General features: G+C 42.5%; 63 protein-coding genes, 3 tRNA genes and 1 pseudogene (1 of these 67 running past the window's edge). 32 read left to right on the top strand and 35 right to left on the bottom strand.

The genetic code is table 11. The features are described 5' to 3' along the window. From HY035_06915 to HY035_06945, 7 genes are all read left to right on the top strand, one after another. The coding region (locus tag HY035_06915; GenBank protein ID MBI3378113.1) for an NADH-quinone oxidoreductase subunit H at positions 1-357 on the top strand (357 nt) is incomplete at its 5' end. Beyond that, positions 348-965, top strand: coding sequence for an NADH-quinone oxidoreductase subunit I (locus HY035_06920; protein MBI3378114.1), 618 nt, complete (start codon positions 348-350; stop codon positions 963-965). The genes HY035_06915 and HY035_06920, both read left to right, overlap by 10 nt. A gap of 104 nt (positions 966-1,069) precedes the next feature. After that, complete coding sequence (locus HY035_06925) at positions 1,070-1,579, top strand: NADH-quinone oxidoreductase subunit J (GenBank protein ID MBI3378115.1); 510 nt, start codon at positions 1,070-1,072, stop codon at positions 1,577-1,579. Positions 1,580-1,685: 106 nt separating this feature from the next. After that, complete coding sequence (gene nuoK / locus HY035_06930; protein MBI3378116.1) at positions 1,686-1,988, top strand: NADH-quinone oxidoreductase subunit NuoK; 303 nt, start codon at positions 1,686-1,688, stop codon at positions 1,986-1,988. 165 nt (positions 1,989-2,153) lie between these two features. Then, entirely contained in the window at positions 2,154-4,073 is a 1,920-nt protein-coding gene (gene nuoL / locus HY035_06935; GenBank protein ID MBI3378117.1) for an NADH-quinone oxidoreductase subunit L, read from the top strand. 3 nt (positions 4,074-4,076) lie between these two features. Beyond that, positions 4,077-5,621 carry an NADH-quinone oxidoreductase subunit M gene (locus HY035_06940; protein ID MBI3378118.1) on the top strand — a complete coding sequence of 515 codons (1,545 nt, stop codon included), beginning with the start codon at positions 4,077-4,079 and terminating at the stop codon, positions 5,619-5,621. 20 nt (positions 5,622-5,641) lie between these two features. Beyond that, the gene (locus HY035_06945; protein ID MBI3378119.1) at positions 5,642-7,054 is read left to right on the top strand and encodes an NADH-quinone oxidoreductase subunit N; all 1,413 of its coding nucleotides are present in this window, start codon (positions 5,642-5,644) and stop codon (positions 7,052-7,054) included. 29 nt (positions 7,055-7,083) lie between these two features. On the opposite strand, the gene HY035_06950 is transcribed toward HY035_06945, so the two are convergent. After that, the gene (locus tag HY035_06950) at positions 7,084-7,980 is read right to left on the bottom strand and encodes a TraB/GumN family protein (protein ID MBI3378120.1); all 897 of its coding nucleotides are present in this window, start codon (positions 7,978-7,980) and stop codon (positions 7,084-7,086) included. 115 nt (positions 7,981-8,095) lie between these two features. Between HY035_06950 and HY035_06955 the strand changes: the two genes are divergently transcribed. Continuing rightward, positions 8,096-9,271 (top strand): 2-oxo acid dehydrogenase subunit E2, encoded by a 1,176-nt coding sequence (locus HY035_06955; protein MBI3378121.1) that lies wholly within the window; start codon positions 8,096-8,098, stop codon positions 9,269-9,271. A gap of 18 nt (positions 9,272-9,289) precedes the next feature. Here HY035_06955 and HY035_06960 read toward each other — a convergent pair whose 3' ends face one another. Both HY035_06960 and HY035_06965 read right to left on the bottom strand, forming a co-directional pair. After that, complete coding sequence (locus HY035_06960) at positions 9,290-9,679, bottom strand: type II toxin-antitoxin system death-on-curing family toxin (protein MBI3378122.1); 390 nt, start codon at positions 9,677-9,679, stop codon at positions 9,290-9,292. Next, the gene (locus HY035_06965; GenBank protein MBI3378123.1) at positions 9,676-9,924 is read right to left on the bottom strand and encodes an AbrB/MazE/SpoVT family DNA-binding domain-containing protein; all 249 of its coding nucleotides are present in this window, start codon (positions 9,922-9,924) and stop codon (positions 9,676-9,678) included. Before HY035_06965 ends, HY035_06960 begins: the two co-directional genes overlap by 4 nt. 260 nt (positions 9,925-10,184) lie before the next feature. On the opposite strand from HY035_06965, the gene HY035_06970 reads away from it, so the two are divergent. The 3 genes from HY035_06970 (at position 10,185) to HY035_06980 (ending at position 14,023) form a co-directional block, all read left to right on the top strand. Beyond that, positions 10,185-11,543 (top strand): CoA-binding protein, encoded by a 1,359-nt coding sequence (locus HY035_06970; protein ID MBI3378124.1) that lies wholly within the window; start codon positions 10,185-10,187, stop codon positions 11,541-11,543. Positions 11,544-12,003: 460 nt separating this feature from the next. Further along, entirely contained in the window at positions 12,004-13,059 is a 1,056-nt protein-coding gene (gene pdhA, locus HY035_06975) for a pyruvate dehydrogenase (acetyl-transferring) E1 component subunit alpha (protein ID MBI3378125.1), read from the top strand. 1 nt (position 13,060) lies between these two features. Next, on the top strand, positions 13,061-14,023 hold the full coding sequence (locus HY035_06980) for an alpha-ketoacid dehydrogenase subunit beta (GenBank protein ID MBI3378126.1): 963 nt from the start codon (positions 13,061-13,063) through the stop codon (positions 14,021-14,023). Positions 14,024-14,048: 25 nt separating this feature from the next. On the opposite strand, the gene mqnC is transcribed toward HY035_06980, so the two are convergent. Continuing rightward, the gene (mqnC, locus tag HY035_06985) at positions 14,049-15,155 is read right to left on the bottom strand and encodes a dehypoxanthine futalosine cyclase (GenBank protein ID MBI3378127.1); all 1,107 of its coding nucleotides are present in this window, start codon (positions 15,153-15,155) and stop codon (positions 14,049-14,051) included. Further along, positions 15,148-16,206, bottom strand: a complete 1,059-nt coding sequence (mqnE, locus tag HY035_06990) for an aminofutalosine synthase MqnE (GenBank protein ID MBI3378128.1) — start codon at positions 16,204-16,206, stop codon at positions 15,148-15,150. Before mqnE ends, mqnC begins: the two co-directional genes overlap by 8 nt. A gap of 96 nt (positions 16,207-16,302) precedes the next feature. On the opposite strand from mqnE, the gene hemC reads away from it, so the two are divergent. Continuing rightward, a complete protein-coding gene (gene hemC, locus HY035_06995; protein ID MBI3378129.1) occupies positions 16,303-17,283 on the top strand; it encodes a hydroxymethylbilane synthase in 981 nt (326 codons plus the stop codon). 1 nt (position 17,284) lies between these two features. Here hemC and HY035_07000 read toward each other — a convergent pair whose 3' ends face one another. Further along, positions 17,285-18,499 carry a tyrosine--tRNA ligase gene (locus HY035_07000; protein ID MBI3378130.1) on the bottom strand — a complete coding sequence of 405 codons (1,215 nt, stop codon included), beginning with the start codon at positions 18,497-18,499 and terminating at the stop codon, positions 17,285-17,287. A 113-nt stretch (positions 18,500-18,612) separates the two neighbouring features. Between HY035_07000 and rpmH the strand changes: the two genes are divergently transcribed. The 3 genes from rpmH to yidC all read left to right on the top strand — a co-directional run bounded on the left by rpmH (position 18,613) and on the right by yidC (position 20,668). After that, entirely contained in the window at positions 18,613-18,753 is a 141-nt protein-coding gene (gene rpmH / locus HY035_07005; GenBank protein ID MBI3378131.1) for a 50S ribosomal protein L34, read from the top strand. A gap of 104 nt (positions 18,754-18,857) precedes the next feature. Continuing rightward, entirely contained in the window at positions 18,858-19,067 is a 210-nt protein-coding gene (yidD, locus tag HY035_07010) for a membrane protein insertion efficiency factor YidD (protein MBI3378132.1), read from the top strand. Positions 19,068-19,075: 8 nt separating this feature from the next. Beyond that, a complete protein-coding gene (yidC, locus tag HY035_07015) occupies positions 19,076-20,668 on the top strand; it encodes a membrane protein insertase YidC (protein MBI3378133.1) in 1,593 nt (530 codons plus the stop codon). Between the two features lie 220 nt (positions 20,669-20,888). Here the strand turns inward: yidC and HY035_07020 are convergent, their stop codons facing one another. Further along, positions 20,889-21,518, bottom strand: coding sequence for a hypothetical protein (locus HY035_07020; GenBank protein ID MBI3378134.1), 630 nt, complete (start codon positions 21,516-21,518; stop codon positions 20,889-20,891). 232 nt (positions 21,519-21,750) lie between these two features. Here HY035_07020 and mnmE point away from each other — a divergent pair, with 232 nt between their 5' ends. Then, positions 21,751-23,217, top strand: a complete 1,467-nt coding sequence (mnmE, locus tag HY035_07025) for a tRNA uridine-5-carboxymethylaminomethyl(34) synthesis GTPase MnmE (protein ID MBI3378135.1) — start codon at positions 21,751-21,753, stop codon at positions 23,215-23,217. Positions 23,218-23,433: 216 nt separating this feature from the next. Here the strand turns inward: mnmE and HY035_07030 are convergent, their stop codons facing one another. The 4 genes from HY035_07030 to HY035_07045 form a co-directional block, all read right to left on the bottom strand. Then, the gene (locus HY035_07030) at positions 23,434-24,054 is read right to left on the bottom strand and encodes an RNA ligase partner protein (protein ID MBI3378136.1); all 621 of its coding nucleotides are present in this window, start codon (positions 24,052-24,054) and stop codon (positions 23,434-23,436) included. Continuing rightward, a complete protein-coding gene (locus tag HY035_07035; GenBank protein MBI3378137.1) occupies positions 24,035-25,348 on the bottom strand; it encodes a tetratricopeptide repeat protein in 1,314 nt (437 codons plus the stop codon). The genes HY035_07030 and HY035_07035 overlap by 20 nt, the downstream gene beginning before the upstream one ends. A 2-nt stretch (positions 25,349-25,350) precedes the next feature. Further along, entirely contained in the window at positions 25,351-25,707 is a 357-nt protein-coding gene (gene rsfS, locus HY035_07040; protein MBI3378138.1) for a ribosome silencing factor, read from the bottom strand. Between the two features lie 107 nt (positions 25,708-25,814). After that, entirely contained in the window at positions 25,815-26,471 is a 657-nt protein-coding gene (locus HY035_07045) for a nicotinate-nucleotide adenylyltransferase (GenBank protein MBI3378139.1), read from the bottom strand. Between the two features lie 350 nt (positions 26,472-26,821). On the opposite strand from HY035_07045, the gene HY035_07050 reads away from it, so the two are divergent. After that, positions 26,822-27,994: an ATP-binding protein gene (locus HY035_07050; GenBank protein MBI3378140.1), complete on the top strand. Its 1,173-nt coding sequence runs from the start codon at positions 26,822-26,824 to the stop codon at positions 27,992-27,994. Between the two features lie 79 nt (positions 27,995-28,073). On the opposite strand, the gene HY035_07055 is transcribed toward HY035_07050, so the two are convergent. The 6 genes from HY035_07055 to HY035_07080 form a co-directional block, all read right to left on the bottom strand. Then, positions 28,074-28,298 carry a nucleotidyltransferase family protein gene (locus tag HY035_07055; GenBank protein MBI3378141.1) on the bottom strand — a complete coding sequence of 75 codons (225 nt, stop codon included), beginning with the start codon at positions 28,296-28,298 and terminating at the stop codon, positions 28,074-28,076. Beyond that, positions 28,295-28,717 carry a hypothetical protein gene (locus tag HY035_07060; GenBank protein ID MBI3378142.1) on the bottom strand — a complete coding sequence of 141 codons (423 nt, stop codon included), beginning with the start codon at positions 28,715-28,717 and terminating at the stop codon, positions 28,295-28,297. Before HY035_07060 ends, HY035_07055 begins: the two co-directional genes overlap by 4 nt. Beyond that, positions 28,695-28,907: a hypothetical protein gene (locus tag HY035_07065; protein MBI3378143.1), complete on the bottom strand. Its 213-nt coding sequence runs from the start codon at positions 28,905-28,907 to the stop codon at positions 28,695-28,697. Before HY035_07065 ends, HY035_07060 begins: the two co-directional genes overlap by 23 nt. Before the next feature lie 341 nt (positions 28,908-29,248). After that, positions 29,249-29,827 (bottom strand): hypothetical protein, encoded by a 579-nt coding sequence (locus HY035_07070; protein ID MBI3378144.1) that lies wholly within the window; start codon positions 29,825-29,827, stop codon positions 29,249-29,251. Continuing rightward, the gene (locus HY035_07075; GenBank protein MBI3378145.1) at positions 29,814-31,271 is read right to left on the bottom strand and encodes a restriction endonuclease subunit S; all 1,458 of its coding nucleotides are present in this window, start codon (positions 31,269-31,271) and stop codon (positions 29,814-29,816) included. The genes HY035_07070 and HY035_07075 overlap by 14 nt, the downstream gene beginning before the upstream one ends. Then, positions 31,253-33,292 (bottom strand): N-6 DNA methylase, encoded by a 2,040-nt coding sequence (locus tag HY035_07080; protein MBI3378146.1) that lies wholly within the window; start codon positions 33,290-33,292, stop codon positions 31,253-31,255. Before HY035_07080 ends, HY035_07075 begins: the two co-directional genes overlap by 19 nt. Before the next feature lie 236 nt (positions 33,293-33,528). On the opposite strand from HY035_07080, the gene HY035_07085 reads away from it, so the two are divergent. Further along, positions 33,529-33,849, top strand: coding sequence for a helix-turn-helix transcriptional regulator (locus HY035_07085; GenBank protein MBI3378147.1), 321 nt, complete (start codon positions 33,529-33,531; stop codon positions 33,847-33,849). 74 nt (positions 33,850-33,923) lie between these two features. Here the strand turns inward: HY035_07085 and HY035_07090 are convergent. The 9 genes and pseudogenes from HY035_07090 to trpE all read right to left on the bottom strand — a co-directional run bounded on the left by HY035_07090 (position 33,924) and on the right by trpE (position 39,832). Further along, positions 33,924-34,082: pseudogene (locus HY035_07090) on the bottom strand (hypothetical protein). Between the two features lie 212 nt (positions 34,083-34,294). Continuing rightward, on the bottom strand, positions 34,295-34,501 hold the full coding sequence (locus HY035_07095; protein MBI3378148.1) for a hypothetical protein: 207 nt from the start codon (positions 34,499-34,501) through the stop codon (positions 34,295-34,297). Further along, entirely contained in the window at positions 34,498-34,860 is a 363-nt protein-coding gene (locus tag HY035_07100; protein MBI3378149.1) for a helix-turn-helix transcriptional regulator, read from the bottom strand. The genes HY035_07095 and HY035_07100 overlap by 4 nt, the downstream gene beginning before the upstream one ends. Continuing rightward, positions 34,857-35,261 carry a type II toxin-antitoxin system RelE/ParE family toxin gene (locus HY035_07105; GenBank protein MBI3378150.1) on the bottom strand — a complete coding sequence of 135 codons (405 nt, stop codon included), beginning with the start codon at positions 35,259-35,261 and terminating at the stop codon, positions 34,857-34,859. The genes HY035_07100 and HY035_07105 overlap by 4 nt, the downstream gene beginning before the upstream one ends. Before the next feature lie 111 nt (positions 35,262-35,372). Next, the gene (locus tag HY035_07110; GenBank protein MBI3378151.1) at positions 35,373-35,894 is read right to left on the bottom strand and encodes a hypothetical protein; all 522 of its coding nucleotides are present in this window, start codon (positions 35,892-35,894) and stop codon (positions 35,373-35,375) included. 151 nt (positions 35,895-36,045) lie between these two features. Then, positions 36,046-37,302, bottom strand: a complete 1,257-nt coding sequence (locus HY035_07115) for a glutamate-5-semialdehyde dehydrogenase (protein MBI3378152.1) — start codon at positions 37,300-37,302, stop codon at positions 36,046-36,048. A gap of 14 nt (positions 37,303-37,316) precedes the next feature. Then, complete coding sequence (pabA, locus tag HY035_07120) at positions 37,317-37,886, bottom strand: aminodeoxychorismate/anthranilate synthase component II (GenBank protein MBI3378153.1); 570 nt, start codon at positions 37,884-37,886, stop codon at positions 37,317-37,319. A 32-nt stretch (positions 37,887-37,918) separates the two neighbouring features. Beyond that, on the bottom strand, positions 37,919-38,302 hold the full coding sequence (locus HY035_07125) for a four helix bundle protein (GenBank protein ID MBI3378154.1): 384 nt from the start codon (positions 38,300-38,302) through the stop codon (positions 37,919-37,921). A gap of 45 nt (positions 38,303-38,347) precedes the next feature. Beyond that, entirely contained in the window at positions 38,348-39,832 is a 1,485-nt protein-coding gene (trpE, locus tag HY035_07130) for an anthranilate synthase component I (GenBank protein MBI3378155.1), read from the bottom strand. A 144-nt stretch (positions 39,833-39,976) separates the two neighbouring features. Between trpE and HY035_07135 the strand changes: the two genes are divergently transcribed. The 4 genes from HY035_07135 (at position 39,977) to HY035_07150 (ending at position 41,352) form a co-directional block, all read left to right on the top strand. Beyond that, positions 39,977-40,051 (top strand) — tRNA-Gly (locus tag HY035_07135). Between the two features lie 126 nt (positions 40,052-40,177). Further along, positions 40,178-40,253: transfer RNA gene (locus HY035_07140), tRNA-Cys, on the top strand. 115 nt (positions 40,254-40,368) lie between these two features. Further along, entirely contained in the window at positions 40,369-40,611 is a 243-nt protein-coding gene (locus HY035_07145; protein MBI3378156.1) for a DUF433 domain-containing protein, read from the top strand. Positions 40,612-40,779: 168 nt separating this feature from the next. After that, positions 40,780-41,352: a hypothetical protein gene (locus HY035_07150; protein MBI3378157.1), complete on the top strand. Its 573-nt coding sequence runs from the start codon at positions 40,780-40,782 to the stop codon at positions 41,350-41,352. Positions 41,353-41,561: 209 nt separating this feature from the next. Here the strand turns inward: HY035_07150 and HY035_07155 are convergent, their stop codons facing one another. Beyond that, positions 41,562-41,801 (bottom strand): antitoxin family protein, encoded by a 240-nt coding sequence (locus HY035_07155; GenBank protein ID MBI3378158.1) that lies wholly within the window; start codon positions 41,799-41,801, stop codon positions 41,562-41,564. A gap of 56 nt (positions 41,802-41,857) precedes the next feature. Beyond that, positions 41,858-43,126: a serine--tRNA ligase gene (serS, locus tag HY035_07160; protein MBI3378159.1), complete on the bottom strand. Its 1,269-nt coding sequence runs from the start codon at positions 43,124-43,126 to the stop codon at positions 41,858-41,860. 217 nt (positions 43,127-43,343) lie between these two features. Here serS and HY035_07165 point away from each other — a divergent pair, with 217 nt between their 5' ends. Further along, on the top strand, positions 43,344-43,766 hold the full coding sequence (locus HY035_07165) for an S-adenosylmethionine decarboxylase proenzyme (GenBank protein ID MBI3378160.1): 423 nt from the start codon (positions 43,344-43,346) through the stop codon (positions 43,764-43,766). Positions 43,767-43,843: 77 nt separating this feature from the next. On the opposite strand, the gene HY035_07170 is transcribed toward HY035_07165, so the two are convergent. Together HY035_07170 and HY035_07175 are read right to left on the bottom strand one after the other, a co-directional pair. Next, positions 43,844-44,581, bottom strand: a complete 738-nt coding sequence (locus tag HY035_07170; GenBank protein MBI3378161.1) for a glycosyltransferase family 2 protein — start codon at positions 44,579-44,581, stop codon at positions 43,844-43,846. Further along, on the bottom strand, positions 44,578-45,330 hold the full coding sequence (locus HY035_07175; protein MBI3378162.1) for a DUF3108 domain-containing protein: 753 nt from the start codon (positions 45,328-45,330) through the stop codon (positions 44,578-44,580). The genes HY035_07170 and HY035_07175 overlap by 4 nt, the downstream gene beginning before the upstream one ends. Positions 45,331-45,377: 47 nt before the next feature. On the opposite strand from HY035_07175, the gene hisA reads away from it, so the two are divergent. Together hisA and HY035_07185 are read left to right on the top strand one after the other, a co-directional pair. Continuing rightward, positions 45,378-46,106, top strand: coding sequence for a 1-(5-phosphoribosyl)-5-[(5-phosphoribosylamino)methylideneamino]imidazole-4-carboxamide isomerase (gene hisA / locus HY035_07180; protein MBI3378163.1), 729 nt, complete (start codon positions 45,378-45,380; stop codon positions 46,104-46,106). A gap of 36 nt (positions 46,107-46,142) precedes the next feature. Next, complete coding sequence (locus tag HY035_07185; GenBank protein ID MBI3378164.1) at positions 46,143-48,464, top strand: PBP1A family penicillin-binding protein; 2,322 nt, start codon at positions 46,143-46,145, stop codon at positions 48,462-48,464. Between the two features lie 166 nt (positions 48,465-48,630). On the opposite strand, the gene HY035_07190 is transcribed toward HY035_07185, so the two are convergent. Genes HY035_07190 through HY035_07200 form a run of 3 tightly spaced genes read right to left on the bottom strand, consistent with a single transcriptional unit; the run spans position 48,631 to position 51,152 of the window. Then, on the bottom strand, positions 48,631-50,007 hold the full coding sequence (locus tag HY035_07190) for an FAD-binding protein (protein ID MBI3378165.1): 1,377 nt from the start codon (positions 50,005-50,007) through the stop codon (positions 48,631-48,633). A 1-nt stretch (position 50,008) separates the two neighbouring features. After that, on the bottom strand, positions 50,009-50,623 hold the full coding sequence (gene ruvC, locus HY035_07195; GenBank protein ID MBI3378166.1) for a crossover junction endodeoxyribonuclease RuvC: 615 nt from the start codon (positions 50,621-50,623) through the stop codon (positions 50,009-50,011). Next, on the bottom strand, positions 50,568-51,152 hold the full coding sequence (locus HY035_07200; GenBank protein MBI3378167.1) for a D-sedoheptulose 7-phosphate isomerase: 585 nt from the start codon (positions 51,150-51,152) through the stop codon (positions 50,568-50,570). The genes ruvC and HY035_07200 overlap by 56 nt, the downstream gene beginning before the upstream one ends. A gap of 84 nt (positions 51,153-51,236) precedes the next feature. Here HY035_07200 and HY035_07205 point away from each other — a divergent pair, with 84 nt between their 5' ends. The 7 genes from HY035_07205 (at position 51,237) to HY035_07235 (ending at position 54,420) form a co-directional block, all read left to right on the top strand. After that, entirely contained in the window at positions 51,237-51,671 is a 435-nt protein-coding gene (locus HY035_07205) for a hypothetical protein (protein MBI3378168.1), read from the top strand. Beyond that, complete coding sequence (locus HY035_07210; protein MBI3378169.1) at positions 51,646-51,993, top strand: YraN family protein; 348 nt, start codon at positions 51,646-51,648, stop codon at positions 51,991-51,993. Before HY035_07205 ends, HY035_07210 begins: the two co-directional genes overlap by 26 nt. A gap of 43 nt (positions 51,994-52,036) precedes the next feature. Further along, positions 52,037-52,122: transfer RNA gene (locus tag HY035_07215), tRNA-Leu, on the top strand. Positions 52,123-52,244: 122 nt separating this feature from the next. Beyond that, on the top strand, positions 52,245-52,853 hold the full coding sequence (locus tag HY035_07220) for a peroxiredoxin (protein MBI3378170.1): 609 nt from the start codon (positions 52,245-52,247) through the stop codon (positions 52,851-52,853). Positions 52,854-53,151: 298 nt separating this feature from the next. Continuing rightward, positions 53,152-53,463, top strand: coding sequence for a type II toxin-antitoxin system MqsR family toxin (locus HY035_07225; GenBank protein ID MBI3378171.1), 312 nt, complete (start codon positions 53,152-53,154; stop codon positions 53,461-53,463). Between the two features lie 14 nt (positions 53,464-53,477). Then, a complete protein-coding gene (locus HY035_07230) occupies positions 53,478-53,993 on the top strand; it encodes a type II toxin-antitoxin system MqsA family antitoxin (protein ID MBI3378172.1) in 516 nt (171 codons plus the stop codon). Continuing rightward, a complete protein-coding gene (locus HY035_07235; GenBank protein MBI3378173.1) occupies positions 53,983-54,420 on the top strand; it encodes a protein-export chaperone SecB in 438 nt (145 codons plus the stop codon). The genes HY035_07230 and HY035_07235 overlap by 11 nt, the downstream gene beginning before the upstream one ends. A gap of 4 nt (positions 54,421-54,424) precedes the next feature. Here HY035_07235 and HY035_07240 read toward each other — a convergent pair whose 3' ends face one another. Then, positions 54,425-55,630 (bottom strand): restriction endonuclease subunit S, encoded by a 1,206-nt coding sequence (locus HY035_07240; protein MBI3378174.1) that lies wholly within the window; start codon positions 55,628-55,630, stop codon positions 54,425-54,427. Position 55,631: 1 nt separating this feature from the next. Next, positions 55,632-56,423 carry the 3' portion of an N-6 DNA methylase gene (locus tag HY035_07245; GenBank protein MBI3378175.1) on the bottom strand. It continues 606 nt past the right edge of the window, so 792 of the gene's 1,398 nt are visible here — the last part of the coding sequence; its start codon lies beyond the right edge, outside the window — the gene reads right to left on this strand; it ends in the stop codon at positions 55,632-55,634.

A 56,423-nucleotide genomic window follows, 5' to 3' on the forward strand; every position in this document is an offset into this window, starting at 1 on the left:
GCTGAAAGCGAGCTTGTCGCGGGATATTTTACAGAATACAGCGGATTCAGGTTTGCTTTATTTTTCCTCGGCGAATACACAGCGATGCTGATAATGTCTTCTATAGCAGCGCTCTGCTTTTTAGGGGGGTGGACGATACCTAAATTTATTACAGATGCAATGCCTTTCTTGCTGAATGTGCCGGGTATTGTGTGGTTTCTGATAAAGGTTTATGCCTTTATGTTCTTTTATTATTGGGTAAGGGCGACTTTGCCGAGATACAGGTATGATCAGCTTATGGCTATAGGATGGAAAATACTGATACCTTTAGCCCTGTTCAATATAGTGTTAACAGGATTGATAAAAATATGGATTTAAAAGCAGAGCAACAGAGCAGCAGAGCAACAGAGCAGCAGGATAAAAAAACTACTGCGCTACTGCGCTACTGCGCTACTGCGCTAAGGGCGATATTCTTTGTAGAGATTCTGAAAGGTGTAACGAGGCGCTATCCAAAGGTCAAAAGGCCTGTAAAGCAGGGCTTCAGAGGGATGCACGCCCTTGTGAGGGACCCGAATACAGGGAAGGAGAAGTGTGTTTCCTGTTTAAGATGTGCAACTGTATGTCCCTCCCAGTGTATCTACATAGACTACAGAGAGCAGGAAGATGGCAGTAGAATTGTAGAAAAATACGAGATAGAAGCCCTCAGATGTGTTTATTGTGGTTACTGTGTTGAGGTATGTCCTGTATGTGCCCTTGTGCTTACCGAGGCCTATGAATATTCCAATTATTCCCGTGACCAGTTTTATTTTGACAGGGAGCGATTATTAAAAAATTGGGATGAATTTACATCAAAACTGAAGACTGATAAATACTTCAATAAATTCTGGAGACCAGAGGGCATAGATGTAAAAAGAATGCCTGTGGGCAAGAGAATACAGGAGCCAATTTCTCTTGGGTATGACAGTTCAGAATCGAATTTTGGTTAAAACTTGACATAGGCAAGAAATATTGCTTAAATTAACAGCTAATTATGATTGATAATTAAATAAAGGATGAGCTTAAAGACAAAACGAGGAGATATTTTGTAATGCTGTCTGAATTGTTTTTTGGATATTTTGCAACAATGATAATAATTCTTTCGATTCTTGTTGTGACAAGGAGGAATCCCGTTCACAGCGTTATGTGGATGCTATTGCTTTTCTTCCATATCGCAGGCCTTTATCTGTTCCTGAACGCTGAATTTATTGCAGCCATACAGGTTATAGTTTATGCAGGAGCAATACTTGTGCTGTTCCTTTTTGTTTTGCTTCTTCTGAATCTTAGGGAAGAAGTTAAAGTGAAAAAATTTGTCGGCGCATGGCCCGCCGGGCTTTTTATAACTGCGGCTTTGCTTGTGATTCTCTTGAGTGTGGTAAAGTCTTTTGTGCCGGGGCCGGCCGGAAAATATTCCATTGAATTTATAAAACAGGAAACTCATACAAAGGCGCTTGGGAAACTCTTATATACCGATTACCTTTTTCCTTTTGAAATAGCTTCCCTTGTGCTGCTTGTTGCGATTATAGGCGCAATAGTGCTGGCAAAGAGAAAGACGGGGAACTAATGAAAAGAAGATTCAAGATTCAAGATTCAAGATTCAGGATGCAGGATTCAAGGCTCAGGAATTTTAAATTTTCAATTTTAAACTTTGAATTCTTGCGGAGCAAGCTATGGTCCCTTTAAACTGGTATCTGATGCTGAGCGCGGTTGTCTTTATGATAGGAGTCTTCGGGTTCCTTACGAGGAGGAATATCATAATAATGTTCATATCTGTTGAACTTATGCTGAATGCTGTGAATATCAGCCTTGTGGCATTCAGCCATTACCTGCAGGACTTGAGAGGCCAGATTCTTGTGGTCTTTATAATCACTGTTGCAGCGGCAGAGGCCGCGATAGGGCTTGCGATAATTATTGCGCTGTTCAGGAACAAGGACACAGTCCATGTTGATGAGATGAATGAGATGAAGGGATGAAAAGAATATTTAATATTCAATATTCAATATTCAAGAATTTTGAATTCTTGCGGACTGTATTGTTTGTTCTGTCATTCCCGCAGTTCTTAAGCGGGAATCCAGAAAAAAAGGGACTGGATTCTCCGGTCAAACCGGAGAATGACAACCATTGGAACGGAGTGAGATATGAATAGTTATCTTTTAATCCCATTTCTGCCGCTTGCCGCCTTTTTGATAAATATCCTGTTCGGCAGGAAGTATCTGAAGGAGAATAGCCACTGGGTGTCGATACTGGCAGTTGCCGGCTCGTGGATTGTGAGCGTGATAACACTGCCTGATGTCCTGTCAGGCAAGGTAATAAATGAAGACCTCTACTCATGGATTGTTTCCGGCGAATTCAAAGTCTCCGTAGGGTTCCTTATTGACCAGCTTACGGCAGTGATGCTGATTGTTGTGACAACCTGCAGCACACTGATTCATATCTATTCTGTCGGCTATATGCAGGGAGACAAGGGCTACTACCGTTTTTTTGCATATCTCAGCCTTTTTACTTTCTGTATGCTGATGCTTGTCATGGCTAATAACTTCCTCCAGTTATATTTCGGGTGGGAGGGCGTCGGTTTGTGTTCATACTTTCTCATTGGATATTACTTTGACAAGAAATCAGCCTCTGATGCAGGCAAAAAGGCTTTTATAGTGAACAGATTCGGCGACTTCGGCTTTGGCCTCGGAATAATAATGATATTCCTTACATTCGGAACCGTTTATTATGAGCCTGTCTTTTCACAGGCAAAGGGCCTTGCAGCACAGACAATTAATTTCCTTGGATATGATGTGCATCTTATGACATTGATTGCGCTTCTTCTTTTCTGCGGCTCAATCGGGAAGTCAGCACAGATGCCGCTCCATGTATGGCTTCCTGATGCAATGGAGGGCCCCACGCCTGTAAGCGCGCTGATACACGCAGCAACAATGGTAACGGCAGGCGTTTTTCTCGTTGCAAGGTGCAGCCCGATATTCAGCCTTTCTGAAACAGCGCTTATAGTGGTTGCATTAACAGGGGCTATAACATCACTCTTTGCTGCAACAATAGGCCTTGTACAGAATGATATAAAAAGGATTATCGCGTATTCAACTATCAGCCAGCTCGGATATATGTTCCTTGCAGCAGGGGTCGGAGCTTACACCGCAGGAATGTTCCATCTTTATACGCATGCATTCTTTAAAGCCCTTCTATTTCTCTGTGCAGGAAGCGTTATGCACGCAATGGCAGGAGAGCTTGACCTTCAGAAGATGGGCGGACTCAAGAAATATATGCCCGTTACATACTGGACAATGCTTATTGCATCATTGAGCATTGCAGGCGTGCCCGGCTTTGCAGGATTCTTCAGCAAGGATGAAATACTCTGGCTTGCATATTCAGGGCAGAGTCCTGTGGGGAAATTCGTGTGGGCTATCGGCACTGTGGTTGCGTTCCTTACAGCCTTCTACTCATTCAGGCTTATATTCCTCACGTTCCACGGAAAATTCCGGGGCACGCACGAACAGGAGCATCATCTCCACGAATCTCCAAAGGCGATGACAATACCATTGATGATTCTCTGCATCGGCGCTGTTGCATCAGGATGGATTGGGATTCCCCATCTACTTGGAGGCGGCGCGCATTTCACGGAATTTTTAAAACCTGTGCTCGGGCATCCCGAAGCGCACGGCACACATGCAGAGGAATGGATGGTGATGGCGATATCAATAATTGCAGGTTTTTCAGGGATAGGGCTTGCAGCATTATTCTATCTCATAAAGACTGATATTCCTGTCATGCTCGCGCAGAAATTCAATGCCGCATATAAAGTGCTCTGGAATAAATACTATGTGGATGAACTTTACAGTCTTATAATTGTGAGGCCAACAATCTGGACAGCTAAGAATATACTTATTGGTATTACGGATGCAAGGATTATTGAGGCTGTTGTTAATGGAGTTCCTAAAGGCATTGGAGAGTTAAGCAGGATATTGAGGAAAGCCCAGACAGGCTTGTTACAGCACTATGCAGCGATAATGGCGCTTGGTGTGTTAGTTATAGTTGCCATGATGCTTCTGAGGTAATATATGGAACAGGTGATAATAAATAACTTAGGTTTTCCGATATTGAGCACATTGATATTCCTGCCAATTGCAGGCGCGGCTCTTTTGCTCCTGATAAGCAGGTCTAATGAAAACCTCATAAAATGGCTGAGCCTTATTGTGAGCACGGCGGCATTTATTATTTCAATTCCTTTGTTTACGGAGTTCAAGAAGTCCACGCACCTTATGCAGTTTACAGAAAAACATGCATGGATTCCTTCGTTGAATATTAATTACAGTCTCGGCATTGACGGCATAAGCATACTGTTTGTCCTTCTCTCAGCCCTTATTACAATACTCTGCGTTCTTATCTCATGGAATTCCATCAAGGCAAAGACAAAGGAATTTTATATCTCTATTCTGATAATGGAAGGCGCAATGATAGGCGTTTTCTGTTCGCTGGATTTCATGCTCTTCTATCTGTTCTGGGAGGCGATGCTGATACCTATGTATCTTTTGATAGGCGTATGGGGCGGGCCTAACAGAATTTATGCCGCTGTAAAATTCTTCCTCTTCACGCTTGTTGGAAGCGTGCTTATGCTTGTCGGAATAATCGTCCTTTATTATCAGGCAGGCGGGACCTTTGACATACTTGAACTTACGACAAAGGCATATCCCTATCAATTGCAGCTCTGGCTCTTCTGGGCGTTCTTTGCTGCATTTGCCGTAAAGGTGCCGATGTTCCCTGTGCATACGTGGCTTCCTGATGCGCATACGGAGGCTCCTACGGCGGGAAGCGTTATTCTTGCGGCTGTTCTTATAAAGATGGGCGCTTATGGTTTTATCAGGTTCTCATTGCCGTTATTCCCTGAGGCGTCAAAGGCAATGACGCCTGTAATGCTTACGCTTTCTGTTATTGCGATAATTTACGGCGCGGTGATATGCCTTGCCCAGACAGATTTAAAGAGGCTTATCGCATACAGCTCTGTCAGCCACATGGGTTTCGTAACGCTCGGAATATTTGCCCTGAATTTGCAGGGCATGGAAGGCGGAATACTCCAGATGATAAACCATGGCATAGTCACGGGCGCTTTGTTTTTGAGCGTCGGAATGATTTATGACAGGACTCATACACGGCAGATTTCTGATTACGGAGGAGTCGCTTCCGTAATGCCTGTGTATGCGTCTTTGTTTATGGTGTTTACGCTTGCATCAATAGGGCTTCCGGCAACAAACGGGTTCATAGGAGAGTTCCTGATTATTCTCGGAGGGTTCAAGGCTAATCAATGGGCAGGCGTGCTTGCGGCAACAGGCATAATCATAGGCGCAGGTTATATGCTATGGCTCTATCAGAGGGTTTTTTTCATGGAGACAAACCAGAAGATAGCACAGATGGGGCTTGCAGATATTAATCTAAGGGAAATAATAACCCTTCTGCCGATGATCATACTGATATTCTGGATCGGAGTTTATCCCAATTTGTTCTTGGACTTCATGCACGAATCTGTAAAACACCTGCTTGAAAGGATAAACGCCGGAGGCGGCACAGAGACGGGTATAGCAAAAAATATTCTGGAGATAATCAAATGACAAATCCTGCCGGATTCATAATGCCTGACCTTGGGCCGGTTATGCCTGAAATCGTAATGACTTGCCTTGCCCTTCTCATCCTTCTTTCAGAGCTTGTGATTAAAAGAAAAGAGACAATCGCTTTCCTGAGCATCGTGAGCGTTGCAGTGGTTACCTATCTGCTTGCCGGTTCCACGGGAACCACGTTTAACGGCATGTTTATAGCTGACGGCTACAGCCTGTTTTTCAAGCTTATATTTATGCTTAATGTTGTTCTGACTGTCCTTATATCAGTGAAATACATTGCAATTGAAAAAGTGAATTTCGGGGAATATTACGGCCTTATACTCTTTTCCACTCTTGGCATGATGCTTATGGCATCGGCAGGAGACTTGATAACCCTTTATATCGGGCTTGAGCTTATGGCTTTGAGCACTTATGTGCTCGCGGGATTCCTCAGGCACGATATAAAGTCTAACGAGGCTGCAATAAAGTATTTCCTCCTCGGCGCGTTCGCTTCGGCATTTTTGCTCTACGGCATATCATTGATATACGGGCTTACAGGCACGACAGACCTTCATGCAATATCCTCATATATATCACAGAAAGGGCTTTCAGGCAATCCTGTTTTAACGCTGTCTATGATCATGTTTGCGGTTGCTTTATCGTTCAAGATAGCTGCCGTTCCTTTCCATATGTGGGCGCCTGATGTTTACGAGGGCGCGCCTACTTCCATCACTGCGTTTATGTCTGTGGGGCCTAAGGCTGCCGGGTTTGCCCTGATTGGAAGGGTTTTCATGACAGCATTCGGCGCGGCAAGAATTGAATGGACAGGCATTCTTATCCCGATAGCGATACTCACAATGGCTGTCGGAAACATAATTGCCCTTTCCCAGACCAATATAAAGAGAATGCTTGCGTATTCTTCAATAGCACATGCGGGTTATATGCTTCTTGGAATAATTGCAGGGACATCTGAAGGCCTGGCAAGTGTTCTGAATTATCTGTTTATTTATGCATTCATGAACATAGGCGCATTTGCAGTTGTGATTATGCTCAGGTCAGAGGGATTTAAGGGAGATAATATCTCTGATTATGAGGGGCTTGCAAAGACACATCCATTAGCTGCCGCCTTGATGCTTGTATTTATGTTTTCACTTACAGGGATTCCACCCACGGCAGGGTTTATGGGCAAGTTTTATCTTTTCATGAGCGCAGTAAGCGCAGGATATACATGGCTTGCAGTGACGGCGGTTATATTCAGCGCGATATCAGCATATTTTTATCTGCGAATCGTAATGTACATGTACATGAAAGAACCCAAGACCGAAGTTCAGCTTTCTGCCTCTCCGGGGATAGCCCTTGCGCTTGCAATAACAGTAATCGCAGTTCTGGTTATCGGAGTGCTGCCCTCAAAAGTCATCAGTGTTGCCCGCATAGCAGCAGGATTTTAAGAATGATTGAAGAGGCAATGAAGTATTAATCATATCTGTTCAACAGGATAACCCTTCCTTTTCAGCAGCTCTATAATCCCTTTATTCCCGACAAGGTGCCCTGCGCCGACAACAACAAAGTAGCTCTCGTTTGTTTTTAAGAATTCTTCTATCATGGATGTCATATTTGCATTTCTTTCGTAGTAGAGCTTTTCATATATCCGGGCGATCCGCCTGTCTCCGTTTACTCTCGATGCTATTGATTCTATGCCTTTTGCATCTCCTGTCAGCCAAGCCTGAAGAAGCTTATCAATTTCCTGTTTAAGTATTTTTAAATCTTTCAGCGTATGAAGTAAAAACAGTTCCTGCTCTTCATCAGAAAATCCTGAAAGGAGATTAATCTGATAATCAAGGCTTTCAAGTTCCATTATCTTTTTCTTTCCCGCAGCCTTTTTAAGGAAATGATTGTCTATCCCGTATTGGGGATTAAACCCCAGTTTCATGAGTTCTATTGATTCCAATGTCATTGCTAAAAACCATGGTTTTTGTTTGTTTATCAGCTCAAGGGGCATGCCCATGCTCCCTGTTTCTTTTTTGACGAGCTCGTAAGTCTCTTTTGAAACATGTTTTTCCAGTGTTTCATTTCCCGGATAGAAGGCGCTTGTCAGTAATTTCTGCAAATCCAGTTTAGCTGCATCATTGATATTTGCCTCTACTGCGAGAATATTTGATTTTTCAAAAGCATCTTCGATTTTATTGTTTAAAGGATAAACCTCTTTTTTCATGAGGTGCACAGAGCCGAGCACATAAACGGTTGATGTCTTTGACTGGACTTTCCACATGAATGTCTTCTGATTTTGAGCAGCAGCATTGTGGGCATACAGAGACGCATCAAGCAGAAATAGAATCAAGAAAAAAGGCAGAAACCTTGCCGTTAATTTTCTCATTTAATTGCTCCCTTGAGTTTTATTCTAATTATACTATGTCTGACAATAGATTGACTGCAAACATCCTGCATGATATTCTCTATATCAAGTGGTAGGCAGTAAGCAAGGAGGTATTATGCCTTATGATTTTGTTTTGCCTGATTTAGGTGAAGGCATCACAGAGGGCGAGATACGGAGATGGCTTGTCAAGGAAGGCGATGCTGTTGAAGAGCATCAGACTGTTCTTGAGATAGAGACAGACAAGGCAGTGGTGGAAGTCCCATCCCCTAAAAAAGGGAAGGTCTTGAAGATAAACAAAAACATCGGCGATATTGCAAAGGTCGGTGAGGTATTGATGACTATTTCGGAAGCAGGCGAAGCTGTTGAAGAAAAGCCAAAAGCAGAAGAAAGGCCAAAATCTGTTTCTGTTGTCGGCGTATTGCCTGAAGAAGAGGAAGAAATACTTGCAACGCCTGCTGTAAGGGCATTGGCAAAAGAGCTTGGCGTTAAGCTTGAATCAATCAAAGGATCGGGTCCGGGCGGAAGCATTACGAAAGATGATGTCACAGAGGCCTCTGCAAAAGGCAAAAAGACTGAAGACCAGTACGGCGCGATAGAGAGGCTGGCGATAAAAGGATTGAGAAGGACCATAGCAAAGAACCTCATTACATCACAAAAGACAACTGCCTTTGTAACAGGAATGGATGAGGCAGACATTACCGAGTTATGGAATCTGAGAGAGAGGGAGAAAAAAACCATACAAGGGAAAGGCATTCATCTTACATTTCTGCCATTTTTCATTAAAGCTGTGCAACATGCACTTGCAGAGCATCCTTTGCTTAATGCATCTGTTGATGAACAAAGGGAAGAGATAATAATCAAAAAATATTACAACATCGGCGTTGCCGTTGACACGCCTGACGGCTTGATGGTTCCAGTGATAAAAAATGCCGACAAAAAGACCATTCTTGAACTCGCCTCAGAGATTCAGGTGTTAAGCGTTAAAGCGCGAGAGAGAAAGATAATGCTTGAAGAGATAAAGGGGAGCACTTTTACAATCACAAATTACGGACATTTCGGAGGATGGTTTGCAACGCCAATAATCAATTATCCTGATGTTGCGATACTCGGCACAGGCAAGATTTCCGAAAAGCCGTGGGTCAAGGACGGCCAGATTGTTATCAGAAAAATCCTGCCGTTATCGCTTACCTTTGACCACAGGGTGACAGACGGTGTTGATTCAGCAAAGTTTTTGTCTAAAGTTATTCAATACCTTGAAGACCCGGCACTGCTGTTTATTGAGAGTGCATGAAGGATAGTAGAGAAAAAATCAGAAACTTATTTTCTGCGAATATCGTTTGAACCACTTTGCCGTATCGGTGACCGAGGCTTTTCCAGTTGCCATGTTGAGGGTAAAGTCCTCAAGTTCTTTCTGCGATGTTTCAAGATTAAAGCCGTTTATGCGAAGGAATAGTCCGGTCGATGAAATTGCTGTCCGTTTGTTCCCGTCAATAAACGGATGATTTTTGACAAGCGATTCCATGAGCGCCGCTGCTTTTTGAAAAATATTAGGATAGAGGTCTTCTCCTCCGAAGGTTGCCATCGGCCTTGCTACCGCAGACTGAAGAAGCCCCAAGTCCCTTATCCCGTGAGAGCCGCCTGTCTCATCAATCAGCCTGCTGTGAATGAAAAGCACTTGTTCGGCTGTAAGATATTTCACTTCTTTGCAAGCGCTTTCAGAGCCGGGCGGTATTTTTCAATGAATTCATTCACCTGTGAGACAAATTCCCTGTCTATTCCCCTGGGATATTTTTTCTTTTTTACAGGCTCAAGAATAATCCTTTCACCGGACTTATCAAGAGCAATGTCAACCTCGGAGCCGACAGAGAGATTCAGCTTTTCAATCATCTCGCGCGGGATTGATACTCCCTGACTGTTTCCTATAGAGCATAATTTTCTGTGCATATTATCTCCTCCAATGTTATAACATGATTATAACAGAAAAGAAGCCGGTTTGTTTATCAGTTTATATGAGTTCTGGTTTTGTATGCATAGTGTAGTGTTTCAGAAATAGCTTCACATGGTCTGTCATTCCTGCGCAGGCAGGAATCCAGAAAAAAACAGAACTGGATTCCGTATCAAGTGCGGAATGACAACAAAACCCATGTAATGAAGTGTCAGAAACAGCACACTAATATAGTATAATCAAACCTATGGATAACAATATGAGCCTTGATTCTCTATTTAAGCCCAAATCCGTTGCCCTCATCGGCGCGGCGCACAGCGAAGAGAAGCTCGGCGGCGTGATTCTTAAGAATCTCCTCAAGTTCAAAGGGAATGTTTATCCTGTAAATCCTAAATACGGCGAGCTTATGGGGTTAAAAGCGTATCCTTCTGCCCGTGATATTCCGGAACCTGTGGATCTGGCAATAATCATGAGGCCCGCTGCTGAAGTCCCTGAAATACTCAGAGAGCTTGCGGGCAGGACAAAAAGTGTAATCATTGCCAGTTCCGGGTTTGCGGAAATTGGGGAGAACGAGCTTCAGGATGAAGTTATAAAGGCAGGCAAGGAGATAGGCGTAAGAATCCTCGGCCCAAACTGCATGGGCATATATAATCCATCTCACAGGCTGGATACATTTTTCCTTCCTGACGAGAGGCTGAAAAGGCCTAAAAAAGGGAATGTGGCTGTTGTATCGCAGAGCGGTGCCATCCTGAGCTGCTTATTGGGTGCGCTTGAGACTTCAAACACAGGTGTATCAAAGGCAATAGGATACGGCAATGCAATAGACATTGATGAGGCGGATATATACGAATACCTTGCCAAAGACAGAAATACCGGCGTCGTAATTTCGTACATTGAATCACTGGGCAATGGAAGAAAGTTTATTGAAAAGGCAAAAGTTTTATCGGAGAAAAAACCATTGCTCATCCTCAAGGCAGGCAAGGGTGTAAGCGGGCAGGCGGCAGCATTTTCGCATACAGGGAGGCTTGCAGGGAAATATGAGGTCTTCCATTCAATACTCAGACAGTTCGGAATAAGGGAAGTGGAGGATTTTGATATGCTTATTGATGCGGCAAAGGCGCTCGCATTTCAGGGACGAGCGGCGAGAGAGAAGAAAGAATGGGAAATTGGGAACAGAGTGCTTATCATTACAAATGGCGGAGGCTCCGGAGTTTTGGCTGCTGATGAATGCATGAGGCAGGGGCTTGATGTGGCAAAGCTGCACGTAGATAAAACGGAAAAACTCAAACAGATATTCCCTCACTTTTACGGAATCAACAACCCGATTGACCTTACTGCGCAAGTCAGGGATGAGGATTATGTTACGGCGTTAAATGAATTAAAAGACGACTACGATGGATTCTTGGTTATTGCCCTGTCAAATGTATATGGGATTACAGAGAGGCTTCCTGAAATGATAAAGGCTTGCAAGGCTGATATAAATAAACCGGTTGTTTTCCATATCGCACAGAGCGGCATATCAAAGAAACTGACCGCTCTTCTCGAAAAAGCAAAAATCCCTGTCTATCCCTCGCCTGAAAGGGCAGTCAGGGGATTAAAGGCGCTTTTACGTATTTAAAAAATATATTTGTCAGGATGAGGCTCCATTTCAGGCGGCTGTGACTGTCTTTCGGCAATATTAACCGTTACAAAAGTATAGATGTTAGTACAATATACATAGTCTCTTACAAGTTCTCATGCGGGGCTTACGCTCCACTTTGTGCAGACTTCAGCCCCTATTCTGACAGGTCTGTGAATCTTGCCTCAATCCAGCCCCGTTGCTCTTTACTAAAAATTCGACATCCGCTTTCCCGAGTGCGCGCTGTGGAATAGTAAAGAAAACATCGTGTTTAGCCATTTCATTTATCTCCTTTTTTTGTGTTTAACAATGATTAGACCAACTTGGTATTTTCTTCCCTTATGGCAAAAATAGTAGCACATTCTGCAACTCTTGAAAAGGGAAAAATCTTTTAAATCACGAGGGAAACAATTCCCGCTCAGGGTATTTTCTGGTAATATTGATATAGGGAGATATAAAAATGCCTGAAAGAATAATAGAATCATGCAATGTAAAACGGCTTGAAGTCCTTGATGAAAAGGGCAATGCTGATGAGTCCCTCATGCCTTCCTTGTCCGATGAACAGATAAAAAAAATGTATGAACTCCTTATCCTTTCGCGGACCTTTGACCAGCGCGCCCTAAACCTTCAGAGGGAAGGCAGGCTCGGCACCTACGCATCAATCCTCGGTCAGGAGGCATCACAGATTGGAAGCGCATTCGCGCTTGAGAAATCAGACTGGATATTTCCGTCATTCAGGGAAATGGGCGTCTATATCACAATGGACTATCCTTTGCATATGTTGTTTCAGTACTGGTCCGGAGATGAAAGAGGAGTGAAATGCCCTGATGACTTGAATATCTTTCCGGTATGCGTACCTGTAGGGACACAACTGCCTCATGCAGTCGGCGCTGCAATGGGAGTGAAATACAGGGGAGATAAAAAGACGGTTGCCTGTTATTTTGGTGACGGCGGCACATCTGAGGGAGATTTTCATGAAGGGATGAACTTTGCCGGTGTGTTTAAACTCCCTGTTGTTTTTATCTGCCAGAATAATCATTGGGCAATATCAGTTCCGAGAGAGAAACAGACTGCATCCAAGACGCTTGCACAAAAGGCTTTTGCCTATGGCTTTGAAGGGATTCAGGTTGATGGAAATGATATTTTCGCTGTTTATAAAGCTGCATCGGAAGCTGTCAGAAAGGCAAAGGATGGTAACGGGCCAACGTTCATAGAATGTTTTACATACAGGATGTCAGACCATACAACAGCAGATGATGCGGCAAGATACAGGTTAAAAGAAGAGATTGATAGCTGGAAGCCGAAAGACCCGATTCTGAGACTGAAGTTGTTTATGGAGAAAAAGGGGCTCTGGAATAATCAATATCAAACAGATGTTGAAAATAAGGCAAGGGAAACTGTTGATGAGGCTGTAAAGAGGGAAGAGGCAATAGAGCATCCTGAACCAAAAGATATGTTCACATTTACTTATGAAAAATTGACACAGCGGCAGATGAGGCAGATTAAGGAGTTATGATATGCCGAAACTAAACATGGTTCAGGCTATCAACCTTGCATTAAAAGAAGAAATGCAGAGAGATAAAAATGTTGTCCTTCTCGGCGAGGATGTCGGCAAAGACGGAGGAGTCTTCCGAGTTTCAGAAGGCCTGTTAGATCTCTTTGGGCATGAAAGAGTAATTGATACTCCGCTGGCTGAATCAGGGATTACAGGTGTTGCAATAGGAATGGCTTTGTATGGCCTAAGGCCAGTTGCAGAGATTCAATTCATGGGGTTTATATATCCTGCAATAGACCAGATATTCTCCCATGCATCAAGAATACGCGCACGCTCAAGAGGAAGATTCACATGCCCGCTGGTTGTAAGGGCTCCATGCGGAGCCGGGATTAAGGCGCCTGAACTTCACTCGGAAAGCAGCGAAGCGTTGTTCTGCCATATGCCGGGAATAAAAGTTGTTGTGCCGTCATCTCCATACAATGCGAAAGGGCTTTTAATCTCATCAATAAGAGACCCTGACCCTGTTATATTTCTTGAATCAACAAGGCTGTACCGCTCAATAAAAGAAGATGTCCCCGAAGGCGAATATATAATCCCGCTTGGAAAGGCAAGAGTTGTCCGTGAAGGGAAGGCTGTAACCTTACTTGCATGGGGGAGCATGCTCCACAGAACACTTCAGGCGATTGAAGATATTGATGCAGAGGTGATTGATTTGATGACATTGAAACCCTTTGATGAAGAGACAATACTTAAATCAGTGAAAAAGACAGGGCGTGTTGTTATTGTCCATGAAGCTCCGAAGACATGCGGATTCGGTGCGGAGCTTTCAGCAACAATAGCAGAGGATGCAATATTTCATCTTAAGGCGCCGATAATGAGGGTGACCGGCTATGATGTTGTCCTGCCGCTTCCTAAACTTGAAGATTTTTACATACCGACAACTGCAAGGATAAAGAAGGCGATTGAAGAAGTGATGAAGTATTAAGGACTCGCCTGCTTATTTTTTATGTTTAAAATCTTTTTATTATGTTGTAGTAAGTATCTCTCTGCGCGGGATAGAATCCGGCATTTTTTATTGCCCTGATTATGTCTTCCATTGAAACCCTGTAGCTCACTCCTGCTGATGCAACTACATTTTCCTCTATCATTGTAGAGCCAAAATCGTTTGCACCGAACCTCAATGCAACCTCGGCGATTTTCAACCCCTGCGTTACCCACGATGCCTGAATGTTTTTCACATTGTCGAGATATATTCTGGATAAAGCAAGAACGCGAAGATATTCCACAGCAGTAGCTCCCCACGGGGACAGTCCCGATTCTACGACTTCGCTTTGCTCAGTCCGTAAATCTGGGACAGTCCCCTCTGACTTCTGAGCTAATTCTGTATTCCCAGGCTGGAATGTCCACGGGATGAATGCGGTAAACCCCCCTGTCCTGTCCTGAAGAGTTCTTATTGCATCAAGATGTTCAATGATGTCTTCAGGTTTTTCAATGCTCCCGAACATCATTGTCGCAGTTGTCCTCATGCCGAGCCTGTGCGCCTCCTCCATTACCTTAAGCCATGATGATGATTTTATTTTCCTTGGGCTCAGTATCTCCCTCACCCTGTCAGAGAGTATCTCTGCCCCTCCTCCGGGAATGGAATCAAGCCCCGCGCCTTTCAATATTTTCAAGGCTTCCTTAATTGTCAGGTCTGATTTATCAGCGATGTAGCATATTTCAGGAGGTGAAAATCCATGGACATTAATGTCAAAGCGTGATTTTATTGACTTGAGCAGATTGATGTAATACTCAATATTGAAATCAGGATGCAATCCTCCCTGAATCAATATTTGCGTGCCGCCGAGATTTATTGTCTCTCCAATCTTCTTGAATAACTCATCTTCACTCAAAATATAGGAATCTTTGTCTTCCTTATCCCTCCAGAACGCACAGAACTTGCATTTATTTATGCAGATGTTTGTGTAGTTTATATTCCTGTCAACAATGAATGTGCCGGTCTTTTCAGGATGAAGTTTTTCCCTTATCCCGTCTGCCTGCTGGCCAAGCTCAAGCAGGTCAGAATTTTTCAGTAATTCAAGCCCTTCACTTTTTGTTATGCGTTTATGCTTATTCATTAACCTTTAACTCTCTATAAAAACTATCCCTCTCAACAGGAATCTTCCCCGCTTTTTTAATGAGATTTTTTAATTGCTCTGCTGTCATTGCATTCCCGCTGAGCGCACCTGCAGAGTGCGTAATCTTTTCTTCAATTATGGTTCCGTCAATATCATCAGCTCCGAATAAAAGCGCAAGCTGTGATACTTTCTCTCCAAGCATAATCCAGTAAGCCTTAATGTGCGTAAAATTATCAAGCACAAGCCTGCTCACTGCAATCGTCTTTAAATCATCTATGCCTGATGAATATGAACCGCCTATCTCAGTGTTTTTAGGATGATATGCCAGCGGAATAAATGCCTGAAATCCTCCTGTCCTATCCTGTAACTCTCTCAGTCTCATCAGGTGATCAACCCTCTGCTCATAGCTTTCAATGTGTCCATAAAGCATAGTTGCATTCGTCTTTATGCCTGCCTTGTGCGCAGTTTCCATGACATTAAGCCATCCCTCGCTTGAGAGTTTCTCAGGGCATAACTGATTTCTTACTCCAGCATCAAATATCTCTGCCCCTCCGCCGGGCATTGCATCAAGGCCATGCTTTTTGAGTTCAAGAAGTGTGTCCGTAATGCTCAGGCCGCTTATTTTTGAAAAATACTCTATCTCTGTCGCAGTGAATGCCTTTATGCATATTTTCGGGAACGTTTTTTTTATTTTGGAAATCAACTCAAGATAATATTCAAATTGCCAGTCGGGATGCAGTCCGCCGGTGATGTGAACTTCGGAAAAAGAAGTTGAGAGTTTCCGGATAATTTCATCCAGTGTCATCTCATATGCCCCTTCTTCCCCTTTTGAGCGGCTGAATGCGCAGAACTTGCAGCGGTTCACGCAGATGTTTGTGGGATTAATGTGGATGTTTCTTATGAAGTATGCCTTATTGCCGTTCTTCTTTTTGGCGGCGTGGGATGCGAGTTTTCCAAGAGTGAATATGTCATCCGTCTCAAATAGCCTGAGAGCGTCTTCCTTTGTGAGCCTCTGTCCGGAGAGGATTTTATCTTTAATGTTTTGCAGCATTTTAAAAACAGCCTGATTAGATAATTGGGTTTTCCTTGAAGCTTTAGCTAATAAGATATTATACTATAAACTCTTAAATTCATTTTGGAGACTACATTGGCTAAAAAGAAAGTTGTTATCGGCACTCGCGGAAGCAAGCTCGCTTTATGGCAGGCTGAATGGGTGAAGTCTGAGCTTTTAAAATTAAATCCCGACCTGACTATTGAACTTAACAAGATAAAGACAACAGGAGACAAGATTCTTGACGTGCCTCTTGCAAAGGTGGGCGGAAAAGGGCTTTTTGTCAAAGAGATTGAAGAGGCAGTGCTCAGAGGCGAGGCAGGCCTTGCAGTCCACAGCATGAAGGATGTGCCAACAGATTTTCCTAAAGGGCTTCACCTTGCTGTTATATGTAAAAGAGAAGATCCAAGGGATGCGTTCATTGCGCCAATGCAAAATGGAAAATTCAAAGTTCAAAATTTCAAAAGCCTTCCTGATGGAGCAATAATAGGAACAAGCAGTTTAAGGAGGGCGTGCCAGTTGTTGAGCATAAGGCCTGATTTAAAGATAGCACAGTTAAGGGGAAATCTGGATACGAGGTTGAGAAAGCTTGATGAAGGACAGTTTGACGCAATTATCCTTGCAGCAGCAGGTGTTAAAAGGCTTGGATGGGCTGAGAGAATAACAGAGACCATAGAACCGGAAGTAAGTCTTCCTGCAATCGGGCAGGGCGCAATCGGGATTGAATGCAGGGTTGACGATGATTTTATAAATGAGCTTATCTCTCCGCTTAATCATAATGAAACCTCCATCTGTGTAAAAGCTGAAAGAGCCTGTCTTAAGAAACTTGAAGGCGGCTGTCAGGTTCCGATAGCTGCGCATGCGACTCTTAATAATGATAAGTTGTCAATGGATGGATTAGTCGGAAGCGTTTCGGGCGACAGGATTATTAAGAGCCATATTGAAGGCAGTCCAAAAGATGCCGAATCTCTCGGCGTCAAACTCGCAGAAGACCTGCTTTCAAAGGGTGCAAAAGAAATTCTCGACGAAGTCTACGGCAAAAACATCAGGCCTGTTAATGGTGAGATAGCGAGCTGAACTATTTCCCTACAATCCTAAAAAACATCCTCTTCCCGGCCTTGAAAAGATAGCTTCCCTTTTTTAGCTTGGCATTAGGATCATCACATTTCTTGCCATCAATCGTCAGTCCGCCCTGTTTGATAAGCCTGATAGTCGTGCTTGTGCTTGTGCTTCCCGCTGGGCTTATATCCTTCATAATCTTAGGTATCCACATCTCGTCTTCTTCCCACTTAAGCTCAAAAACAGGAATCTCATCAGGCATTCCTTTATCCTTGAAAATATGCCCGAACTCTTCTTTGGCTTTTAATGCCGCATCTTTTCCACAGTATCTTTCCACAATCTCCAGTGCAAGATTTTCCTTTGCAGTCTTTGGATGGATTGTGCCCTTTTCTATTCCTTTTTTAAGTGCGCTGAGTTCATCAATTGATATATGGCTCAGAAGTTCATAGTACCTGAGCATAAGGGTATCGTTTATTGACATCACCTTTCCGAATATATCCTTTGGCTGCTCCGTAATCCCAATGTAATTCCCAAGGCTCTTTGACATCTTGTTAACTCCGTCCAGTCCTTCAAGCAATGGCATAAGGACAACAGCCTGCTCTTCAACCCCGAATTTTCTCTGGAGTGTCCTTCCCATCAGGATATTGAATTTCTGGTCTGTGCCGCCAAGCTCAACATCGGCTTTGAGATGAACAGAATCATACGCCTGGAATAATGGATAGTAAAATTCAAGTATCGATATGTCCTGCTGGTTTTCAAATCGCTTTTTGAAATCTTCTCTCTCTAACATCCGCGCAACTGTCTGCATCGCGCCGAGCTTCACAATGTCCATAGCATCCATTTTTGCAAGCCATTCGCTGTTGAACATGACCTTGGTTTTTTTAGGATCCAATATCTTAAATATCTGCTCTCTGTATGTCCCGGCGTTTTTTAATACCTCTTCCTTTGTCAGGGGTTTTCTCACCTCTGACCTGCCGGTAGGGTCTCCAATCATTCCTGTGAAATCGCCGATTAGAAACAATATCTCATGCCCCAGTTCCTGAAACTGGCGCATTTTTTCAAGAAGGACTGTATGGCCAAGGTGAATATCAGGCGCAGTGGGATCAAACCCTGCCTTTATCTTTAAAGGCGTGTTCTTTTTTACAGACTTCTCAAATTTGGCAAGGAGCTCTTTTTCGCTGATTACTTCAACAGCCCCTCTTTTGATTATCTCAAGTTGTTTCTCAGGCGTAATCATGGGAATTATGATAACCCCTTAAGGTGATTGTAGTCAATTTTTACATCCTGCCCTCGTTATCTTGACTTTATTCCTGCTAAAAAGATATACTTTTCCTCTGGAGAAAAACAATGGGAACATATACTACATACCATCCTCACAAGATTAAAAGGAAACGGACACACGGCTTCCTTGAGCGCATGAGTTCAAAGGGAGGACGCAAGGTCATTCAAAGAAGAAGGGCAAAGGGCAGGAAGAAACTGGCCGTTTAATCTTTGATTCCTTATCGCAGACAGGGCTTTACACCCATGAACCTTATTAATAATGTGAGCGGCTCTGATGCATACAGTGTAGGAGTTGCATGGCGGGAGATATAATTAAAAATATTTTATTAGGGTCTATAAAACTCTATAAATATGCAATCTCGCCATTATTGCCTGACAGCTGCCGGTTTGTGCCGACCTGCTCTGAATATTCGGCAGAGGCAATAAAAAGATATGGCGCTGTAAAAGGCAGTTATCTTTCAGTAAGGAGAATACTCAGGTGTCATCCGTTTCATAACGGCGGATATGACCCTGTAAGGTAAACAGAATAATGGGAACAGAAAAAAGAACATTAATAGCTATAATCCTTTCAATAATCATTCTTGTAGGGTATCAGTTTTTATTCCCTACTCCGCCTGAGAAACAACCGGCAACCGAACAGGCAAAGGAAGAAAAGAAAGAAAATAAACCGCAGGAGCCTGTCAAGCCTGTTTCCGTTCCTGCTTCAAAACCGGCAGTATCCCAGGCAGAAGAAAAAGAAGTCAGGATTGAAACAGGCCTTTATTCTGCAACGCTCTCGTCAATAGGCGGGACAATAAAAAAATGGGAATTAAAAAAATATAAAGATAAAGATGGGCTGCCCGTTGTCCTTCAGCAGGGACAGAGTATTTATCAGCCTCTCAGCATAGGGTACCAGAATGATTTTAATCTTGCAAAGGTGAGTTTTAGACTCTCAGGCAAGGATCTGAAACTTAATGAAAACACAAGTACAGGCGCCATTGTTTTTGAATATGCAACCTCTGAATCTTCCATAAGAAGGACTTACACTTTTTATAATGACAGCTACAAGGTTGACCTTAAGGATGAAGTTGCGGGTTTGCCAGAATACTGGATAACCACAGGCACTGACTTCGGTATTTATGACAAAAAAGATACGTCAGTTCATCTCGGGCCTGTGCTCCTAAAAGACGCAGAGAGAATAGAATTTGACGCAAAAAAACTGAGCGAGACTAAAAGCTATCAGGGCAGGCTTAAATGGATTGCGCAGGAAGATAAATATTTCTTCTCAGCTATTGTGCCGGTGACGCAGATGGATGAGGCACAGGCATGGAAGGTTCAGGATGCATCCGTTATCGCATTCAAGGGAAAATCCGGCATTAATAATTTTATCGTTTATGCCGGGCCGAAAGAACACGACAACCTCAAAAAATTAGATGTCGGGCTTGAGCACATCATTGATTTCGGCTTTTTCTCCATCATATCAAGGCCGCTGTTCTGGCTTATGAAATTCTTTCATAACTTCATGGGGAATTACGGATGGGCCATAGTGCTTTTGACAATAGTAACACGAATTCCATTCATTCCGCTTCTAAATAAAAGCCAGGCATCAATGAGAAAGATGCAGGAAATCCAGCCCAAAATGGCTGAGATAAAAGAAAAATACAAGAAAGACCCGCAGAAGATACAGAAGGAAACAATGGAGCTTTACAAAAAACACAAGGTAAACCCCCTTGGGGGCTGCCTTCCTATGCTGTTGCAGATTCCTGTATTCTTTGCGTTATATAAGATATTATCAATCGCCATTGAATTAAGAGGCGCGCCGTTCATTCTCTGGATAACAGACCTCTCAGGCCCGGACACGCTTTTCGGACACATCCCTTCGTCGTTCCCTTTGATTGGCGGTTTCGCTCTCGGCCCACTGCCGATTGCCATGGGGATTACAATGGTCATCCAGCAGAAGATGACGCCGTCGTCAGCCGACCCTGCCCAGCAGAAGATGATGATGCTCATGCCGGTTATATTCACATTCATGTTCCTTAACTTCGCGTCAGGGCTTGTGCTTTACTGGCTGATAAACAACTTACTCTCAATTGCCCAGCAGTTTTATGTGAACAGAAAACTTGCAAAAGAAAAAGCTGAATAAATAGGAATAGCGGCCTTTTTATTTTTCGGAATACTCTGCGTAATTTTCCTACCTGAATCTCTTCTTGTCAAGAAATATGGGATGTGTCCCTAATTAACTATTCTAATTAACTATTTAAATAACCAAATGCCTAAAACCAATTTGCATGCCTCATAACAATGCGAGCTAAAAAAGCGTCCTGTGGCACTCGTTCAGTGCACGCAATTGTTAGAGTTGATATTCAATATACAAACTCCAAAGATAATGCTTTTACATTGAACTTCTTTTCGATAAAAGTCTTAAGTTTTTCAAAAGACTCCTGAAGACCTTTGAGAGCATCATCACAAAGTCCATATATTGAATCAGTCATATCCTTTAGAATGGCAACGGTAGCCCCATCCAAAGTTGCTTCGGGGCCAAGTGTCGCCATTCTTTTTTGCATAATTTCATGTCGTTCGTTTCGCTGATCAAGTGCGCCAAGTAAAGTGCGAAATTTATGCTCTGATATCATAAGTTCGTTCAAGAGCTGTGCACTATCACCGTCAAGCATAAAAACAAGTGATGCAATATCGAGACTGGGAAACTTTGCAAGAACAGAAAATGGCTTTAAGGTGAGATGCCGATTAATGTCATCCTTCATTGGATCAAGAACCTGTTTCTTCATATTTTTGACAGCATTAAGCTGCGTTGTAATTACAAACTGTGCATGTTTTGCAGCAGATATCTGTGCTTCTCGTTCTTTCTTGTCGGCATGACGACGTTCGAAATAGAATGCTAAAAAAGCACCCAGAAAGGTACCAAATAAAGCAGCCAGAGCCGTCTCTGCATTATCACGGATTATGTTAGTCATCCATTCGAGAAGTGGTGTCATTTTTAAATTTTAGTACTCTAACAATTAATCGACCAAGCACCCCTTTCCGCGAATGCTTGAATAAGACTATAGCATATTGCAAAACGATATGACAGAAGAAATTTTTTTGAAATCAACAGGCGCAAATTTTTATCATGTCGTATTTTGTGGTCAGCCTGAGGCGGATGGATAAATTTACATATAATCAAACAGGAGAAAGGCGTATCCCGACTAAGTTATACTATTAATTATGATTCTTGATGACACCATAGCCGCCATTTCTACTCCTGCCGGAGAAGGCGGAATCGGCATTGTCAGATTAAGCGGAAAAGACGCAATAAAAATAGCAGGCAGGCTGTTTCATTCTTCAAAAGGCAAAACCCTCTCTGCCTCAGCCTCGCACAGAATAATCTATGGCTTTATAAAAGACCCTGAGACAAATGAAACTGTGGATGAGGCGCTTGTCTCAATAATGCGCTCGCCGAATACCTACACGAGAGAAGATATTGTTGAGATTAACTGCCACGGCGGAATGTCCCCTCTGAGAGATGTGCTTGAGCTTGCAGTTAAAAACGGCGCGCGGCTTGCAGAGCCCGGAGAGTTCACAAAAAGGGCCTTCTTAAACGGAAGGCTTGACCTGAGTGAGGCAGAGGCAGTGCTGGACCTCATAAGGGCAAAAACAGATGAGTCGCGCAGAATCGCTCTTGAACAACTGAGAGGAAAACTCTCTGAAAAGATTCTGAATCTCAGGGAACAGATTACAAAGATATGCGTCTTCATAGAGGCTTACATAGATTTTCCTGAAGAGGACATAGAGCTTGCATCGAAGAAAGAGATTATTGAATCAGCAGAGACAATCCTGAAAGAGCTTGAGTCGCTTCTAAAAAGTTACGATGAAGGCAGATTTTTCAGAGAAGGGCTTGCAGCGGCAATCGTAGGAAAGCCTAATGTCGGAAAATCTTCTCTCCTTAATGCGCTTCTTCAGAAAGACAGGGCGATTGTCACAGATACCCCTGGCACAACAAGGGACACAATTGAAGAATATCTGAATATCAACGGCCTGCCGCTTCGCATAATTGACACAGCAGGAATAAGAGAATCGCATGACATGGCAGAGAAAGAAGGAGTTAAAAGAAGCATCAGGGCCATGGAAGATGCGGATTTAGTCATAGCTGTTATTGACGGCAGTGAGCCTCTGAAAGATGAAGACATCGAGGTGCTCGGAAAGACAAAAGGTAAAAACACGATAATAGTTATCAATAAATCCGACTTAATAAGTTCAGAAGAGCAGAAGAGCAGAAGAGCAGAAGTTAAACGGCTTCTTGGTAAAAGGTCATTCCCGCTTGTCGGGAATCCTTCTGAAGAAAGACTCCGGACAAGCCGGAGTGACAAATCAGATGTTTATGATATCTTTACTATTTCCGCAACGAGAGGCGAAGGGATTGAGGGGCTTAAGCAAACAATATTTAACTCCTCGGTTAAAAACTGGAAAGAGCAGAAGGAGGGTGTTATTGTTACTAATCTCAGGCATAAGATTGCAATTCAGGCTGCTTATGATTCTCTAAAGAATGGGATTAAGGCAATTGAAACTGACAAGCCGCTTGAGATAATTGCAATTGAATTCAGGGATGCGCTTGACAGACTCGGAGAGATTGTTGGAGCTGTAACAACAGATGATATTCTCAACAGGATATTCAGCGATTTCTGCATCGGAAAGTAAAAGGACAAAAATTGTGAGGAGGCGGGGGCTGGGTTGAGGCAAGATTCACGGGTCTGCCAGAATAGGGGCTGAAGTCGCAACGAAGTGGAGCGGATAGCCCCGCATGAGAACTTGCAAGAGATTAATATATTGTATTAACATCTGCATAATTGCAAGGGTAGTTTAATATTGCCGAAAGACAGCTTCAGCCTCGTGAAAGATTCGTTGAATGAATTGCTAACTTTTCGCCGCTGCCGACATCTCAGCCTTTTTGATGGAACTTTGAAGATATTCTTTGAACTTGGAAGACACCAGCCATTTAATCCCAAATTTTTCAGCCCATTTTATTATCCCCTGGTCTGCTGTTACAAGCAGCGCATCAAGCTCCCGTGCAAGCAGAATGAGGTCAACATCCTCCTTGCTGTCAATAATCCCTTCCCTTAAAGCCTCTCTGTATTTTCTCCTCATGTCCTTAATAATCTCTTCTTCGCCTGCTTTTGAAACACCCCTTACAGCTTTCTCTGCCACCCTGAGCCCCTTATTAATCCTCTCTCTCATGTCTTCTATCAATTCATAGAGCAGAAATGCAGGGCATGTAAGCTCATGTTTCTTTGGAGGTTTTTGCTGAAGAACCACGAGCAGGTCTCCTGATATTTTTTCAGGTTCTATGAAATTAAGGAGTTCCTCAAATATGGACGGCGGCATATAGAACTCAAGGTGAGGAATCTGCGATGCTAAAAACAGGAAGTCCTCAAGCGCCTCTGTAGGTGTCCTGCCAAAGCTCTCGCGAACCTCAGGATTTACAAAAAGGCTTGTATCTAAAACTACAGCGCTCTTTTTAAATTTTGCCTGCCCCATGAAGTTTGAACGTATATGTATTCCAGTTATTGCAACTCGGGCACCTGCCGGACCAGTCCTGTGATAAGTAGCCGCAGGCTGAACACCAGTAAGGAAGCCGGAACGCTATTTTCATGTCCACAGCTTTTTTGAATTCCACCGCTGCCTTGTCGCATTGATTGCGCCTGAGATAAAGGTCGCCCATTATCTGATAAAGTTCAGGGGACGCCACCCCGCTTGCATCTACGTAAGAAAATGTTTCAAATGCATCGTCTATCATCTCAAGCCTGTAGTAGAGCTTCCCAAGCAGAAATCTCAGCGCATGGTTCTGAGGCTTCTTTGACAGGCTGTTGACATAAAGCCTTATGAGCCTTGCAGGTTCTCCAATGTTTATAAGCAAATCTTCAAGCCTTGCAAGAACTATCAGGGACGCTGTCTGATCATAGCTCTTTTCAAGAAAGTCAACGGCATCTTCTGACTCGCCTTCCCTGAGCATTACCTCGGCAAGTCCGATGTATGACGGCACAAAATCCACATCCAGCCTGAGCAGTGTCTTGAACAGTTTCTTTGCCTTTTCAATATCCCCGCGTTCAAGGCTGTAACGGCCGTATTCATACTTATATCCAAGGAGGTTCATCTGCTCCCTCTGCCGGTCTTTTTCTGTATGTTCATGTTTCAGTATCGTCTTCTGCACCTCAACAAGGTCGTCCCATTTTTCATCCCTTTCGAGAATAGCCCTCTTTTTGTAGAGAGCGCTGAGATTGTCAGTATCTATGTCGAGGATTTTCTCTATGTAATTCAGCGCCTCTGCCCACCTTCCTGTTTTTTCCATCAGGTTTTCAAGCGAGAACAGCACCTCGGGGTTCTGCTGGTTGGAAGCAAATGCCTTGTTATAGAAGCTCATTGCCTTCTGATATTCCTCTTCGGCAGATGCGATGTCGCCGAGCCTGAGCAGCGCGTCAAGATGTTTCGGCTCTTCTGCAAGGATGCCTTCAAGCGCTTCCTTTGCTTCATCCTCATTATGAGCAAGAAGCGCATTCAGCGCCTTTGAATACATCTCCTGAACCCTTGCCTCTTTTTTCTGTTTGCGCTGATACTGAAGGTTATCTATAAAGCGTTTTGTGTCTCTTATAGTAAAGACAACGAGCATCGCAAGCGCGCCTGCAACGCATGAAAAGAGTATCAGTGCTATCTTGGAAGTCTCATACGCATCGCCAAAAGGTATTTTGATTGTTGTGATTTCCTGGTTAACATATGCCAATCCCCCAAGCCCGGCAAGAAAAAGTATGAATATAAATATTGCGATCTTACCCATTATCAGTTATGGCCCTTTCCCTCTCCATGTATTCTCGGCGCATCAAGCCAGAGTTTTTCAAGCTGATAGTAGGCCCTTGTTTCTTCTTCAAACACATGAATAATGATATCTCCGTAGTCCATTAACACCCAATGACTGTAATTCAGCCCTTCGATTCCGATAGGACGAATACTTTTTTTTGAAAAGTTCTCTTCTATTGCCTCAGCAATCGCCCTGACCTGTGTTGTGCTTTCTCCTGAACAGACAATGAAATAATCTGCAATGATGGACAATCCTTTCAGCTCAAGGACACGCACATCCACGGCTTTCTTTTCCATTGCTATCTTCGCTGCTGCAAGGGCTTTGGCTTTACTTTTTATTAAAGGCTTATCCTCCTTTCCATATTGAAGTTAAAAGTTAGAAGTGAAAAGTTAAAAGTTATGATTAACTCTTTCGCCTCAGGCGAACCCGCCGAAGCGGGCAACCCTTAACCTTTATAAATCTTATGAGTAATTATATAGGATTCAACTTCTTCTGGCAATAGGTATTTTATGCTTTTCCCGCGCTTTATCAGCTTTCTGATGCCGGTTGCCGATATCTCAACAGGCGTAATATGCAGCATTGTTATGTCCCTGCCGCTTATTAGTTTTGTTTTATATGACTGAAGTTTTGCATCATCAAGCTTTTTAAGGATGCTTCTATTTATCTTCAGATACGGTGAAGAGGCAAGGCCTGTGAATTTATAAGACGGCCTTGAGATGACTATAAAATCCGCAAGGCTGACAAGCCTCTCAGGCTGCCACCAGTTAGGGATGTCAATAAAAGCATCAATGCCGGCTATAAAGTAAAGCCTTGCGCCGGGATAAATGCGGCGCAGCTTTTCAATGGTATCCACGGAATAAGATTTATCCTTTTTTTTATATTCGATATCAGAAACAGCAAAGGAGTGGTTTTTAGATATGGCAAGCTTTACCATCTTATATCTGTGTTTTGCGTCTGCAAGCTCTTTATCCTTGAGCGGAGGGTTGCCTGACGGCACAAAGATAATCTTGTCAAGCCCGAGTTTTTCCTTCACCTCTTCTGCGGCTGTGAGATGTCCGTAGTGAATCGGATTAAACGTCCCGCCGAATATGCCGAGTTTCATTATCCCCGTCCCTCAATTACCGCATCTGAGAAGGGGGAACCTTTTACTTTTTTCCTGAACTTAGGCTGTAAAGGGGGCTTGTAAAAACTTGGCAAGATTATTTTGCCCTCAAGTGATAATTTCAATAAAAGGGATTGCAACTTTTTTTTACGGGTCACCTTCGCTGTCATGTAGTTAATTATCATGCATTAGACTGCGTTGTCAAGCAGAGGGATAGTTCAATTATAATTAACATTCAAGGTTTTATTCAATTGATTGACAGACACCGCACAAAATATTATTTTTTCTGATGAGCAAAAAAATAAGCTAATAAATTTGCTTTTGAGCAAAATTATTACTATAATACGTTTATGGTAAAAGAGCGATACTTAACGCCTTACATCGTTAATGACCTCAAGGAAAAGATGGTCTTTGTCGGAGGTCCCCGGCAGGTGGGTAAAACAACCCTTTGCCGTGAACTTGTTGCGTCTTATTTTAAAAAACATTCATATTTCAACTGGGATAATAGAAATGACCGGAAGGCCATTCTAAGCTCAAGCTGGCCGGCAGACAGCAAATTGCTGATTTTCGACGAATTGCACAAATACAAAAAGTGGAAAGGTTTCATCAAGGGAGAGTACGACAAGCTCAAGGATGCTTTTCACTTCATTGTAACAGGCAGCGCAAGACTGGATTTGTATCGCCGCGGAGGCGACTCGCTGCAGGGAAGATACCATTATTACCGGCTTCACCCCTTCACTGTCGCTGAAATAGCAAAGACATTTCAGCCTGCAGTTCCTTTCAATAAACTTATCATTCCTGATATGACATCTGAAGATGTTGTGGAATCACTCTATGCATTCGGAGGCTTTCCCGAACCCTTTCTAAGACAGACGGCAAGGCATCTGAGAAGATGGCACAATGAAAAAATTGAGCGGATGTTAAGGGAAGACATTCAGGATATGCAACTCATAAGAGATATGGGCAGCATGAGGCTTTTAAGCGATATATTGCCTTCGAAAGTCGGCTCTCTGCTTTCAATAAATTCTATCAGGGAAGACCTTGAAGTAAGCTTTAGGGCAGTGGCTCACTGGATAGATGTGCTTGAGTCATTTTACTATCTTTTCAGACTATATCCGTTTTCCGGCAAAAAGATACGCTCTTTGAAAAAAGAGCCTAAGCTTTATTTGTGGGATTGGGCAGAGATCGAGAACGAATCCGCAAGGTTTGAAAATCTGATAGCCTCGCATCTCCTTAAGTTCGTGCATTTCCTTATTGATTTTGAAGGCCACAAGGCTGAGCTTTATTTTCTTCGGGATGTGGATAAGCGTGAGGTTGATTTTCTTGTCACTGTAAAAGGAAAACCATGGTTTGCGGTAGAGGCGAAACTCAACAATGAACGGCTCTCGCCTTACCTCCTGTATTTTAAAGACCGTCTTAATATTCCTTTCTGCTATCAGGTGGTTAAAACAGCAGGTATTGACAGGTTTGAAAAAGGAGTAAGGATTATCTCAGCCGGGAAGTTTTTGGGAGGAGTAGCATAAGAAGAGCTATTCTATATTCCCTCCACTACGAAGCGGTATAGATTATTGCTTTTCAAATACCCTTCCTGCGCCAGTAATTTTATTCAATATCAGAAACAGCAAGGGAGTGATTTTTAGATATGCCAAGCTTTACCATCTTATATCTGTGTTTTGCGTCTGCAAGCTCTCTGCCCTTAAGCGGCGGGTTTCCTGACGGCACAAAGATAATCCTGTCAAGACCGAGTTTTTCCTTAACCTCTTCTGTGGCTGTGAGATGACCATAGTGGATTGGGTTAAAGGTCCCGCCGAATATGCCAAGTTTCATATTTTTTCTAACTTCTTCAAAGAAATGAACTTATCAAAACCCTTTTTCTCCAATCCTTTCATCAGCTCTTTATCTCCGGTCAAAAGATAGGCATCAAGAAAAATAGAGAGCGCTATAAAAGGGGTGTCATTTTCATCTGTGTCCTTGCACAAAGAGTGCGCCCTGTTAAAAATCTCTCGTGGAATAGTCTCCTCATTTATGAAATGTATTTTTGAAACGATATTTCCTAACTGCGTAAGAATCTCATCCTCGCTTAACTTTGAAATGGCCTTGATTTTGTCTTTATGCTTAAAGATTTCTACAAATAGAAAATTGCAGCTATAAAAGGTATGCTTGCTTAGATATAAAAGCGATCTGAAACGGTTGTCAGGACTCAAGAGGGCGGAAAAGAGAATATTACTGTCTATTACCAGTTTCATTAATAAATCTCTGTTTATTCTCCTTCCACCATTTTTCTTTCATCTTTTTTGAAAGTCTCAAAATATCTTCTGAGGTTGCCTTGCTCTTTTTTGCAATCTCAATAGCGGACAGAAAAGACAGGATGTCCTCATCTACTTTTCCTACAGCAAATTCCAGCAACACTTTGTTGCCCTTTAAAACGGCTTGCATTTTATCCTCCCTTCAATTGTTGCTTTTGTTCTATTATACCAATATTAGCGAGAAATTCTTCAAACAGAGCATTGTTGATTCTCTCAGCCTTTAAATACCATTCCTGCTCCAGTAATTTTTTCGGGCAATCGTGCAAGTCCTTAATAAAATGCAGCACAGGCACTGTTTTCGGGGGGGGGTAGGTCATGGGGAAAGAATGCTATTTCATTAAACTTTTCAGTGTTTGATATTCCTTGCCCTGTTCAACCAGATAACATTCTACATCTTCGCTTATCCGCCCAAATGGCGATTCAGCCTGATAAGTGTATAACTTCTTATCTTTTCGTTGCATGATCAGGCGGCTAATTCATTAAATCCCATAAAATAAAATAGCAATATTTCACAACTTCATGATTTACTTCGGATGGCTCAAGATGTCCGTGGAAAAGGTAGCAACGTATTTGATATAAAATTTCTATGAGGCAAGCGCAAAATTTCTGTTTATCGCTAATAATGAAAATCTCATTCAGTTTAATTTTGTCTGGCTGTCGTCTTAATTTAACTAAGTTAGTATAGCCGGCAGGGGTTTTGCGTTGTGAATAATCAAATAATGCCGTTTCATAAGAAACATTATAATTATGATGGCCTTTCGGATATTTAATAGATGCTCTGCTTAAAGAATAATGTAAAGACTCTAAATTTGATTTAAATTTTAGATTTTCCTTTATAGGCCCGTCTGCAATTAGATTACAAAATCTTGAGAAAACTTGATTTCTTCCTGTGAAATCAGTTTTTAATTTATCTATAAAAGCTCTGTCCCGTTTATCAACTTCGGAATAGTGAGAACGATACCATGAATTAAATCCCAACCAGAGCGTCATAAACTGAGAGAAATAATCCATGCTTGCCTTCTCTAACCACTCTTTTTTAAAATCCGGCATCTTTCAATCCTGATTTTATAATCTCATCTTTTATCCACTTTTCCGCGTCTTTCTCGCTCTTCTCAATCGCCATTTCAACGCCTCGTTTGGCGATATAGAGAAGACGCTTTGAATGTTCACGATCGGAAAATGATTCATCTATTTTTGTGGATATTTCTTTTTGCACAGAAACTGGCAGAATAGGAATCAACGTGTTTTTTACCTGATCTACAAGCCAATGATTAATTATTGACCCACCGGAGTCCCGTTCAATCTGTTTCTGGACAACAATAGAGTTTAATGCAAGTGTAAGATATTCAGGATAAATGCTATTGATGTCTTTTACTGTTATCCGGAGTATTCCACCAGAAGGAATCATCTTGCAGGGTGTTTCTTTTAGATAAAATGCGATTCCCGGTGTGGCATCCTTCGATAGCAAAATCTCACCTTTCTTCGGCTGATGCATTTTAAGAGTGTCGTACAACGACACAGACAAGAATTGCTGGTTATCGTTATTGATCCCGAATTTCGAGAGATTGCTGACTCTGAGGAATGGAATGCCGTTATCCTGATAAGCGTCGCTACCGGGTTCAATACATTTCTTTATTGAAACGATATCGCCTAAACAAGCGTGATTCTTTGAAGACCTAATGGCCTTGACTATCTCCTCATACATCGGTTGAAAATATTCGGCGTCAATGCGGTTGCTGGATTGCGTGTCGAAAAAATTCTTAATGAAGTAAAGTTGATGTTTTGGTTTCCAGTTTGGAAGACCTAATTCATTGAGCAGCGCATCTTCTGCTTTAGCGTATTGTTCGGCGGATTTTATATAAAGACTCTGACTCTGAATAAATATCTGACGGATTATTTTTTCGAAAAATCCGTCCATAGGTTTATATATTAATATCCTGCCGACTCTCTCAAGTGTCAATTGATATTGTATAGTTAATTCACGCTCTCTGACCAGTTGTTCAAAACCATATTTTGATCTCAAGTAAACAGTTAGATAAAAAGGATCTATGCCTTCTATTTTAAAAACACCCAGAACCGTTCTCGACAGAGCCACTTCATCAAGGCCATAAACTACAGACGCATAGCAAGGAGACCCAACTTTAGTAATCACGATATCCCCATTTTTCAATATCTTGATAGTTTTATTTTCTTTAATAAAAGAACGAGGCAGCCTTTCAAATGTATCGTTTTGCAAAGAAGTAATGGCGGGAAATTCAATGCAATCCACACACCTGATAAAGGGCATTTCTCCAGTAGCATAATATTCTGTGGCGGATGGATAGAAAGCACTTGATGCGAGCTTGCAGTAATCAGATAAGGGCTTAGCATTAACTTTTTTGAGTTTGCCTTCATTCTCTAAATAAGAAGGCTCGAAATATTCAGCATCAATTCTGTCGTCCAAATCTACATTTGAGCTACTTACAATAGATGCTTTCATTTGCCATTTTTCCAAAAGCTGAGTTTCTCTTTTTTAGCCCATTCAATAAACGCCTCAGCTATACCGTAAGGTAATTCGCCGCCCTGATTATGCAAGTCATGATCAACAACAAGGTGGCCATATTTGTCTAACTTCCGCTTGCCGTCGCCGTTTTTGACATAGATATACTCGCCTGAATTGTCCTTGCCGGATTTTTCAGACACACCAAAAAAAATAGGATAATCATCTTTTTTTGGACAGAGCTTGTCATCCCATTTCTGCAGGAACAAGATGCTTGTCTTTGTGCCAGTGTGGGGCTTGAACGTGTTTCCATGCAATCCCACGACTGCCAGAATGCGGGCCTTGTCGGCGATAAATTTACGGATGTCTTTATCTGACGTATTATTGAAGCGTCCTTGAGGCAGGACAATCGCCATTCGTCCGCCGGGTTTTATGAAATCAAGATTTCGCTCGATAAAAAGGATATCTCTGCCAACTTTCGGCTTAGGCTTGTTCTTATCGTTATAGCCAAGCTCGTATTTATGAATGATGCGCGGTTCTTTAATGTCGCCCGCAAATGGCGGATTTGCCATTAAAATATCGAAGAGAAAAGTCTTATATGAAATTATCTCCTTCTTGAGAACTTCAAGCCGTTTGAACCCCTTGCCATAGGTCATAAGCCAGTCCGGATTCTTTATAGTCTCATTCCAACGGTCATAATCAAGAGTATTGAGATGCAGAACATTTGTCTCACCATCACCGGCAATGAGGTTTAATGTGCGGGCAACACGGACAACCTTTTCGTCAAAATCAATACCAAACACCTTGAGGACATCTTCTTTTTCTTCCTGCGAAATCTCGGTATTTTCAAAGAGATGTCCTGTTAAATGAAAGATGGTGTGAACAGTGAAGCCGCAAGAACCAGCGGCGGTGTCAATCATGTATTCGCCTTTTTGGGGATTGAGCATCTTGACGCACATATCAATTACATGGCGTAGCGTGAAATACTGGCCTTTTTCGCCCTTAGAGGATTTGCTTACCAAATATTCAAAGGCCTCATCAATAACCTGCAGATTGGAATTAAAAAGCTTAACGTCCTGAAGGCTTGAGACACAGACGGAAAGATGAGAGGGCGAAAGGTCACTTTTGCTTTCATCTGGAAATACGCCGGGCCATTTCTTTTTGGCCTCGTCAAAAAGTTTCTGAATCTTCTTCTTTAGCTCACCTTCGGACTGTCCTGTATTCCTGAACTCAAGAACTCGGAAATCGCGCGTATCAACATCTTTCAAAACAGATTTTAATTTCTCGAAATCGCCAATTTCATCAGCTTTTAATTTTCGCTTAATCGTTCGGTCGGTAATAACTTTGTCGTCTTTGCTCTTGGTCTCATCAAAAAGTTTCGTAAAGATGAGCTTGAAAACCTCCTCAAAGACATCAACACCAGCATTTGCGAGGACTTCATCTTCCATTTCAGTGATAATCGTCTTAAGTGATTTGCCCTCATTCAGAATTTTATCTTTGACAATCAGATCCAACCACGTGAACCGCTCTTTTAAGATGTCTTCAAGGGTCTGATCAGCTTTCGGAATGTCGGTTATATCCACAAAGAAATTCGGGTCTTTGCGGTTATAGTGGGAAATCTGTCCGCCGTTTGACCACACGCCGATAGGTGCGCCTGTAGCATTACAGTATGACCTAAGCTGTTCCTTGCCGTCCTTGAGCTTCGGTTTCTTGACCTCAACGATAATGTATTCAACGGTCGGCCTGTCTTTATCAAAGACGACTATATCGGCAGATTTTGTCTCCCGCCCAAACTGAACAGGATGCTCAAAGCGTATCCGCTTCTTAGGATAGCCGTATTCGTTAATGAGTTTAATTGCGTAAAGCTGACGAACAACTTCCTCCGGCTTGAGCTGAACTTCTTTCCCACGAATGATACAGTCAACGTAAGGCTTGTTTTTCTGAACCTTGATTTTTGCCTCAAGTGCTTTTATATCGGCTTCTGCAAAAAGCGCAAGATCGTAGTTTGTATCTTTAAAAATTTCGTTTATTTTCACTTCTTCCCCTTATGCGGTTTCTTCGGCGTCCATACCTTTTTCCTCGGCAGGGAGTTCATCACCACTGACAGCATCCTCAGCTTCTTATCTATTTTGTGAGTAGAAAGACTATTCCATATCAACATTTTATGTTGAATTATCTACATTTAATATGGTTTTTGTCAATTAATATCCATCTTTAATGTGGTTTTAATAAAGCCTTCCGGCAAGCGATTATTAACTGCTCTGGAGGATTTATGAGAACTACAAAGAAACTACTCGGCGAAAGAATAAAGGAACTAAGGAAGGCAAAAAAGCTGTCTCAGGACAAACTCTCTGAACAAATTGGTATAGACCCAAAGCATCTAAGCCGCATAGAAGTTGGCAACAGCTATCCTTCTCTCAGCACTCTTGAGAAAATAGCTATAGCTTTAAATGTAGGAATAAAAGAGTTCTTTGAGTTTGAACATCTTAGCAGTCGAAAGGATTTGATTAATAATGCGGTAAAATTGCTTAAAGATACTGACGAGGAAAGAGTCAAGCTTATTTCAAAAGTTATCAGGGCAATTGTCAATTAAAATTTTCAGGAGACCCATATCTGTTCCAAAACATGAAGTGAGGTTTTTATCTGGAGTAAAGGAAGTGGCTATATTCAGTAATACCTCTGTTCCGGTTTTATGCCGATTGAGGCAAGCCATTCTGTGATTGTCTTTCTCATTGCGCCTGCATTCAGCGCAAACCATTTCTTTCTGTACGCGGGATAATCAGCAAGCGCCTTTTTGAACCTGCTGAATGAGTTGGGGCTGTTGAGAGGAAAAACCCAGGGACACTTCCCGTATACTTCTACACGTAGTCCGCAATTATGGAGTTTTCGGAACTTGCGAAATTATCCTGCCAGCATCTGGCAGTTTTAAATAGAGGGTCAAAACGCAGAAGAGCGGAAGCGGGAGAATAAAGTATCAAAGGGTCAGAGTATCAGAGCGGGGAAGCTGGGAAGCACGCAAGTGCATTGTTTTTTCACTTTCAAAGCTGAGAGATTGCCCTCTCGCTTCGCACAAACGAACAGCAGGCTTCGCAATGATACGTCTTTAAAGCAACTATCTTCGTTTGCCCGTTTGGGTCGGTAACAATTCTCGGAGTAATAGATACACTTAGATTTGCTACGCCCCTGCAATGCGGGCAATATGAAACCTGCATCGCCGCTATATTACTTTCTATCTTGTTGCTCATGTCCGCCTCTTTCCGGTGGGCTTGTTCCCGTAAACTGCAATTTCTTCGGCCACGCGCATTTCGCTTCCCTTTGCCTCCGGCTTAAATGTCACGCGGACGCGGGCGTGCAGTACCTCGGCCACGCGGCGCAACATGCTGAGTGAGTGGCCTTCATAGCCAGGCGATTCCAACCTGCTGATCTGCTGCTGAGAGGTCTTGAGGAGTTTTGCAAGCTCCTTTTGGGAAAGTCCCGACTTCTGACGAAGGGCGGCAATCTGGAGTGCCACATCCCAAGCCTCGCCGGCACGATCAAATCGGTCAGCAAACGCCGGGTTTTTCAACTGCTCTTCAAGATAACGATCAAAATTAGTCTTCTTCATCGCTCTACTCTTTTCTGCCAGTCTTTCATTCGTTCCCGCGCAAGCCTAATGTCACGGTCAGGAATCGCCTGTCCTTTATTTCGGATACCGTGGACAGCAACAATGCGGTGATTCTTCACAAAAAACCAAAGAACCCGCGTATTGAGTTTGCCAACGTGGCGGAGCTCAAAGAGCCCGCCGCCGAGCGACTTGGCTAACGGTTCCCGGTGGTACAGCCGGTTCCTAAGTTTCGCCAACCCGGCAACGACGGCAGCAAAATCATCCGGATCAGTGGTCTTTAGTTTGTCCATGAACTCTCGCACAGGACAAGCGCCAACCTCTGTCTCATAAAATTCTACTGTAAAATTCATATTCATGTCAACACCAATATTGATGTACGTCTTCCAGAATTTTCCCCTCAATCATACCCCTTCAAGCGCTGGAATTTCAAGGGAGAGAAAATACGATAATAGGGAAGCTCTATAATCAGGCTTAACATGCCACATCCTCTTGCTAACAGTATGGCAGTATATTCAATAATACCCCTGTTCCGGTTTTATGCCGATTGATTCAAGCCATTCTGTTATTGTTTTTTTCATTGCGCCTGCATTCAGCGCAAACCATTTCTTTCTGTGCTCAGGAAAATTGGAAAGCGCCTTTTTGAACCTGCTGAATGAGTTGGGGCTGTTGAGAGCGGCTGAGAGTTCATCGTATGGCCTGAGTTCTTCTATCCCCTCCGTGAATTTTTTCATGAGAGCATATACCTCCTGAGACTCGCGCTCCGGGATTCTGACATATCTCTGCTTTTCAGAGAATATTCTTATTGCAAGCTCCACTTCATCTTCAATCCACTCAGGCATGTCATACGCTTCAAGAGAAGATTCATCAATGAGTTCATCACCTCTATAAAGACTGCTCTTTGCGCCTTCAAGCGCATCAACAGAGATTGTTTTAATCTCTCCTGTCTCAAGGTCGAGAAAGTAGTCAAATGCATCCCTTGACACATCCTCCATTGCCTTCTGAATTTCATTGAAATCTATCTTTAGAAGTTTCAAGTGATTTAATTACCGGCAGGGAGGATATGGTATCCGAGCGGTTTTTTTTGCCGATATTCCGACAGCACACATAAAATAATCAAGAGGCAAAAACCTCGGAGGTCGGAACGACCGAGAATGAGCGAAGATGCCATATCCTCCCTAAGCCGATTCATTCTCTTAGTTGTCCATCCCCAAGCACTATAAACTTCGTGCATGTGAGTTCTTCAAGCCCCATCGGCCCCCTTGCATGAATCTTGTCCGTTGATATTCCTATCTCAGCGCCGAGGCCGAACTGATAACCGTCATTCAATCTTGTGGATGCATTAACGAAAACAGCGGATGAATCAACCTCACGCAGGAAGCGCATCGCCTTCTCATAATTCTCCGTAACAATTGAATCAGAATGAGCAGAGCCGTATTTTGCGATATGCTCCATTGCCTCATCAATTCCCTTGACTACCTTTACATTAAGGATAAGTTCCAGATACTCCATATAAAAGTCTTCTTCTTTCACAGCAGCAACTGATTTGTCTATCTTCCTTGTCTCAGGACATCCCTTAAGGCTGACCTTTGCATCTTTAAACCTCTTAATCATTGATGGGAGAAATGCCTTTGCAATCTTTTTGTCAACGAGCATTGTCTCCATTGCATTGCAGGTGCCGGGCCTCTGGACTTTTGCATTAAAGCATATATCCTCAGCCATCTTCAGGTCAGCATCTCTGTCAACAAAAACATGACATACTCCTTTGTAATGCTTAAGCACGGGAATTCTTGAATTTGCCGTAACTGTCCTTATCAGCCCTTCGCCCCCGCGCGGGATTATGAGGTCGATAATCCCCTCAAGCTTAAGCATCTCCATAACTGCTTCTCTTTCAGGTATGTCAATGAATGTTATTGCATCCTCATTAAGCCCTTTGCTCTTTGCCGCATCCCTCAGTATCTTTACAATCGCCTTATTGGAGTTTATTGCCTCAGAGCCTCCTCGGAGAATAACCGCATTTCCTGCCTTTAAGCATAGGCTCGTTGCATCTGCCGTTACATTAGGCCTTGATTCATAGATGATTCCGATAACTCCGATAGGCACGCGCATCTTTCCGACAACCATCCCATTGGGCCTCTGCCACATTTTTATCACTTCTCCAACAGGGTCAGGAAGCGCTGCAACCTCAATCAACCCCTGCGCCATCTCATTTATGCGTTTGTCATTCAGGGCAAGCCTGTCTATCATCGCCTTTGAAAGCCCTTTCTTCTCCGCAAAGGCAATGTCTTTTTTGTTTTCTTTTATAAGTTCTGCCTTGCGTTTTTTAAGGGCATCTGCCATCTTTAAAAGCGCATTGTTCTTTTCTTTAGAAGATGCCCTTGCAAGCAGCCTTGCGCCCTTTTTGGCTGCCTTCGCCTTTTTCAGAACATAAGCCTTAATATCCATCTCTCCTCCGGATTTTATATTCGCAATTTCAGGAAGTTTTTCAGAAGTGTTTTTCCGACTTTTGTAAGTATCGACTCAGGATGAAACTGCACGCCTTCCACTATAAACTCCTTATGCCTAACTCCCATTATCTCATCCTGCTCAGTCCATGCGGTAATCTCAAGGCAGGAAGGCAGGGTCTCTTTTTTAATAATAAGCGAGTGGTATCTTGTTGCCTCAAATGGATTGGGCAGTCCTTCATATATTGTCTTTCCGTCGTGGTATATCATGGACGTCTTGCCGTGCATCAGCCTCGGCGCCCTTATTATGTCTCCTCCGAATGCAGCTCCGATTGCCTGATGCCCTAAACATACGCCGAGGATAGGAATCTTGCCTGCAAAGTATTTTATGACATCAACAGAAACTCCCGCCTCTTTAGGTGTGCACGGCCCCGGAGATATGACAATGCTTTTCGGTTTTAATTCTTTAATCTCTTCTATTGTAACCTTGTCATTCCTGAAAACCTTTATATCCTCTCCAAGCTCTCCAAGATGCTGGACGAGGTTATAGGTAAAGGAATCATAATTATCAATCATCAGTAACATAAAATTAGAAGTTGAAAGTTAGAAGTTAAAAGTTAAGAAAAACATTTAACCTCCCTCTTTTCCCTCCTTTCTTTTGATGTCCTTACAATTGCTGACAGAATGTTCTTGATATTTTCAGACTCATTTATAAGGTTTTCGACTTCTGTGCTTTTCATCAACTCTGAGTCTTTTATCAACCTTAACCAATAATTTGTTTCTCTTGACTCCTTTAAAGCAATATTCATTTTGAATATAAAGTCATCCTTGCTAAATGCACCTGTCGCTTCTTCAATGTTTGCTCCAATGGATGTCCCTGACCTGATTAATTGCCGTCCAATAACAAATCCGCCTGTATTTGCAGGCAGTTTCTTTACAAATTTTACCACCATAATTGCAAACTCATAAGTCCTTTCCTGTATCCCATTATTACTTTTCATCTTGCACTCTTTAATTTTCAACTCTTAACTCTCAACTTTTAACTTTTAATTTAGTCCTCTCTCTGCCATCTCCACTGCCTTCATCATCCCCATAGCCTTATTCACTGTTTCAGTGTATTCCCTCTCAGGCACTGAATCAGCTACTATCCCTGCGCCTGCCTGAACATAAACCTTCCCGTCTTTTATTATAAGCGTTCTTATAGTGATACATGTATCCATATTCCCTGAATAGCTGAAATATCCCACAGAGCCGGCATAAGGCCCTCTCTTTATAGGCTCAAGTTCATCTATAATCTCCATGGCCCGAACCTTTGGAGCGCCTGTAACAGTGCCTGCCGGAAAACATGCCCTAAGCACATCAAACGCATCAAGATTTTTCTCCAGCTTTCCTTCAACATTTGAGACCATGTGCATCACATGGCTGTATCTTTCAACAGCCATCAACTCTGTCACATTAACAGAACCTTTCTCTGCAACCCTGCCGACATCATTTCTTCCAAGGTCAACGAGCATTATATGCTCTGCCATTTCCTTTGGGTCTTTTTTAAGCTCCTCTTCCAAGGCTTTATCCTCTGCCTCTGTTTCGCCCCTTCTCCTTGTGCCTGCAATAGGCCTCAGAACAATTTTCTTATCCTCAACCCTGACAAGTATCTCAGGAGATGAACCGGCAATCTCTGCGTCTCCTGTGTCAATGTAATACATGTAAGGAGACGGATTAATCACACGCAGCGCACGGTAAACATCAAACGGCTTAACGTCTGATTTGCGCTCAAACCTCTGCGAGAGCACAACCTGAAATATATCGCCTGCCGCAATATATTCTTTTGACTTAAGCACAGCCTTCTCAAAAGCCTCTTTCGTCTTAAAGCTGGATTTAAATTTGTTGACTGGTTTTTGTTTCTTGCCTTTTGAATTTTTAACTTTCAACTTTGCACTTTTTAACTTTTCCGTTATTGCATCTATCTTTTCCACTGCTTCTTTATACGCCTTTGCAGGGCTTTTCCCGTCTACATGCACATTAGAGACAATTTTTATCTTCTGCTTAAGGCTGTCAAATATGAGCATTGTGTCAGCAAGCATAAAGAACATATCAGGCAAATCAATGCCGGGTTTTTTGCTGTCAGGAACACGCTCAAAAAATCTGACCATGTCATATCCCATATATCCGACCAAGCCGCCTGAAAATCTCGGAAGACCCGGAACATCAACAGGCTTATAAAGAGCTATCTCTCTTTTAAGCACATCCACAGGGTCCTCTGCCTCAAATACAACCGGCTTCCTGCCTCTTTCTATTATCTCCATCTTCTTTCCCCTGCCCTTTATAACCTTTGACGGATTAGTTCCGAGGAAGGAATATCTGGCCCATTTCTCTCCTCCGACAACACTCTCAAGAAGGAAAGAAGGGCTTTTGCCAATCTTTAAAAATGCAGAGACAGGAGTGTCAAAATCAGCAAGGATTTCCCTATAGACAGGGATGAGATTTCCCTTTCCGCATAGAGACTTAAACTCTTTAAGGTCAGGATACAGCATATTGACAAACAAGTCCTTTTTTCATTATTCTTGATAGTATAACTCAAAAGCGAGTTAAGAGTTGGAAATTAGAAGTTAAGAGTTAAAGATTTTGGGTTTCAACTTTTAATTTTTAACTTTCAACTCTCAACTTTTTTCTTTTATGCGGGAATAGCTCAGTGGTAGAGCACAACCTTGCCAAGGTTGGGGTCGCGGGTTCGAGCCCCGTTTCCCGCTCCATAATGCAAATTTTGTGAAACAAAATTTGTAGTTAGAAGTTAAAAGTGTAGAGTTATGAATTAAAGGAAAAAGAGAAGTGGATTTTAACTTTTCACTTATCACTTTTAACTCTTAACTATTTTTATTGGCGGCGTACCCAAGTGGCTAAGGGGGAGGTCTGCAAAACCTTTATGCAGCGGTTCAAATCCGCTCGCCGCCTCCAAAATTTTCTGCATTCTTCGCTCTTTCCTAAGGTTATCGCTTAAATTTTTCGACTAAAGAAGGAAATAATACAAATACCATGCTATACTTATTTAAAATCAGCAAGGAGGCGGCTCATGGCAAATTATCATGAAAAAATTGAGATAAACCCCAAGATTCTTCTCGGCAAGCCTGTCTTCAAAGGCATACGTATCCCCGTTTATGTCGTTCTTGATATGCTTGCCGAGGGCACAACTGCCAAGGAAATAACAAAATATTATCCTGATTTAAAAGAGGAGGATATTAAGGCTGCAATACTATTTGCTTCTGATACGACAAAGCACATATCGGAGATAGAGCTTGAAACTGCTGATAGATGAAAATATCTCTCCTGAGATTACCAAAAATCTCAAATTGCCTTATTATTTTTATTGAAAAAATTTCTTCTTTAACTGTGCCTTTTGTGTTATATTTTCTCATGTCTTCAGTAAAAAGAAAGTTCGTATAATTGTTAAAGTAATATGAAGCTATCACGGTTTTTAAGTTTAATGGCGGCTTTCATCGGTTTGGTCGGTGCAATAAAAATGGCTTGGAGTATCTTTGCGTTAAGTCCAGAAGCCATATTACATTTAACATCTCCTTATTCTAAAGTTGCCCATGCTCCAGAACAAATTGCCTCATTAGTAGAACAGAAAGCAGATACCTTAATTGGTGTTTTTTGGGTAGCCTTAGCATTTTTGATTGAAATAGTTTCACTGATTTTTGTGAAAGAAGATACGAATACACCTTTAATCAGGAAAATCAAGAAACAATGGCTCAAGACATTATCAGGGGTTTCAATTATTCTCCTTATTGTTCTAGTTCTTGTATGGGGATCAAAAAATGCAAATTCAATAATTGTGGGGCAAAATAAGTTAGCGGTAGGAAAACTTGCAGTTAAAAATCACTTATCTTTTATCCATAGGATGAAGAAGAAACCAGATATTACAGATATTAAATATATAGAAGAAATGTGCGAGGACCTCCTTGGCTTTAGAAAAAACGATTCTGAAACATCAACGGCTTTTCTGAAAAGAGTATCAGATTATGTGGAATGGAACGCGCCGCTACACGGAAAATAAATAAAAATAAAGATCGGACGCGGTGAGACTGCGCCGCACAGTTCAAGCTTTAATCTTCACTTGTTTTAAGTCGCCGGAACTGCAGGCGTTATCCGCAAATACAATTACAAGTAGGCATTTCAGCTACAGCACCATACTAAACTGATAATAGCGTAAGATGTTCTATGCCTTTGAAGTGCGCATCATTGCTAATAAAAGGCATCTTATGCTCAATGCAGATGGCTGCAATCCAGAAGACAATCTACCTTTTCAAATTCCTCTTTAACAATCTTCAGCATCTCTTTGGCGTCGCTGTCAGGCAGAATCCCGCAAAGCCCTTCAAGTGGATGTTTTTTCTTGGAAGGTTTTTCAAAAGTTATAGCAATCCTTTGATGCTTCTTCAGTCCTTTTATTGGATTAAGGGGACGAAGCACTCCATCTTCATAAATCGCTTCTATTGTCTTCGGCATTTTTATCCCCTCCTTTTTGATTATTTTATCACATCACATCAAAATCCTGCCTAAAATTACTTTATCACCTCAACCCCCATATGCTTCCTCAGCGCTTCGGGGATGATGACGCTTCCATCTTTCTGCTGATAGTTCTCAAGGATAGCAACGACTGTTCTTCCGATTGCGAGCGCAGAACCGTTAAGCGTGTGAACAAACTCCGTTCCTTTCTTCCCTTCACGCCTGAATCTTATATTCGCCCTTCTTGCCTGAAAGTCCTCAAAATTAGAGCATGAAGAAATCTCCCTGTATTTCTGCTGGCCCGGAAGCCAGACTTCAATGTCATAAGTCTTTGCTGCCGAGAAACCGAGGTCACCTGTGCAAAGAGCAATTACCCTGTACGGCAAGCCAAGCCGTTGAAGAATGTCCTCCGCATCATTTGTAAGCTTCTCAATCTCGCTGTATGAATCCTCAGGCTTCACGAATTTTACAATCTCAACTTTATTGAACTGGTGCTGTCTTATCAAGCCTCTCGTATCTTTGCCGTATGAGCCTGCCTCGCGCCTAAAGCATGGAGTGTATGCAGTGTAGTATATAGGCAGATCATTCTCATTCAGAATTTCTTCTCTGTGGATGTTTGTCACGGGAACCTCTGCGGTCGGAATGAGATAGAACTCAGGGTCTGCTGTCCTGAACAACTCCGCCTCAAATTTCGGAAGCTGTCCTGTGCCTGTCATGGATTCGCGGTTAACAAGCAATGGCGGCAATATTTCTTTGTATCCTTTAGATGTGTTCAGGTCAAGCATGAAATTCATCAGTGCCCTTTCAAGCCTTGCGCCCATGCCTTTCATCAACGAAAATCTTGCGCCTGCAATCTTTGATGCCCTGTCAAAGTCTATGATGTCAAGCATCGCTGCAATGTCCCAGTGATTCAATGGAGGGAAATCAAATTCCTTCGGAGCGCCCCATTTTCTTATCTCAACATTTTCTGTCTCGTCTTTTCCTTTAGGGACTGATTCGTGAGGGATGTTTGGAATAACTAAAAGCTCCTGCCTTGCTTCTTCTTCCAAAACTTTCAGCCGCTCTTCTTTTTCCGTTATGAAGTCAGATATGTTTTTTGCTTCTGCTAAGATTGAAGCCGCATCCTTCTTTTCTCTTTTTAATTTCGCTATCTCCTGCGAGATTTTGTTTCTCTGCTCTCTTTTTTCCTCTATGAGCCTGAGGAGTTCTCTCCGTTCATTTTCTATTTTCAGAAACCTGTCAAGTATGGAGAGGCCGTAGCTTCTCTTCCTGAGCGACTCTTCCACTCTTGCTGTATCCTCCCTCACAATCTTTGCGTCAAGCATGTCTTTCCCTCACAATGACAGTATCTGATTATTGTGTATAATATATCGTAATGAGACATAAAAGTGAAGCGGTGATTTTCCTAAGATTATTTTTAGAAAACATTTTTTTATTCAAGGGTCAAAAAAATCTTGACAAAAATTTCATGTTGCTGTAATTTATTTAGCTTAAGAGAGCAATGAAGCTCTTTAGATTAAAATCTGACATGGAGGTAGAGGGTTGCATGCTTTAGGTAAACATTTATTAGTGGAGCTTAAGGATTGTGATCCTGAAATTCTCAAAAGCCTCGACAAGGTAAGAGATGCAATGGTCTCAGCGGCAAAAAAGGCTAAAGCAACCATCATTGATGTATCCTTCCACGAATTCAGTCCATTTGGAATAAGCGGTATGGTAGTTATAGCTGAATCTCATCTTTCTATCCACACATGGCCGGAATACGGTTATGCAGCTGTAGATATTTTTACCTGCGGCGATATTATTAAGCCCGAAGTTGCCGCTCAGTTTCTGATTGAAAAATTCAGATGCAAAAATCCGTCTGTTGTTGAGATGAAGCGCGGCATTCTCTCTCATTCAGGAGAAAAGCTGCCATATAAGGTGAATTCTTCCGAACTGACTCTTGTCGCAGGCTGCAGGACTGCATAACAAAAAGTTAGAAGTTTAAAGTTAAAAGTGAAAAATTGAAAACCTCTAATTTTTAACTCTCAATATATTCATATCTTCTACTTCATTTCCCATGTCTTTGCATATTTCAGAAAAGTATAGTAGCTGTAAAGCACAGCAAGCACCAACCCGTATCTGCCGTCCAGAAAACCGAATCTGAAAAAAAACATCTTTATGAATGCAGCCGGCGGGCGCAGAAGAAAGTCCAGCACATTAGGCGCAACTCCGGTTTTTTTAAGTTCCTTTGCTGCAAGCGTGGAATAAACGTCCATCCGCTTCAAATAATCGGAAACAGAATTATACGTATAATGGACAAGTGGATTTTTAAGATACGACACGCTCCCATTGACAATTACCTTCTCGTGCACCTCTCTGTCTTCAACCTTGCCTGCATTTTTCCTGAACAGCCTTAAGGTATAATCAGGCCGCCACCCTCCGTGCCTGATCCATCTGTCCATGAAAAAGTTTTTTCTCGGGGCATAAAAACCGTCATAGCTGTCTTCTTCTACTGCATTTATAACCTCTGCCTTCAGTTCAGGCGTAAATCGCTCGTCAGCGTCAAGTATAAAAACCCACGGGCCTTCGGCAAGGTCAACCGCCGACTGCTTCTGCCTTGCATACCCTTCCCACTCTTTCTGAAATACTTTATCCGTGTATTTCCTGCATATTTCAACAGTCCTGTCCGAACTGAATGAGTCAATGACAACTATTTCAGCGGCATCCTTTACGCTGTCAAGCGCAGCTTCAATATTTGCCTCTTCATTTTTTGTTACGATTACAATTGATACTGGTATCAATACCTTCCTCCGACTAATAGGGCATTGATAGAGCCTATGGCGACTTTTGTCTGGAGTTTTACAGGTATCCGCTTCTCATCGTCTGTCAGCCAGATATAGATGTCGCCTTTCTTATAAAATATTCCTTCTGATTTCATTAACGGCTTAACCAAGATTGTATCAACTGTGCCTGTCGGAAGCATTACCTTTTCTTTTCTGAGCACCTGCACTTCAACATTCCAGACTTTTTTGCTGTCAAACATGGTTATATATACAGGCTCTCCAACAACGAGCTTCAGCGTCCTGAGATAATAGAAGCTCGACAGCGGGTCAAATATAAGAGAAGGCACATCAAAACTATGCTTCTCATTATTGATATGGTCTATGTATGTAACTTTATTGCCGGAGTTAAAAATTACCTCTTTGTCTCTTCTATGCCGGCCTTCTCGTATCCTGAGCCTGTAATTGACAGGCTCTCCGAGAAACATCAATGAGGATTTTTTTGCGAGAATGCTCTCTACCCTGTCGTCAACAGTATAAAAAATAGAAACCCAGTTAGCTGACTGCGCTGTAGAGATGATTTTCACGTCATTGCCTGTTCTTGTTATCTCAAGTGTGGCTGTGCCTGCCTTTACGCCCGTCCATGTGAGTTCATATTCAAACCTCTCCGGAATGTTGAATGGAAAAGCAGCAGTTGCAAATGCAAAATTAAAAATTAAAAATGCAAAATTAAAGAGTAACTTTTTAAAATTTAAATTGTAATTTTTCATTTTGCTCTTTGAATTTTTATCTTTTCCCGCTTATGTTATATTAATCTATGTTTGTTATTCCTGCAATAGATTTAAAAAACGGGCAATGCGTCAGGCTCCTTCAGGGAAAGGAAGATGCTGTAACAATATATTCAGACGACCCTGCATCAACGGCAAAGAGATGGGAGGGATGCGGGGCAAAACTCCTTCATGTTGTGGACCTTGACGGCGCATTCACAGGCAGTCAGAAAAATTTTAATGCAATAATAAAGATACGGGAATCCGTATCAATTGACATAGAGGTCGGTGGAGGCATACGGGATATAAAAAAAATAGACGAACTTATCGCCCTCGGCATTAACAGAATAATCCTCGGAACAGCGGTGATAGAAAAACCTTCTCTTATGAAAGACGCCTGCAATAAATATCCGGGCAGAATCCTTGCAGGCATTGATGCCAAAGGCGGCAAGGTTGCAGTAAAAGGCTGGGTTGAGGTTACGGGCGCTGACGCAAAAGACCTTGCGCGAGAAATGGAAAAGGCCGGCGCCGCAGGCATAATATACACTGATATATCAAGGGACGGCATGCTTGCCGGCCCGAATATCCCTGCCATGGAAGAAATGGTTGAAACCGTCAGCATACCGATAATTGCATCCGGCGGCGTGTCTTCCATCAAAGACATAATAGCTTTGAAGGAGATTAAAAATCTCTGGGGTGTGATAACAGGCAAGGCTATTTATTCGGGCGCTGTTGACTTGAAAGAGGCTATAAGGATTGCTCAGTCTCCGGGTTTTTGACAGCGCTTTCAGGTCGGGGTTATAATCAATTTAACTATGAAAGCACGGGCTGTTGTTTTTCTTCTAATCATTTCAGTAATAACCGGCGTATCTGTCGGAGGGTACTTTGCGTTTGCAAAAGGAATTCCTTCCATCGCAGAACTCAAACAGTACAAGCCTACGTCAGGCACAAAGATATACGCTGATGACGACACTCTCATCGGGGAACTCAAAGTTGAAAAGGGCGTTTTTGTGCCTCTGAACAGAATGCCAAAACACCTTATAGATGCAGTGATAGCTGTTGAGGATTCAAGGTTCTGGAATCATAAGGGCATAGATTACATTGCAATCGGCAGGGCGGTCTTAAAGGATATTCTCCATGCCGGGCTTAAAGAAGGCGGCAGCACAATAACCCAGCAGCTCGCAAAAGTTGTATTCCTCACCCCTGAGAAAACATTTAAAAGAAAGGTCAGGGAGGTATCCCTTGCAATAAAGATGGAGAAAAATCTGGATAAAAAAGAGATACTGGAGCTTTATCTGAACAAGATATACTTTGGCCACGGCGCTTACGGCGTTGAGATGGCATCACGTGTGTATTTTGGCAAATCAGTGGGAGAACTGACTCTGCCGGAGGCGGCAATGATAGCCGCTCTTATAAAGGCGCCCTCGACATATTCTCCTTATAACAACCTCACAAAATCAAAGGAAAGGCAGGAGACAGTGCTTTTTCGGATGGAGGAAGAAGGATATATCAAAAAGTCTGAAAGGGAGAAGGCGGCAAAGCAGCCCCTTTATCTCTCAACCCTGAGAAGGGGACTGGAGTCAAATAATTATTTCATTGAATATGTCAGGAAATATCTGGAGGAAAAGTACGGAGAAGAGACTGTCTACAAGGGAGGACTGAAGGTTTATACTACGCTTGACAGGGCAATGCAGGCTGCCGCACAAAAGGCGCTTCAGGAAGGACTCAGAGAGCTTGACAAGAGGAGAGGATGGCGCGGCCCTGTAGAGCATAAGAAGGATATAGACGTTAAAAAAGAGATGGAGAGCAAAGATGTGCAAAACGCTGCTATCGGAGGCGGGGATGACATAACATCAGGGCTTGTCCTTAAAGTGAGTGAAACTGAGGCTGTTATTAAGACAAGGGGGATTATCGGCAAGCTGTCAATAGCCGATGCCCAGTGGGCAAGCGCTCTTCTGGATTCAAAAACAAAGAAAACCACAACGATAAAGGGATTTAATCTGACAAAGATACTCAAACCGGGGGATATTGTTAAGGTAAAGATTAAGGGCGTAAAGGGGAAAGAGGTCAGCCTTGCCCTTGAGCAGGAACCTGAAGTGGAAGGCGCAGTCGTAGCAATTGAACAGAGAACAGGTTTTATAAGGACAATTATCGGAGGCTATGATTACACCAAGAGCGAATTTAACCGTGCAATCTATGCAAAACGCCAGCCCGGCTCTGCGTTCAAGCCGATAATATACGCTGCTGCAATGGATAACGGGTTTACGCCCGCGTCCATGATAAATGACGAGCCTGTCACATATAAAGGCGGGCCCAAGGGTGACTGGACGCCTGAAAACTATGACCACAAACATTACGGGCCTACAAGGCTTAGGGAGGCGCTTGCGTATTCAAGGAATGTGATAACAGTGAAACTTGTGGACGCAATAGGGGTTGATAAAGTTATAAAATTCTCCAGGAACATCGGGTTTGAAGGCGATATACCGCATAACTTAAGCATTGCTCTTGGCAGCCTTAGTGTCACTCCGCTTGAACTCTGCTCAGGCTACAGCGTATTTGCCAACAATGGACTAAGAATGAACCCCATCGCAGTTAAATACATCACTGATTCAAAAGGAAAGATACTTGAGAGCAATGAACCGGAAGGGATGCAGGCAATAAGCAATCAGACAGCGTTTCTCATAACATCAATGATGCAGGATGTTATAAATCATGGAACAGGCTGGAGGATAAAGGCTTTAGGCAAACCTGCAGCAGGAAAAACAGGCACAACAAATGATTACAGGGATGCCTGGTTTGTTGGATATACAACAGGCATTACTGCGTCTGTATGGGTGGGGTTCGACGATGTGAGGCCTCTGGGCTCTCAGGAAACAGGAGCCAGGGCGGCGTCACCGATATGGCTTAACTTTATGAAGTCTGCATCAAACATTGTAGAATCTTCTGATTTCTCTGTGCCGGAAGGCATTGTAATCTATCCGATTGACCCGTCAACAGGGCTTCTGTCAAAAGAAGAAACCGCAACCTCTTTAAAGGAATATTTTAAAGACGGCACGCAGCCGACACAATTCTCCACTGCTTCGCCTTCTCCATCTGGAGTGGAGCGAAAAAGCATTTCTAATCCGGATTTTGATTAACCCGATAATTCCCTTCTTGTCATTGCGAGCCGAAGGCGAAGCAATCTTGCTTTTACGCTCAGAATAAACTCCGCGTGGCAATCTTTCTTTTGAAATTGTTCCGAACCTGTCATGAGATTGCTTCGGCTCGGGACGAGCCTCGCAATGACATATCAGGTTTTAACGTTCATATAAAAATCTTCCCCGGATTAAGAATGTTTTTAGGGTCAAAGAGATTTTTTATTCCTTTCATCAGCTCAAGCTCATGTTTTCTTATTTCCATACTGAGATACGGAGCCTTTGTAATCCCTATGCCGTGCTCTCCTGAGATAGTGCCTCCAAGGCTTAGAGTTGCCTCAAATATCTCTCTCACAAGAGATTCTGCCTTAAGGTATTTTCCACCGTCTTTTTTATCAACCATGATATTTACATGGATATTGCCGTCTCCTGCATGTCCGAAATTCACTATCTGTATGCCGCTTTCTTCTGAAAGCCTTCTCAGCTTTTTTAATATGTCAGGGATTTTATCTCTCGGCACAACAATATCTTCATTTATCTTAGTTGAATTCATGTGATAAAGCGCAGGCGATATGGACCTCCTTGCCTCCCAGAGCTTATCACGTGCAGCATCATCCTCTGCCATCTTCACTTCCGCATTGAGTGATTCGCATATCTCTATTATCTTTTCCGCCTGTTTTGTTATTGCTGACGGATGCCCGTCCAGTTCAATCAGAAGAAGCGCCTCAACGTTTCTCGGAATTCCCACAGGCTTGAAATTCTCTACTGCAGCGATTGTTCCTGCATCCATAAACTCAAGAGTCCTCGGTATTATTTTTGATGCTGTTATTTTTGCTACTGCTGAACCTGATGCCTCAAGGTTATCAAACATAGCAAGCAGAGTAATAACCTCTTCCGGCAAAGGAAGAATCCTGAGACGCAGTTTTGTTATCACAGCAAGAGTGCCTTCCGAGCCTGTGAGTAATCTCGTAAGGTCATAGCCTACAACCCCTTTTGTTGTCCTCACCCCTGTTGTTATCACGCCGCCGTCAGGCAGCACCGCCTCTATCTCCATCACATAATCCCTTGTGACACCGTATTTCAATGCCCTCGGGCCTCCTGCATTATTCGCCGCGTTTCCCCCTATTGTGCAGAAATTCATACTCGCGGGATCAGGCGGATAGAAAAAACCGAGATGCTCAATATCACGCTGCAGCCTGCCGTTTATAATTCCGGGCTCAACAACAACATTGAGATTATTAGTGTCAAGTTCTACCAGTTTATTCATCTTCTCAAGGCTTAAGACAATGGCGCCGTTCAATGGAATGGAGCCTCCTGTCATGCCTGTGCCTGCGCCTCTCGGCGTGACAGATATCTCATTTTCAAAGGCATACTTCATCACCCTGACAACTTCTTCTGTGTTTTTTGGCCAGGCAACTGCCGAGGGACGGCTTTCAATCCCGGATGCGTCAAAGCCGTAACAAATTAAATCTTCCGGCTCCACTGATATCTTTATGTCAGGAAGGATATCTCTAATCTTGTTTTCCAACCGGTCATTATTTTTCATCTTACTTTAAGATTTTCATTGTATTTAGATGGCACAATGCCAGTGCAAGCGCATCTGCGCTGTCCGTAGATAATTTGGTTTTCAGATTCAGTATTTTTGAAACCATACTCTGAACTTGATGTTTTTCTGCCCTGCCGTAGCCCACAACTGCCTTCTTAACCTCAAGCGCGCTGTACTCATAAACAGGAAGCCCGGAAGAAGCTGCTGCAACCAGCGCCGTGCCTCTTGCCTGTCCGAGGACAAGGGCAGCCTTTATGCTCTTTGCAAAAAAAACCTTTTCAATGGAAACTTCATTGGGGGAATATTCTCTTATAATGTCTGTAAGGTTGGCGTAAAGTTCTTTCAGCCTTACATCCAGCGGCTGTTTAGAAGGCAGCATTATTCTTCCCGATGCAACATAGACAGCATCTGAAGTTAAGAGTTGAGAGTTAAGAGTTAAGAGTCGTGGATATATATTTTTATTTTCACTTTTAACTTTTAACTTATAACTCTCAACTGTCTTTATTATTCCATAGCCGCAGACAATACTGCCCGGATCAATGCCGAGTATAATCCTTGACTTATTTTTTTCTTGGCGCCTCAAAAAGTATCTCCTCCACCATCTGGCAGAGGACATGTCCAAGCGTTATGTGGGTTTCCTGAATTCTCGGGGTGTTATCAGAGGGGACAATAAATGCATATGTGGCCTTTGCCGCAAATTTTTCTCCTTTGGCTCCGGTAAATGCTATGGACTTTATTTTCTTCTTCTTTGCCACGTCCATCGCCTTAAGCACATTGGCTGCGCCTCCGCTTGTGCTTATGGCAATAACAATGTCGCCTTCTTCTCCGAGCGCCTTAAGCTGCCTTGCAAACACATCAGAATAATCATAATCATTTGCAATAGAAGTAATGACTGCCATATCAGTATTAAGGGCGATTGCAGGAAGGCCCGGCCTTTCCTTTTTGAACCTGTTAACAAATTCAGCCGCTATATGAGAAGCGTCTGTTGAACTGCCGCCGTTGCCAAAGAGAATAAGTTTTTTGCCGTCACTAAAGGTGTCAGCTATGGCTTTTGACACCTCAACTACAGCGTCAACGTTCTCTTTTATGAACTGTTCCTTGACCTTTATGCTTTCTTCAAATGCCTTTAAGATTTTTTCTTTCATAAGTGTATTGATAGATTAATTTAATTATGCTTTACCTGTCAATTGATTTTTAGGGTAAAATATGAATAAAGGGCGTACGGAATCATGAATATCCAGAGAAACGGCCAGCTTACAGACAACATGGGAAGGGCGTCAAGACTGCGCGAGATATTTGAAACCCTCTGCGAACGTAACAAAGATATCCCCGTAATAGTTGAGGGAAAGAGAGATGCAATTGCGCTCAGGGAGCTTGGGCTTCAGGGAGAGATACTCATGCTTCACAGCGGGCAGAGCATATATGACTTTTGCGAAGAGATATCGGAGAAGTTTCACCGCGTGATAATACTCCTTGACTGGGATGAAAAAGGAGAAAGCCTGAATAAAGCTCTATGCAGGCACCTGAATGGGCAGTGGGAAGAATTCTCGGCGTTCAGGGAATTGATAAAGATACTATGCCAGAAAGAAATCCAGGACATAGAGGGTATTCCAAAACTCATAAGGAGACTTGAAGCGAATGGAACAGGTTGGCAGCAGGGGTGAGGATCTCGCCGCTGAATTCCTCAAAGACAAAGGTTACAGGATAATCGGAAGAAATTACAAGACTCCAGTTGGGGAACTGGATATCATTGCAAAGGACGGAGAGACGCTTGTTTTTGTTGAGGTCAAAACCCGTTCAAGCAATGCCTTCGGTTATCCGTTTGAGGCCGTAGACTCAAGGAAAAAACATAAACTGAAAAACCTCGCCCTGTTCTATCTTAAAAATCAGAAGAAAACCTGCGCTGCAAGATTTGATGTCATAAGCATTAAATTAAGCGGGGCAAAAAACGAGATAGAGCATATCAAGGATGCATTTGAGATATAGAGTAGTTGAAAACATCTCTATTTTTGTAATAGTATATCAGGATGCCGAAGTGGTGGAACCTGGTAGACACGCACGTTTGAGGGGCGTGTGGGGCAACCCATGCGGGTTCAAATCCCGCCTTCGGCACCATATCCTTTAAAACACACCGATGCCGAACCCTTTGAGCGGTATCATTTGTCCTGTTACTTCTTTTCTTTACAAAAACAAAATTTCAGCTAAAATTTAATTAAGATTATTTCAGGAGGTGCATTATGTGCGAACCATGCTGTGGTTTGAGAGTTGGGCAAGCAGTGCCGGATTTTAAGATTGAGACATTTGAGCCTGCTGAGAATTTTTTCGGAGAGAGAAGTCTTGAGGCATTGAAGAAAGAAGGGAAATGGACGATACTTTTTTTCTATCCTGCTGATTTCACATTCGTCTGAGCAACGGAATTCGCTGATCTGGCAGATCAGTATGAAAACCTTAAAAAAGAAAGTGCAGAGGTCATCACAGTAAGCACAGACACGAAATTCGTTCATCTTGCATGGCAGAGGGAAGAGAAAATGCTTGAAAAAGTTAAATTCCCGATGGCTGCTGACCGCACCGCAAAACTCTCAAAGATGTTCGGCGTTTATGATGAAGAGACAGGTCATGCCCTGCGGGGCACATTCATCATAAACCCCGAAGGAAAACTTCTTGCATCAGAGGTGAATTTTTACAATGTCGGGAGAAATGCAGATGAGCTATTAAGAAAGATACAGGCCAACGCGCATCTTGCAGCTCATACAGATGAGGCATGCCCCGCCTCATGGAAGCCCGGCGAAAAAACCCTCAAGCCGTCTGAAAAAATGGTGGGAAGGGTTTACGAGGCATTGAAGTAGTTTTAGCTCCGAAGGTGCCATAGCGCTACCTGCTTTTGCTCTTCTGAGCTTTGGTACTTACAGACTTTAGACTGAGTTAAGTATCGTGAGACTGATTTAAGTATCGTGTCCCCAGAATCGCGGAATTCACTTTGGATAAAATAAGCATATAAATCAACAGGTTGTTGCATTCTTAGTAAAAACACTTGACAAGCCCAGTTAATTGTATCATAATGATACTCCAAATGAGCTTTCCGATTGAGATATTACGCAAAATAATATTTTGGCAAGGGGATTATCTTTGTGATAACATACACCCATGTCATCATCAAAGCCAAAATACGACCTTAGCAAAATTAAAAAACTCTTATGCGATTCGGACTCATATCTTATAACTTTGGAAGCTCATCGCGGTGCAGCCGCGTTAGGGTACATGGATGCAGAATCTATAATTGACTTAATTGAAAATATTCAGGAAGATGATTTTTATAAGTCTATGCCTTCGGAAAAGATGCAACAACTATGGCAAGACGTTTATAGAGTAAATGACGGCAATAACAAAATCTACATAAAATTGCAGCTTTCAGTAAATGGGAAAAAAGTAGTTGTAGTGCAGTTTAAGGAAAAATAATCTCGGAGGTTTTAATGCAGGAGAATTGTCCTATATGTGGCGGAAATTTAAGCGGGAAAGTAACTGACGAAACATTTACATACAAGGGGAAAACTAAAACAATCCCTGACTATGTTACATACGCCTGTATTCAGTGCGGCGAATCTATAGTTGACCCTAAAACTTTGAAGGAATCGGGCAAGATACTAAAAGATTTTCAACGCGAGGTAGATGGGCTTCTGACAGGCATAGAAATAAAGAAAATAAGAGAAAAGTTAAATCTTACTCAAGAGCAGATGGCCGGAATATTAGGTGGCGGCTTGAAAGCCTTTGCACGATACGAAGCGGGGAGAATATGTCAAAGCACAGCGATGTACAATCTTTTGCGCATTCTCGATAGATATCCGAATGTGATTCATGTGCTATTGAAAGATACAACACAAGAATATAGGGTCACGAACATTATTCGTTTATCTGAAATTAGGCAGAAGTATAAAACTAAAGCCGAAAGATTCAACACTCAGATTAAGGAACTTCAGTATGGAACTTAAATTTAAGATCCAAACTATAAAGCTCTTAGAATCTCATTTTAAAATTAATCCTGATTTCAATTGGGATAATAAGCCTGTTAGCGTTTCTAGTTCTCTCGGAGTTCAATATGCAAAGAAAAATAAAAATGTTCAAGTTATATTGTCTGTCAATTCTGACGATAAAAATCAGCCATTTATCTTTAACATAGTATTAGCAGGTCTTTTTGATTTTCATGAGATTCCTAAGCCAAAGGAACTTGAAAAGATAGTAAACATTAATTGTGCAGCTATTCTTTTTCCGTATGTCAGAGAGATTGTAGCGGATTTAACGAGCCGTGCAGGTATTTCTCCATTTCATATGCCTCCTGTTAATTTCATTAATTTCTATGAAAAGTTAGAACAATCTCGCAAGAAATCCACTAAGCAAACTACGGTGAAAAAGAAATAATATCTCACGCCGCTAATTCCCCTGTAAAGGCCCTTTGCATGAGGCTCTGGAAAAGTTCATCCAGTTTTTTCCTGCTCTCTGCCTGTCTTGCTTTCTCTGCCTCAATGTCTTCGACAAGTTTTGCGAATTCCTGCTGGAGAGGGAGAGGAGGAAGGAAAATCTTTTGACGCAAAATGTCTTTTTGGCCAACGGTAGTCATTGTTGCCGTTTGTGATGTATTAACAGTATATGTTCTGACACCAGGGTGATTGAAGTAAATGCTTGCATACAATGGATTTAGAGCTTTTTTGTTTAACCGAGCCATTATTGTATGACATTCAAAGACAGTTGGTTCCTTTAAATCTAACGCAACAACACACTTTGCGACCCCCTCCTTTTTTAGTGAAGACCTACAAAAGAATAAATCGCCATCTTCAATTAAATATTTTTGTAATTCTTCTTGTGTTACCGATACCCGATCGAGCTTTTTCATATCCACTTTATACTCTGCAAATAAATCGACAACATTAATTAAGGGCACACCTGAGCCAAATTCGCTTGGCCTTTTAAAAAGACCGTTTTTAACAGATAATGTTACATCCTTCAGCTTTTTTACTTCCCATCCCTTCGGATTGTTTGCAGGGTCGCCGAACATCTGGACAAAGAGCGAGGGTGTGAGGTCGTTCATCTTCTCATCCGCCTGCCTGCGGAGCTTTCGTAGATTGTCAGCTTCTTCCAGAATCTCAACGATTTTGTGCTGAGTGGGGAGAGGAGGGAGGGGGATTTCAAATTGCGAGAACTGAGACTTATTAATAATAGGCACTACTGGCGCATTTGTAAAGCGCTCTAATAAAAGCTTTCTTTTGAAAATAGCATAGGCAAGGTATTTGGAAATAATTCTTGCGCTATTTGTCACAATAGCATTTATTTGTTGATTAAAGGAGGCTTCTTTTTCAATAATGCCAACCTTACCAATTGTACCAATGCAAGTTACCAATACAGCCGCAGAAGGAGCTATACGTGCATATTTAGAACCCTCTTCACTTATAAAATCCTTCGATTCTGTTAAGTCTGTTATTGCATTTTGGTCAAAATCATCAGGCTTAAAAAAGTTGATATGTCGCTTGTTGTAGAAGATGTCCTGCTTTTTTGATGGGGTATTTCCAGTAATAATTTCTCCAACCTCCCCCAATCTCACCCACTTCCACCCTTTAGGCAAAGTCTTTTGCATACTATTCTTTAACCTTATCCAATAGTCGTTTTAAACCTGAGCTTATTTTATCTTCCAACTCTAAGACCTCAGAAATAATAATCTGAGGTTCAGTATACTTGACCTCCTCATGGACATGAGGTTTGTAACGCCCGGCGGTAAGATTTAAATCGTTTTCGACTATCTCATCCTTTGAGGCATACCAGCTTCTATCACTCTCCGGCTTTGTCTCCCATTTTTCAAGAAGGTCTGGAATGTCGTTTTTATCCGGCTGAGGTGTCCGCTTATCATCAAGACTGTAGCCGTCTGCGGTGATTTCATAGAACCAGACCTTATCAGTCTTGCCGCCGCGCTCAAAAACAATTACAGAAGTCTTCACTCCTGCATAGGGTTTAAATACGCCTGACGGAAGGCTGATGATTCCAAGAATCTTGCATTCATCAAGCAGCCATGTCCTCAGTTTCTTATGAGCATTTGTTGAGCCGAACAGCACGCCTTCAGGAACAATTACCGCCGCCTTGCCCTCTGGCGCAAGATGTTTGTAAAAAAATTCTCCGAAAAGAAGTTCTGTCTTTGAGGTCTTCAGGTCAAAGTCTTCAAGAATTGCCTCTTTGTTAACATTGCCTGCAAAAGGAGGATTGGCAAGGATGATGTCATATTTTCTTTCGTTCGGATTCGGCAACGTCAGAGGGTCGTGATGCCTGACATTCGCGTTTTCAAGCCCGTGAATATAGAGATTCATAATCGCAATTTTCACCATGTCGGTATCATTGTCATATCCTGTAAGAGCATGCATCTTTAGAAACTCGTGCTG

It is taken from the genome of Nitrospirota bacterium (assembly GCA_016195565.1).
Classification (GTDB): Bacteria; Nitrospirota; Thermodesulfovibrionia; order Thermodesulfovibrionales; family UBA1546; genus UBA1546.

Excerpts from the sequence above, each read along its gene's own strand:
- HY035_06920 (MBI3378114.1), top strand. The coding sequence starts at position 348 with ATGGATTTAAAAGCAGAGCAACAGAGCAGCAGAGCAACAGAGCAGCAG.
- nuoK (MBI3378116.1), top strand. The coding sequence starts at position 1,686 with ATGGTCCCTTTAAACTGGTATCTGATGCTGAGCGCGGTTGTCTTTATG.
- nuoL (MBI3378117.1), top strand. The coding sequence starts at position 2,154 with ATGAATAGTTATCTTTTAATCCCATTTCTGCCGCTTGCCGCCTTTTTG.
- HY035_06940 (MBI3378118.1), top strand. The coding sequence starts at position 4,077 with ATGGAACAGGTGATAATAAATAACTTAGGTTTTCCGATATTGAGCACA.
- HY035_06945 (MBI3378119.1), top strand. The coding sequence starts at position 5,642 with ATGCCTGACCTTGGGCCGGTTATGCCTGAAATCGTAATGACTTGCCTT.
- HY035_06950 (MBI3378120.1), bottom strand. The coding sequence starts at position 7,980 with ATGAGAAAATTAACGGCAAGGTTTCTGCCTTTTTTCTTGATTCTATTT.
- HY035_06955 (MBI3378121.1), top strand. The coding sequence starts at position 8,096 with ATGCCTTATGATTTTGTTTTGCCTGATTTAGGTGAAGGCATCACAGAG.
- HY035_06965 (MBI3378123.1), bottom strand. The coding sequence starts at position 9,924 with ATGCACAGAAAATTATGCTCTATAGGAAACAGTCAGGGAGTATCAATC.
- HY035_06970 (MBI3378124.1), top strand. The coding sequence starts at position 10,185 with ATGAGCCTTGATTCTCTATTTAAGCCCAAATCCGTTGCCCTCATCGGC.
- pdhA (MBI3378125.1), top strand. The coding sequence starts at position 12,004 with ATGCCTGAAAGAATAATAGAATCATGCAATGTAAAACGGCTTGAAGTC.
- HY035_06980 (MBI3378126.1), top strand. The coding sequence starts at position 13,061 with ATGCCGAAACTAAACATGGTTCAGGCTATCAACCTTGCATTAAAAGAA.
- mqnC (MBI3378127.1), bottom strand. The coding sequence starts at position 15,155 with ATGAATAAGCATAAACGCATAACAAAAAGTGAAGGGCTTGAATTACTG.
- mqnE (MBI3378128.1), bottom strand. The coding sequence starts at position 16,206 with ATGCTGCAAAACATTAAAGATAAAATCCTCTCCGGACAGAGGCTCACA.
- rpmH (MBI3378131.1), top strand. The coding sequence starts at position 18,613 with ATGGGAACATATACTACATACCATCCTCACAAGATTAAAAGGAAACGG.
- yidC (MBI3378133.1), top strand. The coding sequence starts at position 19,076 with ATGGGAACAGAAAAAAGAACATTAATAGCTATAATCCTTTCAATAATC.
- HY035_07020 (MBI3378134.1), bottom strand. The coding sequence starts at position 21,518 with ATGACACCACTTCTCGAATGGATGACTAACATAATCCGTGATAATGCA.
- HY035_07030 (MBI3378136.1), bottom strand. The coding sequence starts at position 24,054 with ATGGGGCAGGCAAAATTTAAAAAGAGCGCTGTAGTTTTAGATACAAGC.
- HY035_07035 (MBI3378137.1), bottom strand. The coding sequence starts at position 25,348 with ATGGGTAAGATCGCAATATTTATATTCATACTTTTTCTTGCCGGGCTT.
- HY035_07045 (MBI3378139.1), bottom strand. The coding sequence starts at position 26,471 with ATGAAACTCGGCATATTCGGCGGGACGTTTAATCCGATTCACTACGGA.
- HY035_07050 (MBI3378140.1), top strand. The coding sequence starts at position 26,822 with ATGGTAAAAGAGCGATACTTAACGCCTTACATCGTTAATGACCTCAAG.
- HY035_07055 (MBI3378141.1), bottom strand. The coding sequence starts at position 28,298 with ATGAAACTTGGCATATTCGGCGGGACCTTTAACCCAATCCACTATGGT.
- HY035_07060 (MBI3378142.1), bottom strand. The coding sequence starts at position 28,717 with ATGAAACTGGTAATAGACAGTAATATTCTCTTTTCCGCCCTCTTGAGT.
- HY035_07065 (MBI3378143.1), bottom strand. The coding sequence starts at position 28,907 with ATGCAAGCCGTTTTAAAGGGCAACAAAGTGTTGCTGGAATTTGCTGTA.
- HY035_07070 (MBI3378144.1), bottom strand. The coding sequence starts at position 29,827 with ATGCCGGATTTTAAAAAAGAGTGGTTAGAGAAGGCAAGCATGGATTAT.
- HY035_07085 (MBI3378147.1), top strand. The coding sequence starts at position 33,529 with ATGAGAACTACAAAGAAACTACTCGGCGAAAGAATAAAGGAACTAAGG.
- HY035_07095 (MBI3378148.1), bottom strand. The coding sequence starts at position 34,501 with ATGAGCAACAAGATAGAAAGTAATATAGCGGCGATGCAGGTTTCATAT.
- HY035_07100 (MBI3378149.1), bottom strand. The coding sequence starts at position 34,860 with ATGAAGAAGACTAATTTTGATCGTTATCTTGAAGAGCAGTTGAAAAAC.
- HY035_07115 (MBI3378152.1), bottom strand. The coding sequence starts at position 37,302 with ATGGATATTAAGGCTTATGTTCTGAAAAAGGCGAAGGCAGCCAAAAAG.
- pabA (MBI3378153.1), bottom strand. The coding sequence starts at position 37,886 with ATGTTACTGATGATTGATAATTATGATTCCTTTACCTATAACCTCGTC.
- HY035_07125 (MBI3378154.1), bottom strand. The coding sequence starts at position 38,302 with ATGAAAAGTAATAATGGGATACAGGAAAGGACTTATGAGTTTGCAATT.
- trpE (MBI3378155.1), bottom strand. The coding sequence starts at position 39,832 with ATGCTGTATCCTGACCTTAAAGAGTTTAAGTCTCTATGCGGAAAGGGA.
- HY035_07145 (MBI3378156.1), top strand. The coding sequence starts at position 40,369 with ATGGCAAATTATCATGAAAAAATTGAGATAAACCCCAAGATTCTTCTC.
- HY035_07150 (MBI3378157.1), top strand. The coding sequence starts at position 40,780 with ATGGCGGCTTTCATCGGTTTGGTCGGTGCAATAAAAATGGCTTGGAGT.
- HY035_07155 (MBI3378158.1), bottom strand. The coding sequence starts at position 41,801 with ATGCCGAAGACAATAGAAGCGATTTATGAAGATGGAGTGCTTCGTCCC.
- serS (MBI3378159.1), bottom strand. The coding sequence starts at position 43,126 with ATGCTTGACGCAAAGATTGTGAGGGAGGATACAGCAAGAGTGGAAGAG.
- HY035_07175 (MBI3378162.1), bottom strand. The coding sequence starts at position 45,330 with ATGAAAAATTACAATTTAAATTTTAAAAAGTTACTCTTTAATTTTGCA.
- hisA (MBI3378163.1), top strand. The coding sequence starts at position 45,378 with ATGTTTGTTATTCCTGCAATAGATTTAAAAAACGGGCAATGCGTCAGG.
- HY035_07185 (MBI3378164.1), top strand. The coding sequence starts at position 46,143 with ATGAAAGCACGGGCTGTTGTTTTTCTTCTAATCATTTCAGTAATAACC.
- HY035_07190 (MBI3378165.1), bottom strand. The coding sequence starts at position 50,007 with ATGAAAAATAATGACCGGTTGGAAAACAAGATTAGAGATATCCTTCCT.
- ruvC (MBI3378166.1), bottom strand. The coding sequence starts at position 50,623 with ATGTCCTCTGCCAGATGGTGGAGGAGATACTTTTTGAGGCGCCAAGAA.
- HY035_07200 (MBI3378167.1), bottom strand. The coding sequence starts at position 51,152 with ATGAAAGAAAAAATCTTAAAGGCATTTGAAGAAAGCATAAAGGTCAAG.
- HY035_07205 (MBI3378168.1), top strand. The coding sequence starts at position 51,237 with ATGAATATCCAGAGAAACGGCCAGCTTACAGACAACATGGGAAGGGCG.
- HY035_07210 (MBI3378169.1), top strand. The coding sequence starts at position 51,646 with ATGGAACAGGTTGGCAGCAGGGGTGAGGATCTCGCCGCTGAATTCCTC.
- HY035_07225 (MBI3378171.1), top strand. The coding sequence starts at position 53,152 with ATGTCATCATCAAAGCCAAAATACGACCTTAGCAAAATTAAAAAACTC.
- HY035_07230 (MBI3378172.1), top strand. The coding sequence starts at position 53,478 with ATGCAGGAGAATTGTCCTATATGTGGCGGAAATTTAAGCGGGAAAGTA.
- HY035_07235 (MBI3378173.1), top strand. The coding sequence starts at position 53,983 with ATGGAACTTAAATTTAAGATCCAAACTATAAAGCTCTTAGAATCTCAT.
- HY035_07240 (MBI3378174.1), bottom strand. The coding sequence starts at position 55,630 with ATGCAAAAGACTTTGCCTAAAGGGTGGAAGTGGGTGAGATTGGGGGAG.